The 57,461-nt window shown below is 66.2% G+C and carries 48 protein-coding genes, 2 tRNA genes, 1 pseudogene and 1 riboswitch (2 of these 52 cut by a window edge); of the genes and pseudogenes, 24 read left to right on the top strand and 27 right to left on the bottom strand.

Annotated features, from left to right (window positions below; translation table 11 throughout):
- From LZK98_RS09555 to maiA, 6 genes are all read right to left on the bottom strand, one after another.
- A protein-coding gene (locus tag LZK98_RS09555) for a BadF/BadG/BcrA/BcrD ATPase family protein (protein WP_233786307.1) crosses the window boundary here: on the bottom strand, window positions 1–424 show its start. It extends 440 nt beyond the left edge of the window; the window shows 424 of its 864 coding nt (coding positions 1–424); it begins with the start codon at window positions 422–424; the stop codon falls past the left edge of the window.
- Window positions 425–445: 21 nt separating this feature from the next.
- Window positions 446–1,195, bottom strand: a complete 750-nt coding sequence (locus tag LZK98_RS09550) for an ABC transporter ATP-binding protein (RefSeq protein WP_233786306.1) — start codon at window positions 1,193–1,195, stop codon at window positions 446–448.
- Window positions 1,192–2,166: a FecCD family ABC transporter permease gene (locus tag LZK98_RS09545; RefSeq protein WP_233786305.1), complete on the bottom strand. Its 975-nt coding sequence runs from the start codon at window positions 2,164–2,166 to the stop codon at window positions 1,192–1,194. Before LZK98_RS09545 ends, LZK98_RS09550 begins: the two co-directional genes overlap by 4 nt.
- Window positions 2,163–2,981, bottom strand: coding sequence for an ABC transporter substrate-binding protein (locus LZK98_RS09540; RefSeq protein ID WP_233786304.1), 819 nt, complete (start codon window positions 2,979–2,981; stop codon window positions 2,163–2,165). Before LZK98_RS09540 ends, LZK98_RS09545 begins: the two co-directional genes overlap by 4 nt.
- Entirely contained in the window at window positions 2,978–4,822 is a 1,845-nt protein-coding gene (locus tag LZK98_RS09535; protein ID WP_233786303.1) for a TonB-dependent receptor plug domain-containing protein, read from the bottom strand. The genes LZK98_RS09540 and LZK98_RS09535 overlap by 4 nt, the downstream gene beginning before the upstream one ends.
- A gap of 144 nt (window positions 4,823–4,966) precedes the next feature.
- Window positions 4,967–5,153: riboswitch (cobalamin riboswitch) on the bottom strand.
- A 19-nt stretch (window positions 5,154–5,172) separates the two neighbouring features.
- Window positions 5,173–5,805: a maleylacetoacetate isomerase gene (gene maiA, locus LZK98_RS09530; RefSeq protein ID WP_233786302.1), complete on the bottom strand. Its 633-nt coding sequence runs from the start codon at window positions 5,803–5,805 to the stop codon at window positions 5,173–5,175.
- A gap of 173 nt (window positions 5,806–5,978) precedes the next feature.
- On the opposite strand from maiA, the gene LZK98_RS09525 reads away from it, so the two are divergent.
- From LZK98_RS09525 to LZK98_RS09515, 3 genes are read left to right on the top strand one after another with little or no spacing between them, the layout of a single operon-like run.
- On the top strand, window positions 5,979–7,187 hold the full coding sequence (locus LZK98_RS09525; protein WP_233786301.1) for an efflux RND transporter periplasmic adaptor subunit: 1,209 nt from the start codon (window positions 5,979–5,981) through the stop codon (window positions 7,185–7,187).
- 12 nt (window positions 7,188–7,199) lie between these two features.
- Window positions 7,200–10,427: an efflux RND transporter permease subunit gene (locus LZK98_RS09520; RefSeq protein ID WP_233786300.1), complete on the top strand. Its 3,228-nt coding sequence runs from the start codon at window positions 7,200–7,202 to the stop codon at window positions 10,425–10,427.
- Window positions 10,424–11,896, top strand: coding sequence for an efflux transporter outer membrane subunit (locus tag LZK98_RS09515; protein ID WP_233786299.1), 1,473 nt, complete (start codon window positions 10,424–10,426; stop codon window positions 11,894–11,896). The genes LZK98_RS09520 and LZK98_RS09515 overlap by 4 nt, the downstream gene beginning before the upstream one ends.
- Here LZK98_RS09515 and LZK98_RS09510 read toward each other — a convergent pair whose 3' ends face one another.
- On the bottom strand, window positions 11,897–12,109 hold the full coding sequence (locus tag LZK98_RS09510) for a hypothetical protein (protein WP_233786298.1): 213 nt from the start codon (window positions 12,107–12,109) through the stop codon (window positions 11,897–11,899).
- 118 nt (window positions 12,110–12,227) lie between these two features.
- Between LZK98_RS09510 and LZK98_RS09505 the strand changes: the two genes are divergently transcribed.
- From LZK98_RS09505 to recJ, 4 genes are all read left to right on the top strand, one after another.
- Window positions 12,228–12,785, top strand: a complete 558-nt coding sequence (locus tag LZK98_RS09505; RefSeq protein WP_233786297.1) for a (2Fe-2S)-binding protein — start codon at window positions 12,228–12,230, stop codon at window positions 12,783–12,785.
- 102 nt (window positions 12,786–12,887) lie between these two features.
- Window positions 12,888–13,868, top strand: a complete 981-nt coding sequence (locus LZK98_RS09500; protein ID WP_233786296.1) for an RcnB family protein — start codon at window positions 12,888–12,890, stop codon at window positions 13,866–13,868.
- An 82-nt stretch (window positions 13,869–13,950) separates the two neighbouring features.
- Complete coding sequence (locus LZK98_RS09495; RefSeq protein ID WP_233786295.1) at window positions 13,951–14,634, top strand: prolyl hydroxylase family protein; 684 nt, start codon at window positions 13,951–13,953, stop codon at window positions 14,632–14,634.
- 178 nt (window positions 14,635–14,812) lie between these two features.
- On the top strand, window positions 14,813–16,573 hold the full coding sequence (gene recJ, locus LZK98_RS09490; RefSeq protein WP_233786294.1) for a single-stranded-DNA-specific exonuclease RecJ: 1,761 nt from the start codon (window positions 14,813–14,815) through the stop codon (window positions 16,571–16,573).
- A gap of 4 nt (window positions 16,574–16,577) precedes the next feature.
- Here the strand turns inward: recJ and LZK98_RS09485 are convergent, their stop codons facing one another.
- Complete coding sequence (locus tag LZK98_RS09485) at window positions 16,578–17,342, bottom strand: AraC family transcriptional regulator (protein ID WP_233786293.1); 765 nt, start codon at window positions 17,340–17,342, stop codon at window positions 16,578–16,580.
- Between the two features lie 90 nt (window positions 17,343–17,432).
- Between LZK98_RS09485 and LZK98_RS09480 the strand changes: the two genes are divergently transcribed.
- Window positions 17,433–18,656, top strand: a complete 1,224-nt coding sequence (locus LZK98_RS09480) for an MFS transporter (RefSeq protein ID WP_233786292.1) — start codon at window positions 17,433–17,435, stop codon at window positions 18,654–18,656.
- 208 nt (window positions 18,657–18,864) lie between these two features.
- Here the strand turns inward: LZK98_RS09480 and LZK98_RS09475 are convergent, their stop codons facing one another.
- The 4 genes from LZK98_RS09475 to LZK98_RS09460 form a co-directional block, all read right to left on the bottom strand.
- Complete coding sequence (locus tag LZK98_RS09475) at window positions 18,865–19,563, bottom strand: gluconate 2-dehydrogenase subunit 3 family protein (protein WP_233786291.1); 699 nt, start codon at window positions 19,561–19,563, stop codon at window positions 18,865–18,867.
- The gene (locus tag LZK98_RS09470; protein ID WP_233786290.1) at window positions 19,560–21,272 is read right to left on the bottom strand and encodes a GMC family oxidoreductase; all 1,713 of its coding nucleotides are present in this window, start codon (window positions 21,270–21,272) and stop codon (window positions 19,560–19,562) included. The genes LZK98_RS09475 and LZK98_RS09470 overlap by 4 nt, the downstream gene beginning before the upstream one ends.
- Window positions 21,269–22,030, bottom strand: a complete 762-nt coding sequence (locus LZK98_RS09465; protein WP_233786289.1) for a 3-keto-disaccharide hydrolase — start codon at window positions 22,028–22,030, stop codon at window positions 21,269–21,271. Before LZK98_RS09465 ends, LZK98_RS09470 begins: the two co-directional genes overlap by 4 nt.
- A gap of 116 nt (window positions 22,031–22,146) precedes the next feature.
- The gene (locus tag LZK98_RS09460; RefSeq protein ID WP_233786288.1) at window positions 22,147–23,034 is read right to left on the bottom strand and encodes a LysR family transcriptional regulator; all 888 of its coding nucleotides are present in this window, start codon (window positions 23,032–23,034) and stop codon (window positions 22,147–22,149) included.
- 104 nt (window positions 23,035–23,138) lie between these two features.
- Here LZK98_RS09460 and LZK98_RS09455 point away from each other — a divergent pair, with 104 nt between their 5' ends.
- Entirely contained in the window at window positions 23,139–24,023 is an 885-nt protein-coding gene (locus tag LZK98_RS09455) for an SDR family oxidoreductase (protein WP_233786287.1), read from the top strand.
- A gap of 81 nt (window positions 24,024–24,104) precedes the next feature.
- On the opposite strand, the gene LZK98_RS09450 is transcribed toward LZK98_RS09455, so the two are convergent.
- On the bottom strand, window positions 24,105–24,854 hold the full coding sequence (locus LZK98_RS09450; protein ID WP_233786286.1) for an SDR family oxidoreductase: 750 nt from the start codon (window positions 24,852–24,854) through the stop codon (window positions 24,105–24,107).
- A 60-nt stretch (window positions 24,855–24,914) separates the two neighbouring features.
- Between LZK98_RS09450 and LZK98_RS09445 the strand changes: the two genes are divergently transcribed.
- The 5 genes and pseudogenes from LZK98_RS09445 to LZK98_RS09430 form a co-directional block, all read left to right on the top strand.
- Window positions 24,915–25,859, top strand: a complete 945-nt coding sequence (locus tag LZK98_RS09445) for an AraC family transcriptional regulator (RefSeq protein ID WP_233786285.1) — start codon at window positions 24,915–24,917, stop codon at window positions 25,857–25,859.
- Window positions 25,860–26,114: 255 nt separating this feature from the next.
- Window positions 26,115–27,479: an MBL fold metallo-hydrolase gene (locus LZK98_RS09440; protein WP_233786284.1), complete on the top strand. Its 1,365-nt coding sequence runs from the start codon at window positions 26,115–26,117 to the stop codon at window positions 27,477–27,479.
- Window positions 27,480–27,611: 132 nt separating this feature from the next.
- Complete coding sequence (locus LZK98_RS20695; RefSeq protein WP_406694190.1) at window positions 27,612–27,773, top strand: hypothetical protein; 162 nt, start codon at window positions 27,612–27,614, stop codon at window positions 27,771–27,773.
- Between the two features lie 82 nt (window positions 27,774–27,855).
- Window positions 27,856–29,547, top strand: a complete 1,692-nt coding sequence (locus LZK98_RS09435) for a DEAD/DEAH box helicase (RefSeq protein WP_233786283.1) — start codon at window positions 27,856–27,858, stop codon at window positions 29,545–29,547.
- Window positions 29,544–29,982, top strand: a pseudogene (locus LZK98_RS09430) (YaiI/YqxD family protein); the annotation flags it as partial. The gene LZK98_RS09435 and the pseudogene LZK98_RS09430, both read left to right, overlap by 4 nt.
- On the opposite strand, the gene LZK98_RS20690 reads toward LZK98_RS09430, so the two are convergent.
- The 3 genes from LZK98_RS20690 to LZK98_RS09415 form a co-directional block, all read right to left on the bottom strand.
- Window positions 29,879–30,208 (bottom strand): potassium channel family protein, encoded by a 330-nt coding sequence (locus LZK98_RS20690; protein ID WP_406694187.1) that lies wholly within the window; start codon window positions 30,206–30,208, stop codon window positions 29,879–29,881. The pseudogene LZK98_RS09430 and the gene LZK98_RS20690 sit on opposite strands and share 104 nt — an antisense overlap.
- Before the next feature lie 229 nt (window positions 30,209–30,437).
- Window positions 30,438–30,593, bottom strand: a complete 156-nt coding sequence (locus tag LZK98_RS09420; RefSeq protein ID WP_406694186.1) for a glutathionylspermidine synthase family protein — start codon at window positions 30,591–30,593, stop codon at window positions 30,438–30,440.
- Window positions 30,594–30,733: 140 nt separating this feature from the next.
- Window positions 30,734–30,803 (bottom strand) — tRNA-OTHER (locus LZK98_RS09415).
- 120 nt (window positions 30,804–30,923) lie between these two features.
- Here LZK98_RS09415 and LZK98_RS09410 point away from each other — a divergent pair.
- Window positions 30,924–32,180 (top strand): tyrosine-type recombinase/integrase, encoded by a 1,257-nt coding sequence (locus LZK98_RS09410; protein ID WP_233786281.1) that lies wholly within the window; start codon window positions 30,924–30,926, stop codon window positions 32,178–32,180.
- 115 nt (window positions 32,181–32,295) lie between these two features.
- Here the strand turns inward: LZK98_RS09410 and LZK98_RS09405 are convergent, their stop codons facing one another.
- Genes LZK98_RS09405 through LZK98_RS09390 form a run of 4 tightly spaced genes read right to left on the bottom strand, consistent with a single transcriptional unit; the run spans window position 32,296 to window position 37,043 of the window.
- Window positions 32,296–33,219: a hypothetical protein gene (locus LZK98_RS09405; protein WP_233786280.1), complete on the bottom strand. Its 924-nt coding sequence runs from the start codon at window positions 33,217–33,219 to the stop codon at window positions 32,296–32,298.
- A complete protein-coding gene (locus LZK98_RS09400; protein WP_233786279.1) occupies window positions 33,216–35,066 on the bottom strand; it encodes an ORC-CDC6 family AAA ATPase in 1,851 nt (616 codons plus the stop codon). The genes LZK98_RS09405 and LZK98_RS09400 overlap by 4 nt, the downstream gene beginning before the upstream one ends.
- Window positions 35,059–36,264: a metallophosphoesterase family protein gene (locus LZK98_RS09395; RefSeq protein ID WP_233786278.1), complete on the bottom strand. Its 1,206-nt coding sequence runs from the start codon at window positions 36,262–36,264 to the stop codon at window positions 35,059–35,061. Before LZK98_RS09395 ends, LZK98_RS09400 begins: the two co-directional genes overlap by 8 nt.
- Before the next feature lie 20 nt (window positions 36,265–36,284).
- Complete coding sequence (locus LZK98_RS09390) at window positions 36,285–37,043, bottom strand: DNA adenine methylase (protein WP_233786277.1); 759 nt, start codon at window positions 37,041–37,043, stop codon at window positions 36,285–36,287.
- Between the two features lie 713 nt (window positions 37,044–37,756).
- Between LZK98_RS09390 and LZK98_RS09385 the strand changes: the two genes are divergently transcribed.
- The 3 genes from LZK98_RS09385 (at window position 37,757) to LZK98_RS09375 (ending at window position 40,762) form a co-directional block, all read left to right on the top strand.
- Window positions 37,757–39,490 (top strand): ParB/RepB/Spo0J family partition protein, encoded by a 1,734-nt coding sequence (locus LZK98_RS09385; protein WP_233786276.1) that lies wholly within the window; start codon window positions 37,757–37,759, stop codon window positions 39,488–39,490.
- 64 nt (window positions 39,491–39,554) lie between these two features.
- The gene (locus LZK98_RS09380; RefSeq protein ID WP_233786275.1) at window positions 39,555–39,779 is read left to right on the top strand and encodes a sigma factor-like helix-turn-helix DNA-binding protein; all 225 of its coding nucleotides are present in this window, start codon (window positions 39,555–39,557) and stop codon (window positions 39,777–39,779) included.
- A gap of 59 nt (window positions 39,780–39,838) precedes the next feature.
- On the top strand, window positions 39,839–40,762 hold the full coding sequence (locus LZK98_RS09375) for a HEPN domain-containing protein (RefSeq protein WP_233786274.1): 924 nt from the start codon (window positions 39,839–39,841) through the stop codon (window positions 40,760–40,762).
- A gap of 37 nt (window positions 40,763–40,799) precedes the next feature.
- Here the strand turns inward: LZK98_RS09375 and LZK98_RS09370 are convergent, their stop codons facing one another.
- A complete protein-coding gene (locus LZK98_RS09370; protein ID WP_233786273.1) occupies window positions 40,800–41,294 on the bottom strand; it encodes a MucR family transcriptional regulator in 495 nt (164 codons plus the stop codon).
- 129 nt (window positions 41,295–41,423) lie between these two features.
- Here LZK98_RS09370 and rlxS point away from each other — a divergent pair, with 129 nt between their 5' ends.
- The 3 genes from rlxS to LZK98_RS20615 all read left to right on the top strand — a co-directional run bounded on the left by rlxS (window position 41,424) and on the right by LZK98_RS20615 (window position 44,511).
- Window positions 41,424–43,553, top strand: coding sequence for a relaxase/mobilization nuclease RlxS (gene rlxS, locus LZK98_RS09365; RefSeq protein ID WP_319937552.1), 2,130 nt, complete (start codon window positions 41,424–41,426; stop codon window positions 43,551–43,553).
- A 107-nt stretch (window positions 43,554–43,660) separates the two neighbouring features.
- Window positions 43,661–44,086, top strand: a complete 426-nt coding sequence (locus LZK98_RS09360) for a ribbon-helix-helix domain-containing protein (protein ID WP_233786272.1) — start codon at window positions 43,661–43,663, stop codon at window positions 44,084–44,086.
- A complete protein-coding gene (locus LZK98_RS20615) occupies window positions 44,083–44,511 on the top strand; it encodes a helix-turn-helix domain-containing protein (RefSeq protein WP_319937551.1) in 429 nt (142 codons plus the stop codon). Before LZK98_RS09360 ends, LZK98_RS20615 begins: the two co-directional genes overlap by 4 nt.
- Before the next feature lie 151 nt (window positions 44,512–44,662).
- Here the strand turns inward: LZK98_RS20615 and LZK98_RS09350 are convergent, their stop codons facing one another.
- From LZK98_RS09350 to LZK98_RS09335, 4 genes are all read right to left on the bottom strand, one after another.
- Window positions 44,663–46,612 (bottom strand): hypothetical protein, encoded by a 1,950-nt coding sequence (locus tag LZK98_RS09350; RefSeq protein WP_233786271.1) that lies wholly within the window; start codon window positions 46,610–46,612, stop codon window positions 44,663–44,665.
- Between the two features lie 79 nt (window positions 46,613–46,691).
- The gene (locus LZK98_RS09345; protein ID WP_233786270.1) at window positions 46,692–49,118 is read right to left on the bottom strand and encodes an AAA family ATPase; all 2,427 of its coding nucleotides are present in this window, start codon (window positions 49,116–49,118) and stop codon (window positions 46,692–46,694) included.
- Entirely contained in the window at window positions 49,115–49,747 is a 633-nt protein-coding gene (locus LZK98_RS09340; RefSeq protein ID WP_233786269.1) for a hypothetical protein, read from the bottom strand. The genes LZK98_RS09345 and LZK98_RS09340 overlap by 4 nt, the downstream gene beginning before the upstream one ends.
- Entirely contained in the window at window positions 49,744–51,501 is a 1,758-nt protein-coding gene (locus tag LZK98_RS09335; RefSeq protein WP_233786268.1) for an SIR2 family protein, read from the bottom strand. The genes LZK98_RS09340 and LZK98_RS09335 overlap by 4 nt, the downstream gene beginning before the upstream one ends.
- 492 nt (window positions 51,502–51,993) lie before the next feature.
- Here LZK98_RS09335 and LZK98_RS09330 point away from each other — a divergent pair, with 492 nt between their 5' ends.
- Window positions 51,994–52,869: a DUF6602 domain-containing protein gene (locus LZK98_RS09330; protein ID WP_233786267.1), complete on the top strand. Its 876-nt coding sequence runs from the start codon at window positions 51,994–51,996 to the stop codon at window positions 52,867–52,869.
- Between the two features lie 523 nt (window positions 52,870–53,392).
- On the opposite strand, the gene LZK98_RS09325 is transcribed toward LZK98_RS09330, so the two are convergent.
- Window positions 53,393–53,468 (bottom strand) — tRNA-Glu (locus LZK98_RS09325).
- Between the two features lie 109 nt (window positions 53,469–53,577).
- Here LZK98_RS09325 and LZK98_RS09320 point away from each other — a divergent pair.
- A complete protein-coding gene (locus LZK98_RS09320) occupies window positions 53,578–55,605 on the top strand; it encodes a S9 family peptidase (protein WP_233786266.1) in 2,028 nt (675 codons plus the stop codon).
- Between the two features lie 116 nt (window positions 55,606–55,721).
- On the opposite strand, the gene LZK98_RS09315 is transcribed toward LZK98_RS09320, so the two are convergent.
- Window positions 55,722–56,321: a TetR/AcrR family transcriptional regulator gene (locus tag LZK98_RS09315; RefSeq protein WP_233786265.1), complete on the bottom strand. Its 600-nt coding sequence runs from the start codon at window positions 56,319–56,321 to the stop codon at window positions 55,722–55,724.
- 63 nt (window positions 56,322–56,384) lie between these two features.
- Here LZK98_RS09315 and LZK98_RS09310 point away from each other — a divergent pair, with 63 nt between their 5' ends.
- Window positions 56,385–57,461, top strand: partial view of an 8'-apo-carotenoid 13,14-cleaving dioxygenase gene (locus LZK98_RS09310; protein ID WP_233786264.1) — the 5' portion only. The gene runs 354 nt beyond the window's last position; the window shows 1,077 of its 1,431 coding nt (coding positions 1–1,077); it begins with the start codon at window positions 56,385–56,387; its stop codon lies off the right edge, out of view.

The following is a 57,461-nucleotide window of genomic DNA, read 5'->3' as shown; positions in this document are numbered from 1 at the left end:
AACCGTAGCCGCCGATCGCGAAATTCTTCCCCTCGAAGCGGATCTGGGCGATGCTGCCGGTGCCGATCACCAAGGTCGCGCCGTCCTGCCCCATATGCGCGCCGATGTTGGCGATGACGGCATCGGTCTCGAAATGCATCGAAGCGAAAGGCCAGGCGATCGCCGCCAGCGCCTCCCGCGCGCCAGGATGCGACAGGCCGGCGATCCCCATGCCGGCGGCGATCGTCGCGACCTGATCGCGGTCGAGCCCCGCCATCCCGACCGCCTGACCGGCGGCATCCATCAGCGTCGCCTGCAACCGCTCCGCGCCGATGCGCGCATTGGCCGGCCCGGTCTTGCCCGTGCCGAGGATCGTGCCGTCCGCATCGATCAGCCGGCTGCGGCAATGGCTGCCGCCGGCATCGATTCCCAGGAAATAGGCCATGCTCACTCCCGGTTGATGCGCCTATCCGGCGGCGATTCCATCGACGATCACGTCCGGACCGTCTATCCGGGCCGTGACGCCGTAGATATCGGCAATCTGCTCCACCGTCATCGTCTCCGTGACGCTCCCGCTCGCGACGATGCGGCCCTGCTTCATCCAGACGAGCCGGTCGGCATAGCGTGCCGCCAGCGACAGGTCGTGGAGCACCGCGAGCGCGCCCCCGCCCCGCGCGACGAAATCGCGGAGCAGGCCGAGCACGCGATGCTGGTGGCGCGGATCGAGCGACGCCACCGGCTCGTCGGCGACGATCAGCGGCGCCTCCGCCGCCAGCGCGCGGGCGAGGTGCACGCGCGCGAGCTCGCCGCCCGATAGCGTATCGGCGGCACGATCGGCGAGCGGCTGGAGATCGCAGGCGGCGAGCGCATGGCCCACCGCGACCCGATCGGCTTCGCCGAGGTGAGCGGGCGCCGCGCCATGGGCGAAACGGCCGAGCGCGACGACATCGCGCACCTTCGCCGGCCAGGCGAGCGGCCGGGACTGGGGCAGATAGGAGACGCGGCGGGCGCGCTCCATCGCCGGAAGCCGGCGGGCATCATCGCCGGAGATCGTCGCCCCTCCTCGATCGGCGGCGAGCAGGCCCAGCGCCATCCTGAGCAGCGTCGTCTTGCCGGCGCCGTTCGGACCGAGCAGCACGACCAGCTCGCCAGGCGCGAGAGTGAAGGATGCATCCTCGACGATGCCGCTGCGGGTGAGCCCCTCGGCGACGATCATGCCCCCCGCCTCCGCGCCGCGATCAGCACGAACAGCGGCGCCCCGACCAGCGCCGCGACCACGCCGAGGCGCAGCTCGTTGGCGGTCGGGATCAGCCGCACGCCGATATCGGCGAGCACCAGGAACAGGCCGGCAAGCAGCGCCGAAGGCACCAGGCTGCGCGCCGGATCATGGTCGACCCACGGCCGCACCAGATGTGGCGCGACGATGCCGACGAAGCCGATCGCCCCGGCGATCGCGATCGAGCCGCCGGTGAGCAGGCCGGCCCCCAGCACCACCGCGATCCGCTGGCGCCGGAGGTCGAGGCCGATGCCGGCCGCCGCCTCCTCGCCCAGCATCAGCGCAGAGAGACCGCGGCGGGTCGCCAGGAGGATCGCGCCGCCCAGCACCAAGAACGGCGCCGCCGCACCGATCTCGTCGAAGCTGCGGTTGGCGACCGATCCCAGCGTCCAGTTGACCATGTCGGTCAGCGTGAAGGGGTTGGGCGCGAGATTGAGCAGCAGCGCCATCACCGACCCGGCGAAGCTCGACAGCCCCACGCCGACGAGGATCAGCGTCGTCACCGAGCTGGTGCGCAACGCCACGCCGGCGATCAGCGCGGTCGCCGCCAGCGCACCGATGATCGACGCCAGCGGCAGTGCGAACAGCCAGGCGCCAGCGAGGCCGTAGTAAAGCGCCACCGTCGCGGTCAGCGCCGCCGAGGCCGAAACGCCGAGCACGCCCGGCTCGGCGAGCGGATTGCGGAGCAGTCCTTGCAGCGCCGCTCCGCTCATCCCGAGCGCGGCTCCCGCCAGCAGGGCGGCGAGCGCACGCGGCAGGCGGATCGCCCAGACGACGAGTCGGTCCCCCATGTCGCCTCCCCCCGTCAGCGCCGCGAGCAGGCGCGGCGCAGGCAACGGCACGGAGCCGAGGAAACACGCGGCGACGAGCGCAGCAAGGCAGGCCAGCACAAGGAGCAGGATCAGCCTCATCGCGCCGCCGCCTTCGCCATCGCCTCGACCGCGTCGAGCACGAACCAGCCGCCGCACGCCGTCGATGCGCCGGAGAGGTTCGCCGTGGACCGGCCGGCGAGGCGGCGCACCAGCGGGTGGCCGGCCGCGCTCCACGGATCGGGCCGCTTCCAGCGCGTATCGAGGAAGGCGCTGGCGACCACGTCCGGCGTCGCATAGGCGAGCCGTTCGAGCGGAATCGTACTCCAGCCCGGCGCGGTCTGGAAATTGCGGAGGCCCGCCGCGGCGAACATGGCGTCGATCATCGTTCCCGGCCCCGCCGTCACCCCGCCCGGCGTGACGTAGAGCGCGCTCCGCCCACTCCCGCCGCGCTGGAGCGCCGCCAGGCGAGCGTCGAAGCTGCGCGCCATCGCTTCCCCCTTCGCCCGCTCGCCAAGCCCGGCGGCGGTCTCCACCAGCACCCGGCGCACGCCGGCGAGATCGTCGGCATAGCCGAGCTGGAGCACCGGCACGCCGGCACGCGCGAACATCGCCTCCGCATTGGGCCCGCCGCCGTAGCTACGCACGACGAGATCGGGCTTCAGCAGCAGCACGTCCTCCGCGGTCGGCCGCACCTGTCGCACGCCCTTCGCCGCGTCGCGCATGTAAGAGAACTCGGCGGCGGCATCCGGCGACACCGCCAGGATGCGCTCGCGCGACAGCAGCCGGAGGACGTACTGGTCTGCGCAATAATCGAGGCTCACCACCCGCGCCGGACGCGCGGGAGCCCGCGCCGCCGGCGGCGCGGCGGCGCAGCCGGCGGTCAGCATCGCGAGCAGGATTGCCGCCAGCCTCACAGCTTCAGTCGCACGCCTCCATATGCCGCGCGGCCATAGGTGCCGTAGCCCGCCACGGTCTGATAACGTTCGTCGAACAGGTTATCGACACGGCCGTAGATCGAGAAGCGATCGCCGATCGGCATCTCCGCACGGATGCCCGCGACGGCATAACCGTCGAGCCGTACCCGGTTGGCGGCATCGTCGAAGCTGTCGCCCGCCACCAGCAGCGTCGCGCCCAGCGACAGGCCGAACGGCAGGCGATAGTCGGCGCTCGCGCTCCACTGGTCGCGCGGGCGGCGCTGGAGGTCGAGCCCGTCGAACCCTGCCGAGCGGTTGAGCGGCTCCATCCAGGTGTAGTTGGCGGCGAAGGTGAGGCTGTCGACCGGCCGCAGCGTCAGCCCCGCCTCGACGCCCTGCACATGGGTACGGTCGATGTTGCCGTAGCAGAAGCAGCCTATGTCGAAGTTGATGCGGTTGCGGACGGTGCGGTCGAAGAAGGTGGCGCCGAAGCGCAGCCGCCCGTCGAGCAGCGCCTGCTCGACGCCGATGTCCCAGCTCTTCGCCGTCTCGGGCCGGAGGTCCGGATCGCCGAACGAGCTGAACCGCTCGTAGAGCGACGGCGCGCGGAAGCCCTCGGCATAGCTCGCGCGGATGGTGGTGCGCGTCTTGAGCGCCAGCGCCGCGTTGGCGCTGAAGCTGGTGTGGCTGCCGAACGTGTCGCTGTCGTCGTTGCGGACGCCGCCGGTCACGGTCAGCACATCGATCGGCCGGACGATCAGCTCGCCGTAGACGCTGGTCAGCCCCGCCGACTTGCGCAGCGTGCCGTCGTAGAAGCGGCTGTCCTCATGCTCGGCGCCGAATACCGCGCGGACCTGCTCGATGATGGTGAAGTCGCCCTGATATTCGTAGCGCTCGCTGCGCCCCCGCGCGAAGAAGCTCGGCGCGCTGCCGAAGGTCGGATCGAAATTGTCGCGGTTCACGTCGGCGATGGTGAAGGCGATCCGGTTCCTGAACCGCCCGCCGGCGAGGTCGGCATGGAGCCCGGCATAGCCGTAGATCTCCTGTGCCTTCGAATATTCGGGCGTGTCGGCCAGCGTGAAGCTCGGCGGCGGGAAGCCGTCGAGGTCGGTACGGCTGTCGGCATAATAGCCGCGCAGGTCGAGGCCGATGCCGGGCGCGATCTCGACGCCGATCCGGCCGGTCGCGCCGAACTGGCGATAGCCGTCCCGCTCGCTGCCGTCCGCCGCGGCCGAGATGCCGTCGGTGCGGAGATATCCGGCGGTAAATGCGCCCGACAGCCCACCGCTGCGGCCGGAGACGCCGCCGCTCGCGAACACGCTGTCGGCATAGCCATATTCGGCATTGGCGCGCGCCTGGAGCCCTTCGCCCGGCTGTTCCGTGATGACGTTGACGACGCCGCCGATCGCCTGGCTGCCCCACGGCACCGAATCCGGCCCGCGCACCACCTCGATCCGCGCGACCGAGCTCGACAAGAGGTTGGCGAAGTCGAACGCGCCGGCGGGAGCCGAGGGATCGTTGACGCGCACCCCGTCGATCACGACGAGCGTGTGCTCGCTCGCGGCGCCGCGGATGCTGACGCTGGTGAGCGTGCCGACACCGCCGCTGCGCGTCACCTGCACGCCCGGCGTGGTGGCGAGCAGGTCGGCGATGGAGACGGTCTGGCGGCGCTCGATCTCGTCGCGGGTGATGACGGTGACGGCCTGGCCGGTCTGGTCGGCCGGCTGCGCGGCGCGCGCGGAGGTGACGACGATGTCATCGCCATCGTCGGACGCGTCCTGGGCATGGGCGGGCAACGCCAGCGCGGCGGCCCCGGCCAGGAACAATGCGGATCGGATCATTCGGACTTCCCTCGCCCGCCCGGCGTCGACTTGGGGCGAGCAGCAACGACATTTCCGGCCCGCCCCATGACAAGGGCGCGACGATGGCCATCGGCTGTCGTTACGAAGGGATGCTTCCCCATGCCCGCGGCTGGACCCGGCCCGGCACGAACGACGCGATGGCAGGTCTCCTGGCTCGCCGATCGTCGCTTGCGGCCGTCTTCCCGGAGGCAGGACGCCTCCAGTGACGTATTGGCCGTCAGCTCCCGGCTTACAGTTGCGGGCACAGCGCCGGAATCGCACCGGCTTCCCTCTTCGCCGGTCGCCCGGCACCATCTGGCGCGCGGATTAGGATCGTTGCGGCAGCGAAGTCAATCGGCGTCGGGTTGCCGCTCCGGCTCGGCGTCGACGAAGGCGGGCAGCGTGCGGGCATTGGCGACGACCTCCGCCAACCGCGGCCAGGGCGAGGTATCGAGCTTGTAGCGCTCGGCATTGTACCATTGCGGCACCAGCGTGATATCGGCGAGCCCGACCGTATCACCGAACGCGAAGCGCCCGCCGTGACGGGCGACCATCACCTCCAGCGCGTCGAACCCCGCCGCCATCCAGCGCTGCATCCAGGCGACCACGGCATGGCCGTCGGCGCCGAACTCCGATCGCAGGGCATTGACGATGCGCAGATTGTTGACCGGATGGATGTCCGCCGCGACGGCCAATGCCATCGCCCGCACGACCGCCCGATCGTCGGGACCGGCCGGCAGGAACGGCGGCTCGGGATGCGTCTCGTCGAGCCATTCCAGGATCGCGAGGCTCTGGACGAAGACGCGGCCACCCACCTCCAGCGCGGGCACCAGTCCCTGCGGCGACTTCGCGACATAATCTGGCGACGCGTGGGCGCCCGAGCGTAGGTCGTGCGTCACCTGCTCATAGGCGAGCCCCTTGAGATTCAGGCCGATTCGCGCGCGGTACGCCGCCGAGGACCGCCAATAGCCATGCAGGATCATCACCGTCTCCGAGCCGCTTGTGACATTTTGCTACATTATTTCCGTTGCCTCGTGCGACAGGATCGGCGAACGCCCGCGCAATCCTATTGCATTGCGAAACCGTCGCGCCACCGCCGAACGATGAGGTGTTAATGACATCGAGCGCTGCCACCAACGGTTCCCGGAGCGGCACGATGGCATGGCGCGCGGGCGTCATGGCGCTGGCGCTGGTGCTGGGCGCCTGCAGTGGCGGCGATGCCGCTCAGCAGAAGGGCGGTTCGGGCGGCCGTGGCGGCGGCGGCGGAGGTCCGGCGACGGTCGGCTACGTCGTGGTGCAGCCGACGTCGGTTCCGGTGACCACCGAGCTCGCGGCGCGCACCGCCGCCTTCGAGACGTCGGAAGTCCGCCCGCAGGTCTCCGGCATCATCCAGAAGCGGCTGTTCACCGAGGGCGGCATCGTCCGCGCCGGGCAGACGCTCTACCAGATCGACCCCAGCATCTATCGGGCGAGCGCCAACCAGGCGAGCGCCAACCTGTCCGCCGCCGCCGCCCAGCTCGAGGCCGCGCGCATCCGCGCCGACCGCTACAAGCCGCTCGCCGCGGCCGAGGCGGTGAGCAAGCAGGACTATACCGACGCGGTCGCGCAAGCACGCCAGGCACAGGCCTCGGTCGCGCAGAACCGCGCGGCGCTCGAATCGGCGCAGGTGAACCTCCGGTTCACGCGCGTCCCCGCCCCCATCACCGGCCGCATCGGCCGCAGCCTCGCCACGGTCGGCGCGCTGGTCACCAGCAACCAGGCCGATCCGCTCGCGGTGATCCAGCGGCTCGACCCGATGTTCGTCGACATCCAGCAGTCGAGCACCGACCTCCTGACGCTGCGCCGCTCGCTCGCCTCGGGCAACATCGTGCCGACCAGCGCGCAGGTGCGCCTCAAGCTCGAGGACGGCACCGACTATGGCTACACCGGCACCGTGCAGTTCTCCGAAGTGACGGTCGATCAGGGCACCGGCACGGTGACCTTGCGGGCGACCTTCCCCAATCCCGACGGGCTGCTGCTGCCGGGCATGTTCGTCCGTGCGACGTTCGCGCAGGGGATCAACAACAATGCCTTCCTGGTGCCGCAGGCAGCGGTGATGCGCGATCCGCAGGGCAACGCCACCGTCTATGTCGTGGGCCCGAACAACAAGGCCGTGCGGCGGCAAATAACCGCGCCCCGCGCGCAGGGGGCCTTCTGGGTCGTGACCAGCGGCCTCAAGGCGGGCGACAAGGTGATCACCCAGGGCATCGCGCGGCTCAGGCCCGACGCCGACATCAAGCCGGTGCCGGCGAACACCCCGCAGAACATCGGCCCCCCGCAACAAGGGCAGGGTCAGGGCAACGCCGCCGCACCCAAGGGCCGCTGAGGCAGTCGGCCGATGATCTCGCGCATCTTCATCAACCGTCCGATCTTCGCGTGGGTGATCGCGATCATCATCATGCTGTGCGGCGTGGGCGCGATCTTCTCGCTCCCGATCGCGCAATATCCCGACGTCGCGCCGCCGCAGGTCAACGTGCGGGCGAACTTCCCCGGCGCCTCGGCGGAGACGCTGGAGAACAGCGTGACGCAGGTGATCGAGCAGCAGCTCACCGGCATCGACGGCCTGCTCTATTTCACCTCGACCTCCTCCTCGCGCGGGCAGGTGTCGATTTCCGCCACTTTCGAGAAGGGCACCGATCCGGACATCGCCCAGGTCCAGGTACAGAACAAGGTACAGCAGGCGATATCCCGTCTGCCCCAGCAGGTGCAGCAGCAGGGCATTACGGTCACCAAGTCCAACCCGGACTTCCTGATGATCGTGGCGGTCTATGACGAGACCGACACGCACACCAACGGGGACGTCTCCGACTGGCTGGTCTCCAACATGGAGGAGCCGCTCGGCCGCATCCCCGGCGTCGGCGATTCCAACGTGTTCGGATCGCAGTATGCGATGCGGATCTGGCTCGATCCCAACAAGCTCGCGAGCTTCCAGCTCATGCCGGGCGACGTCGTCACCGCGATCCAGAACCAGAATACCGAGGTGGCGGCGGGCGAGGTCGGCGGACAGCCGATGCCGGACACGCAGATGCTGAACGCGACCGTCACCGCGCGTTCGCGCCTGCAGACGCCGCAGCAGTTCCGCGACATCATCCTCAAGACGCAGCCGAGCGGCGCCGCCGTGCGGCTCAGCGACGTCGCCCGCGTCCAGCTGGGGCAGGAGAATTACAACTCGCTGAGCCGCGTCAACGGCCACCCCGGCGCCGGCATCGCCATCAATCTTGCGCCCGGCGCCGACGCGCTGGAGACCGCCGAGCTCGTCAAGCAATATGTCGAGGCGCAGTCGAAGCGCTTCCCGATCGGCTTCAAATACGCCTTCCCCTACGACACCACCGACTTCATCAAGCTGTCGATCGACGAGGTGGTGAAGACGCTGTTCGAGGCGATCGTCCTCGTCGTCCTCGTCATGTTCGTGTTCCTGCAGAGCTGGCGCGCGGTGCTGGTGCCGGCAGTCGCCGTGCCGATCGTGCTGCTCGGGACCTTCGCCATCTTCGCCATCGCCGGATTCTCGATCAATACGCTCACCTTGTTCGGGCTGGTGCTCGCGATCGGCCTGCTCGTCGACGACGCCATCGTCGTGGTCGAGAACGTCGAGCGTCTGATGGAAGAAAATCCGGACATGACGCCGCGCGAGGCGACGATCGAGTCGATGAACCAGATCACGGTCGCGCTGTTCGCGATCGCGCTGGTGCTGTCGGCGGTGTTCCTGCCGATGGCGTTCTTCGGCGGATCGACCGGCGTGATCTACCGCCAGTTCTCGGTGACTTTGGTGTCGGCGATGGCGCTGTCGGTGCTGGTCGCGATCGTGCTGAGCCCGGCGCTCACCTCGCACGTCCTCAAGCAGAAGAACCATGGCGGCGAGGACAATGGCTGGCTCGCGCGGCGCTTCCCCATCGTCGGCCGGACGCTGCGCGGGGCGGCGGACCGCTTCAACCGCGGCTTCGAATGGACGGTCGAGCATTATCTGCGGTCGGTCCGCACCGTCGTCGACCGCAAGTGGCTGTTTCTGCTGATCTACGTCGCCGTCTGCGCCGTGCTGGTGGTGATGTTCTTCCGCCTGCCGACCAGCTTCCTGCCGACCGAGGATCAGGGCGGCGCGCAGGTCCAGTTCCGGCTTCCCGCCGGCGCCACGCGCGGCCGCACCTTCGAGGTGCAGCAGGCGGTCGAGAAATATTTCCTCACCAACGAGGCGAAGAACACGCGCGTGCTGTTCACCGTCAGCGGCGGCGGCGGGGGTGGCGTGAGCGGACAGAACACCGGCCAGGGCTTCCTCGCGCTCAAGCATTGGGACGAGCGCAAGGGACGCGAGAACGGCGCCGATGCGATCACCAGCCGCGCGGCGCAGGCGCTGTCGGGCCTGCGCGACGCCCAGGTCTTCGTGCTGGTGCCGCCGGCGATCCGCGGCCTCGGCCAGTCGAACGGCTTCACCATGGAGCTGCAGAACTCGGGCAGCCTCACCCGCGAGCAGTTCGCCGCCGCGCGCGACCGGCTGCTGAACATGGCGGAAAACGATCCCGCGCTGCGGGCGGTGCGCCTCTCCGACCTGCCCGACATCGCCACGCTCAAGATCGACATCGACCAGGCCAAATTGTCCGCGCTCGGGCTCAACGAGGCCGACGTCAACAATACTCTCTCGACCGCCTGGGGCGGCCGCTACGTCAACGACTTCATCGACCGCGGCCGCGTGAAGCGCGTGTACGTGCAGGGCGACGCGCCGTTCCGCGCCTCGCCCGAGGACATCTCCAAATGGTTCGTGCGCGGATCGAACGGGCAGATGGCGCCCTTCTCCTCCTTCGCGCGCATCTCCTGGTCGCAGGCGCCGACGACGCTGTCGCGCTTTTCCGGTATCTCCTCCTTCGAGTTCCAGGGCCAGTCCGCGCCTGGGCACAGCTCGGGCCAGGCGATGGAGCGGATGGAGCAGCTCGCCGCGCAGATTCCCGGCACCTCGGTCGCCTGGGCGGGCCTGTCCTATCAGGAGCGGCTGTCGTCGGGGCAGGCGCCGATCCTCTACGGCCTGTCGCTGCTCGTCGTGTTCCTGTGCCTGGCCGCGCTCTACGAGAGCTGGTCGGTCCCGATCGCGGTGCTGCTGGTGATCCCGCTCGGCTTGGTCGGCGCGGTGTTCGCGGTGACGCTGCGGGGCCTGGAGAACGACGTGTTCCTCCAGATCGGCCTGCTCACCACCATGGGCCTCGCCTCCAAGAATGCGATCCTGATGATCGAGTTCGCCGAGGCCGCCGAGCGGAAGGGCGCGCGCGTGCTCGACGCCGCGCTCGAGGCGGCCCGCATCCGTCTGCGCCCGATCCTGATGACCAGCTTCTCCTTCATCTTCGGCGTGCTGCCGCTGGCGATCTCGACCGGCGCGGGCGCCAACGGCCGCATCGCGATCGGCACCTCGGTGATCGGCGGCATGATCACCGCGACCATCCTGGCGATCTTCTACATTCCGCTGTTCTTCGTACTGGTGCGCCGCAGCGTCCGCGACGGGCTCGCGCGGCTCAGGGGCAAGCCGACCGGCTACCAGGGGCCGCCGCACCACGACGACGAGGAGGGGGAGCCGAAGCCGGCATGATCCGCCCGATCCTCCCGCTCGCATCGCTGATGGCGCTGGCTGCCTGCTCGATGGCGCCGGAATATGAGCGCCCGGCGGCACCGGTGCCGTCGTCCTGGCCGGTGGGCGATGCCTATCTCCGCCAGAACGAGGCGGGGCTGCCCAGCGTCAGCTATCGCGACATCTTCCGCGACCCGCGCCTCCAGGCGCTGGTTGAGCAGGCGCTCGCCAACAATCGCGACCTGCGCGTCGCCGCCGCCAACATCGCCGCAGCACGTGGCGCCTATCGCTCACAGCGGAGCACGCTGTTTCCGACGGTCGGCACCGGGGCGAGCGCGGGCGCGAGCAAGGGCGGCACCAACGCCCAGAACGCCGGCTCGAGCAACGACGTACGCGAAAGCTATTCGGCCAACGTCGGCATCACCGCCTTCGAGGTCGACCTGTTCGGCCGCGTCCGCTCGCAGAGCCGCGCCGCGCTGGAGGATTATTTCGCGACCGAGGCGGCGGCGCGCGCGACCCGGCTCACGCTGGTCGGCGACATCGCCAACGCCTGGCTCACCTATGCCGCCGACAAGAGCCTGCTCGCGCTGGCGGAAGATACGGCGAAGAACGCGCAGGAAAGCGTCCGCCTGACACGGCTGCGGCTGGAGGGCGGTATCGCGCCGCGCACCGACCTCCGCCAGGCCGAGCAGACCGAGGCCCAGGCCCGCTCCGATATGGCGGCGCAGCGCACCGCGCTCGCGCAGGACGTCAACCTGCTCCAGCTCCTCGTCGGCGCGCCGATCGACCCGGCGCAGCTCCCCGCCTCGATCGACGAGGCGGCGCCGACGCTGGCGGAATTGCCCGCCGGGCTCGATTCGGGCGTGCTGCTGCGCCGGCCGGACGTGGTCCAGGCCGAATACCAGCTCCGTTCCGCCAATGCCCGCATCGGCGCGGCGCGCGCGGCGCTGTTCCCGCGCATCAGCCTGACGGGGCTGCTCGGCTTCGCCAGCACGGCGCTGGGATCGCTGTTCGACGGCGACCGCTTCACCTGGAACGCCTCGGGCGGCATCGACTACAACATCTTCGACGCGGGCGGCGCGCGCGGCGACCTGCTCCAGGCGCGCGCGCAGCGCGATGCGGCGGTCGCGACCTACGAGAAGGCGATCCAGACCGCCTTCCGCGAGGTCTCCGACGCGCTCGCCCGCCGCGGCACCATCGCAGATCAGGAAACGGCGCAGCGCAGCCTGGTGACGGCGGCGCAGGACAATTACGACCTGTCCTATGCTCGCTACCGCGGCGGCATCGACACCTTCCTGCAGAGCCTCGATGCGCAGCGCTCGCTTTATTCGGCACAGCGCAGCTACGTCGGCACGCGGCTGGATCGCGCCACCAATCTCGTCGACCTCTACCGCACGCTGGGCGGCGACGCGTTGCTCGATGCGACGCCGGAAGGCCCGAAGCCGCTGTCGCCAGAACCGGCCGCCACGCCGACGCCGCGGACCCGCTGATCACTCGTCGTCGACGGCTTCGTCCTCGTCCTCGTCGAGGCCGAGCGCCTCTTCCTCGTCCAGGTCGAGTTGCTCCTCGATCGCCTCGCTGATCAGGTCGAGCTGCTCGTAGGTCGCGCTGTATTCGACGGTCTCGCCGTCCTCGTCCTCGACATGGAGCAGGTAGCCGTCGGCTTCCTGCGTGATCGTGAACTGTCCAAGCACCTTTGCCATTGCCGCACTCCATCGCCTGGGGCTTCCGCCCGACAACCCCGCAGCGCGGCGCGCGTTCCAATGGCCGTAGCGCGGCGCGCGTTCCAATGGATCGTCGGACGGGCTAGAGTGGACGCCGATGACCCGCTTCACCGTCAACAACCAGCCGGTCGAATATGAGCTGGACCCCGCCACGCCCCTGCTCTGGGCGCTGCGCGACGCCTCCAATCTCACCGGCACCAAATACGGCTGCGGCACCGGCGAGTGCGGCGCGTGCACGGTCGACATCGACGGCAAGGCTGTCCGCTCCTGCACCGTCGCCATCGGCAACATCGAAGGCGTCTTCGTCACCACCATCGAGGGCCTATCGCGCGACCGCAGCCACCCGGTGCAACAAGCATTCCTAGCCTCCAACGTCGGACAATGCGGCTATTGCATCCCGGGCCTGGTGATGACCGCTCAGGCGCTGATCCGCGCCAATCGCAATCCCGGCGAGGACCAGATCAAGGCGGCGATCACCAATCTCTGCCGCTGCGGCAGCTATCCCCGGATCGTCGCCGCGATCCAGCAGGCGGCGGCGATCGCGCGCGGCGACGAGACGATCGACACCACGCCGCGGCCTGACACCGATCCCGCCGAGGCAGCCCGAGCGGTCCCGGCGCTCGCTCCGCCGCCGCCGAAGCGGCCGACTTCCTGACAGATTGCTTTCAGCCCAATTCAGCCATCGCTCATCGCTCCTCCGGCAATAAGCGTGCCATCGAGACGTGTGCCGGGCGACCGGCCGTGGAGTGACACGAACATGAATAAGGCGATTCTGGCCGCGCTGATCGCGGCGACTGCGCTGGCGCCGATCGCCGCCAGTGCGCAGGAATGGCGCGGCCGAGGCGGCGGCGACCGTGGCGGCTCTCCTCGGGCCGAGCAGCCGCGCGGCAACGGCGGTGGCGGCGAGCGTTTCCAGCGGAGCGGTCAGCGCCCCGACTGGTCGCGCCCGAGTGCTCCGCAAAATGCTCCGTCGCGCAGCTTCGACAATGGCGGGCGGCGCTTCGACCGTCCGCAGTTCCAGGGCCGCCCGCAGTTCCAGCGACCCGACGGCCAGGCGCGCCCCGCCTTCCGGTCGGGCGGGAACGACGGCGACGGCTTCGGCCGCCGCTGGCAGGGCGACCGCCGGCCTGATTTCCGCCGCGACGACAACCGGCCTCCGGTGAACGCCACTCCCGGCGTGCCGCGCGGTGACCGCGACGGCGACGGCCGCCGCGACTGGAATCGCGATCGTCGCGATGGGCAATGGGACCGCAACCGGGACAATGATCGCCGCAACTGGAGCAGCGAGCGCCGCGACGGGGATCGGCGGGGCGACTGGAACCAGCGCCGCGACTGGGACCGCCGGGGCGACTCGAACAGGCGCGACTGGGATCGCCGCAACTGGAACCGGGGCGACTGGGACCGGCGGGACTGGGATCGGCGCGGCAACTGGAACCGCGGCTGGCGCAACGACAACCGCTACAACTGGCGGGATTGGCGCTCGCGCAACCGCTATGCCTATCGCCTACCGCGCTATTATGCGCCTTACGGCTGGGACTACGGCTATCGCCGGTTCAGCATCGGCGTGACGCTGAACTCCATTCTGTTCGCCCAGAACTACTGGATCGCAGATCCCTGGGAATATCGCCTGCCGCCGGCCTATGGCCCCTATCGCTGGGTGCGCTACTACAACGACGCGCTGCTGGTGGATATGGACACGGGCGAGGTGGTCGACGTGATCTACGACATCTTCTGGTAAGCTGACCCGATCACGCGCCGAGGGGCCGGTCCGCGAGGGCCGGCCCCTTGATTTTGATGCTCCCCGCGCCATGGTCGGGATCATGAACGTGGTTGAGAAAAAGGCAGGATCGCCGTCCCGCACCCGCGCCCAGTTCGGCGCGAGCGTGGTCGCGCGGCTGGAGGCGAATCCCAAGGTCAAGCGCGCCAAGGTCGAGACCGCCGACGTCTTCTATCATCAGGACTTCATCACCGATGCGGAGTGCGACACGCTCATCCGGCTGATCGACGCAGGCCGCCGCCCCTCGACCCTGCTCGCCTATTCGAGCGATCCCAATTTCCGGACCAGCGAAAGCTGCGACCTTGACCGATTCTCGCCGCTGGTGCGTCCGATCGACGAGCGGATCGCCGATCTGCTCGGCATCGATCCCCCTTATGGCGAGACGATGCAGGGCCAGCGCTACGCCCCCGGCCAGCAATTCCGCGCGCACCACGATTATTTCCACGAGACCGCCGACTATTGGCCACGGATGAAGGCGGAGGGCGGCCAGCGCACCTGGACCGCGATGATCTACCTCAGCGACGTCGAGGAAGGCGGCGCCACCTGGTTCCCGCAGGCAGGCGTCCGGGTACCGCCGCGCAAGCGAATGCTGCTCGCCTGGAACAACATGAAGCCCGATGGCAGCCCCAACACCAATACGCTCCACGAGGGCATGGCGGTGACGAAGGGCGTCAAATACATCGTCACCAAATGGTTCCGCGAAGACCATTGGTACAAGCCGCGCTGACCCGCACACCACCGTCACCCCGGCCTTGTGCCGGGGTCCACGGTGCCGCAACCTATGCACAAGAGGCTCGAGTCTTGGATCAGCCGCTCGGTGGACCCCGGCACAAGGCCGGGGTGACGGTGAGATTGGGGCACTGGTCACCCTACCCTCGCCCCTTCTGTCGAGCTAAGTCATATCGATGACTCCCGTGCTCGGCATCCAGCGATCGATCCTCGGCCAGCCCTGGCGCTGGCGTGGCCTGGCGGCGGATGCCCGCGACGGGCTGGTGCCGGACGATCTCGTCACGACGCTGCTGCTCGCCCGCGGCTGCCCGCGCGACGGGCTCGACGCCTACCGGACGCCCAGCATCCGCGGCTTCATGCCGGATCCCTCGATCTTCCGCGACATGGACCGCGCCGCCGCCCGCCTCGCCGACGCTGTCGCCGCGCGCGAGACGGTCGCGGTGTTCGGCGACTATGACGTCGACGGCGCCACCTCGGCCGCGCTGATGGTGCGGCTGCTGCGCGATCTCGGCCTGGCGCCCCGCCCCTATATCCCCGATCGGCTGATGGAGGGCTACGGCCCCTCGGGCGAGGCGCTCGTGCGGCTGGCGCGCGAAGGCGCGAGCCTGATCGTCACCGTCGACTGCGGCGCGCAGGCGTTCGAGGCGCTGGAAATGGCGCGCGGGGCCGGTGTCGACGTGATCGTCGTCGACCACCACAAATGCGCCGCCGCGCTTCCCGTCGCCCATGCGGTCGTCAATCCCAACCGCCTCGACGAGACCGACGGCGCCGCGCACGGCCACCTCGCCGCGGTCGGCGTCGCCTTCCTGCTCGGCGCCGCGCTGCTGCGCGAGCTGAGGCAACGCGGCTGGTTCGCCGAGCATCCGGAACCGCGCCTGCTCGACCTGCTCGATCTGGTCGCGCTCGGCACCGTCGCCGACGTGGCGGCGTTGCGCGGCCTCAACCGCGCCTTCGTGGCCCAAGGGCTCAAGGTCATGGCCCAGCGGCGCAATCCCGGCATCGCCGCACTGATCGAGGCCTCCCGCCTCACCCGCGCGCCGACCGCGAGCGATCTCGGCTTCGCGCTCGGCCCGCGCATCAATGCCGGCGGCCGCGTCGGCAAGTCGGACCTCGGCGTGCGCCTGCTCACCACCGATGATCCTGACGAAGCACGCGTGATCGCGCAGGAGCTCGATCGCCTCAACGAGGAACGCCGAGCGATCGAGGCCGGCGTCCAGGTTGCCGCCGAGGAGATGATCCACGCCAAGGGCAACCGCGCCGTCGCGGTCGTCGCAGGCGCCGGCTGGCATCCCGGCGTGATCGGGATCGTCGCGGGTCGGCTCAAGGAAAAGCTCAACCGCCCCGCCATCGTCATCGCACTCGACGAGGCGGGCATCGGCAAGGGATCGGGCCGTTCGATCGCCGGCGTCGACCTCGGTGCGGCGGTGCTGTCGGCCAGGGAGCACGGCCTGCTCGTCGCCGGCGGCGGCCATGCCATGGCGGCCGGGCTCACCGTCGCCGCCGACCGGCTCGACGCCTTCGCCGACTTCCTCGAGGAGCGCCTCGCCGAGCCGGTCGCCCGCGCTGCCGACGACCGCGCGCTGCTGATCGATTCGGTGCTGGCGCCGGGCGGAGTCTGCCCCGACCTCGTCACCGCACTGGAGGCCGGCGGCCCCTATGGCATGGGCTGGCCCGCCCCGCGCGTCGCGGCGGGGCCGGTGCGGCTGGTCAAGGTCGACGTGGTCGGCAACGGCCACGTCCGCACGATCGCGGCGGGCGACGACGGCCGCAGCCTCAAGGCGGTCGCCTTCCGCGCCGCCGACACCGCGCTCGGCGCCGCGCTGCTCGGCGCGCCGTCGCACCGCCGCCTCTGGCTCGCCGGGCGCGCCAGGATCGACGACTGGGGCAGCCGCCCGGCCGCGGAGCTCCACATCGACGACGCCGCCTGGGCGGATTGACGGGTTATCGACAGTAGCGACTCGGCGGCACCCCCAGCACGCGCTTGAACATCGTCGAGAAATTGGCCGGCCCGTCATAGCCGAGGTCGAGCGCGATCGCCGTGATCGGCTCGCCCGCCGCGAGCCTCGGCAGCGCGACCGACAGGCAGGCCTGCTGCCGCCACTCGGCGAAGCTCATGCCCGTCTCGCGCCGGAACAGCCGCGTGAAGCGGCGGCGGTTCATCGCCAGCGCATCGGCCCATTGATCGATGGTGGCGGTCGCCTGCGGCCGCTCGAGGAACGCCTGGCATCGCGCCGCCAGCGCGGGATGACGCGGGAACGGCACCGCCAGCGGGATGACCGGCGCCCGGTCGAGCTCTGCGACCAGCAGCTTCATTACCAGCCCGTCGCGCCCATCCTCGTCATACTCGGCCGGCACCTCCGCCGCCACGACGAGGAGTTGGCGCAGCAAGGGAGAGACGGCGACCACGCCGCAGGTACGCCCACGCGCCGGGCAGGCTTCGGGCTCGATCAGGACGCTGCGGGTCTGCACCGCGCCGACCATGCGCACCGCATGCGGCATTCCCGCCGGTATCCAGACGCCGCGCTCGGGCGGCGCCACCCAGGCCCCGTCCGGCGTGCTGACCGCGACCACGCCGCTCGCCGCATAGAGGAATTGGCCGCGCCGATGCCGGTGTTCGGCCAGCTCGAACGACGGCGGATAGTCGTTGCCGATCCCGACGACCGGCCGCGGCACATCCTCATAATCGTGCGAATAGCGCTGCTGCATGTCTGTCCCGATCTCAAAATCGAATGGCCCATATGGAGAAGCGGGACGCGATGGGAAGGGCTAATCGCTCCGTCCGCGAAAGGAGCAGCGATGAACGAGATGAGGGCGGTAGCGAAGCCTCGGGTGGCGGCGACAGGCACGGCGTTCGGTGTCATCGTCGCGATCAGCTTCTGCCACATGCTCAACGACATGATGCAGTCGCTGCTCCCGGCCATCTATCCGGGGCTCAAGACCGATCTGGGGCTGAGCTTCGGTCAGATCGGTCTGGTGACGCTCGCCTATCAGATCACCGCCTCGATCCTGCAGCCGCTGATCGGCCTTTATGCCGACAAGCGGCCGAGCCCGTTCGCGCTGCCCGGCGGCACGCTGTTCTCGCTTGCAGGCCTGACGGTGCTGTCGATCGCGCACAGCTATGGCCTTGTGCTGCTCGGCGCGGCGCTGCTCGGTGTGGGATCGTCGGTCTTTCACCCCGAATCCTCGCGCGTCGCGCGGATGGCGGCGGGCGGACGGCACGGGCTCGCCCAGTCGCTGTTTCAGGTCGGCGGCAACGCCGGCCAGGCGCTGGGCCCGCTCGCGGCGGCGCTGGTGGTGGTGCGCTGGGGCCAGTCGAGCCTCGCCTTCTTCGCCCTGATGGCGCTGCTGTCAGGCGCGGTGCTGTGGAACGTCGCCGCCTGGTATCGCCATCACGGCCTCGTCCGCCTGAAGGCCGGCGACGGGGCATCGGCGGTGTACGAGCTGCCGAAGGGACATGCCGTCAGGGGCATTGCGATCCTGCTGGCGCTGATCTTCTCGAAATATGTCTATCTCGCCAGCCTCACCAGCTATTTCACCTTCTACCTGATCCACCGGTTCGGCGTGTCGGTGCAGGACGCGCAGTTCCACCTGTTCGCCTTCCTCGCCGCGGTCGCGGTCGGCACCGTCGCCGGAGGCCCGCTCGGCGACCGTTTCGGCCGCAAGTACGTGATCTGGTTCTCGATCCTGGGCGCGCTGCCGTTCACGGTGCTGCTGCCCCACGTCGGCCTGTTCTGGACCGCGCCGCTCACCATCGCGATCGGCCTGATCCTGGCCTCGGCCTTCCCGGCGATCGTCGTGTTCGCGCAGGAACTCGTGCCCGGCAAGGTCGGCATGATCTCCGGCCTGTTCTTCGGCTTCTCGTTCGGCATGGGCGGTCTCGGCGCCGCCGCGCTCGGCTGGATCGCCGACCGGACCAGCATCGAGACGGTCTATCAGCTCTGCGCGTTCCTGCCGGCGATCGGCCTGCTCACCGCGTTCCTTCCTGATGTCGGGCGTAAGCAATCTTCGTCCGAAGCCTGATCCCAATATATGCGGGGAACGCCGGGCGCGCAAAGCGGAAGCCGAAACGCTCCGCCGGTGCCCCTACGGGAGGCGTTTTATCCATCTACGATACTGATAAACAAAACAGATTTGTTACTCTCCGGATGGAGCCACCATCAGAATCATCTTCATCGTCCATGGTCAATTTGTATGAGTGCGGGACGGAAGAGGTTATCCGAGTTCGGATCTAGGACTCTCTCAATCCCAACCGATCGACCACCTCAGCGAAATGCGCCAGCGCCTCCGGTGTCGGCCCGGGATAATCGCCGGGCGTCGGCTGGTCGCCGATGAAGCCCATGTCGGCCTTGCCTTCCGGCAAGCTGTAGAAGCCCAGGACGAAGAGATACCGCAGCGTATCCATGAAGGCGACGGGCGCCGTCATCTTGGCGGCAGGCGCCGCAGCGGTCAGCGCGTCCAGCAGCTCGACACGCTGTGCCGGCGTGATCGCATCGAATGCGGCGCCGTGCATCGCCCGGCTCTGCGCGTCGAGCCAGATCAGCCCGCCGAGCACCTGCGCCCTGTCCGCCCGCTGGATCGGATAGGGTGCGCTGATCCATTCGTCCACGAACGCCCCGACACCGAGCGTGCCGGCACCCGGCGACCGCTCGTCGGCGGGGAGGATCAGGTCGCCCAGCAGATCGACGGTCGTGCGCTGCGCCTTGCTGAGGGTCAGCGGCCAGGGCGCCACGGGCTTGGTCAGATCGGGATCGCGGCCATAGCCCTTGGCCGGTGGCGGCTCAGGCAACGTATCGGGCCAGTCCGCGACGATGTCGAACGGCGGGGCAGCACCGCTTTCGGCGGCCATCGCCGGCGGCGACCAGCGCGCGAGCGGAAGCATCGCCGCGGACATCATCCATTGCAAGGTGGCGCGGCGCGACGGGGTCAAGCGAAGGCTCCTGACTTGAAACGCTCGGCAAGCCGCTCGGAAGCGCGCAGCGCCAGCGCGAGGATGGTGAGCGTCGGGTTCTTGTGCGCGCCGGAGGCGAAGATCGCGCCGTCCATGAGCACCAGATTGCCGACGTCCCAGGTCTGGCCATAGCTGTCGACCACCGACGACCGCGGGTCCGCGCCCATCCGCGCGGTGCCCAGCTCGTGGATGATCTCGCCGCCGGCGGTGATGATCTTCTCGGGCGGCAGGGCGGGATCGAGGATCACGGCGTTCATCCGCTTGAAGACGGCATGCGCGGTCCGCTGCCCGTGCGCGACCTGGTTCAGCTCGTTCTGCGACCAGCGGAAGGCGAACCGCAGCACCGGGATGCCGAACCGGTCCTTCACCGCGGGATCGATCTCGCAATAGCTGTCCTTGTTGGGGATCATCTCGCCGCGCAGCGTCATCCCGATGGTGGCACCCGAGGCACTGCGCACCGCCTTCTTGAGCGCCGGCCCCCACACGCGCGGCAGCGCGGCCGCCGGCGGAATGCCGAACCGCCCGCCGAGCTCGAAATGATAGCCGCGGGCGAAGTCCAGCTCGCCGCGCTTCTGCTGCTGGTACAGCCAGAAGGGGATGTACATGTGCTGCCCGCCGATGCCGTCCTCGTTGTAGCGCGGGCGGTCGGCGAGCGCGGGGACATAGGCGCGGAAGGACGCGCCCGTCGAATCGGTGAGGTTGCGCCCGACCTGGCCGGAGGAATTGGCGAGGCCGCCGGGCCGTTCGCCGTCGCCCGAATTGAGCAGCAGCCGCGTGGTTTCGCACGTCCCCGCCGCAAGCACCACGGCCCTCGCCTTTGCCTGGTGGCGGACGCCCGTCTTGCGGTCGACATACTCGACCCCGGCGGCTCGGCCGGCCGCACCCATCACCACGCGCGAAACCATCGCGTCGGTCACGATCGTCAGCCGCCCAGTGGCCTTCGCCATCGGCAGGAAGGAAGTGGTCGTCTGGAACATCGCCCCGATCGTGCAGCCACGCGTGCAGGGCGTCGCGTTGAAGCAGGCGCTGCGCGGCGCGACGTCGTCGGGCATGTCGCGCGTCAGCACGGCGGTATGCGCCGGCCGCACCGGGATGCCCAGGCTTTCGGCAGCCGCCTTGATGAGCATTTCCGTAACGCGCGGCTTGGGCGGCGGCATCAGGCAGCCCGCGGGCGAATCCGGATGGTTCTCCAGCTCGATCCGTCCGCCGTTGACGCCGATCATCCGCTCGACGCGGTCGTAGAAGGGGGCGACGTCGTCATAGCCGATCGGCCAATCCACCCCGAGCCCGTCGCGCGAGAAGGGCTTGAAGTCATAGGGTCCCCAACGCGGCACGTGCCGGCCCCAGTGGTTGGTCCGCCCGCCCAACATCCGCGAGCGGTACCAGCGGAAGTCGGTGCCCTCCTGCATGGTGTAGGGTTCGCCGTCGACCTGCCACCCGCCGCCCACCGTCGCATCGAAATAGCCGAACGGCTTGTCGGGCGTGGCGGCCCCGCGCAGCGGCGCGTCGCTCTCGGGCGCGAACATGTTGACCTCGGCCTGCGGGTCATAGTCGCGGCCCGCCTCCAGCATCAGGCAACGCAGGCCCGCTTTGGTCAGGCTATAGGCCGCCATGCCGCCCGCGGCGCCCGAGCCGACGATGATGACGTCGGCCGCGGCGGCTGCCGGATCGAGCGCGCCGGACGTCACCGGGCGCCTGCCTTGGCGTCCATGCCCCGCGCGTCGAGCCGGCGGAGCTTGATGTTGCGGAACGCGACCGGCTCGCCATGGTCCTGCAGGCCGATCACGCCGCTGGGAAAGGTGCCGAACAACGGCATGGTCGCGAACTTCGACGCCGCCACCCGCTTCCGCCACGCGGCATCGCCGAAGGTGACGTCGGCGGTGAGCTTGCCGTTCAGCCATTGCCGGATACGCCCCGGCTCGACGCGCAGCCGCGCGTGGTTCCAGCTCCCGGCCGGATGTGCCGCGCCCGGCGGCGGCACCGTCAGGTCGTAGAGCGCGCCGGCGCGATGCGACGGGATCTTGCCGTCGGGGTGCCCGGCATCGTCCAGGATCTGCATCTCCAGGCCGGTCTCGTAGATGTACCTGGTCTGCGGCACGTTCCGCGCGAGATAGAGAACGCCGCTGTTGCCGCCGCGCTCGACCTTCCAGTCGAGCGTCAGCTCGAACGCGCCATAGCTGTCGGCGGTGACCAGGTCCGCCCCGCTCATCTTGCCGCTGCTCGCCGTCAGCATCAGCACGCCGTTGCGTACCGTCCACGACGAGGCGGGCGCGCCGCCGGTGTAGGATCGCCAGCCGGCGAGGTCGCGGCCGTTGAACAGCAGCTGCCAGCCTTCGGCGCGCTCCCGGGCGGTGAGCGTGTTGGATGCGGTATCATGGTGGTCGGCCAGCGCCGGAGTCGCCGTCAGCGCCAGAAGGAAGAGGCCGGCACCGGATAATCTACGCATCTTGTCTCTCCCGAAAGCCCGACCCGATTCCGCACGGGCGATGTCACGCATTACGGCTGTACCGCCACGTTCCACCAGATTCGGAAATCAGTGAAGCGAAATCCGCGCGCCTTTCGCTAGTCGATGAAGGCTGCCAGCTCGTCGGGCGTCCCTTTGGGAAATTGCTTCTTGAGGTAGGTCAGGAAGGCGGACACGCGAGCGCTCAGCAGCCGCCGCGACGGGTACAAGGTCCACAGCGTAATATCCGGACCCTCAACCTCGCCCCATTGAACCAGCCGGCCGCCAGCAAGATCGCGGCTCACCAGCGAGAGGGGCAGGCGTCCGACGCCGATGCCCAGCCGGACCGCGTCACGGACCATGACCAGCGAAGAGAGAGACAGGACAGGATCGATCGCAAGAGGTGACGGACCGCGAGCCGTCGTCATCATCCAGATGTTACCCGGATCAGCCGATCCGCGCACGACCGCGGAGACGGCAGTGCCGTCCGGCCGAGCGAGATCAGGCCTCCCCACCACGACCAGCCGATCGTGCAGAAAGGGCCGGCCCACCAGGGTCTCGTCGGTGCGCGGATTGACCCGGATCACCAGATCATAGCCCTCCTCGATCATGTCGACCGCGCGATCGTCGGTGGTGACCTCCAGGCGCACCTCGGGATATGCCAGCGCGAACCCGGCAGCCAGCTTTCCCATTGCCGTCTGCGAGAACAACAGCGGGACACTGATCCGCAAATGACCGCGCGGCCTGTCGCCGCCCGAGGCGATCGCCGCTGCCGTCTCGCCGAGTTCGGTGAGCAGTGCCGCGGTGCGCTCGTGGAGTGCGCGCCCTTCCTCGGTGAGCTTCAAATCGCGGGCGCCGCGCTCGAACAGCCGCAGGTTGAGGTCCGCCTCCAGTTCCGCGACCCGCCGCGACAGGGTGGCCTTGGGGCGCCCCGCGGCGCGGGCGGCGCGTCCAAAGCCGCCATGCCTGGCGACGAGGTTGAAGTCGGCAAGAGCAAGCAGATCCATGCGTTCCACCAGTGAGACGGTCTGTCCATATATAGCGGCTATTGGGACGAATCTGGATCACTAATTTCCGGGTCGTCGATCATGACAAACCCAGGAGAAGCCCAATGACCATTCTTGTTACCGGCGCTACCGGCCGTGTCGGTCGCCATGTCGTCGACCAGCTCGTGAAGCGCGGCGCCGAGGTGCGCGTCCTGACCCGCGATCCCGCAAAGGCGAATGTCCCGTCCGGCGTGGCGGTGGTGAAGGGCGACCTGCTCGACATCGATGCGATGCGCGCCGCCTTCGCCGATGTCCGCACGCTGTTCCTGCTCAATGCGGTCACCGGGGACGAGTTCACCCAGGCGCTCATCACCCTCAATCTCGCCCGTGAAGCAGGCGTCGACCGCGTCGTCTACCTGTCCGTGATCCACGCGGATCGGTTCGTCAACGTGCCGCACTTCGCGGTGAAATCGGGCGCCGAACGGATGATCGAGGCGATGGGCTTCAGTGCCACGATCCTGCGGCCGTCCTACTTCATCGACAACGAGCACATGATCAAGGACGTGATCCTCAACCACGGCGTCTATCCGATGCCCATCGGCAGCAAGGGCATCGCCATGGTCGATGCCCGCGACATCGCGGAGGTGGCCGCAATCGAGCTCATCCGCCGCGACCGGGCATCCGCCAAGCTGCCGGTCGAGATCATCAACCTGGTCGGCCCGGATACGTTGACCGGCACGGACGTGGCGGCAATCTGGTCGGACGTGCTGGGCCGGCCGGTCGTCTATGGCGGCGACGATCCGAGCGGGTTCGAGCAGAACATGGCGACTTTCATGCCGAAATGGACGGCCTATGAGATGCGCCTGATGGCCGAACGCTATGTCAGTGACGGCATGATCCCCGAGGCCGGCGACGTCGAGCGCCTCATCGTCATGCTGGGCCGTCCGCTGCACTCCTATCATACCTTCGCATCGGAACTCGTAGCCGGCCAAGGAGTGGCCGAGGCGTAAGCGCCGGTGATCGCGAGATTGCCGGGCGGGGCCGCTCAACGGCGGCCCCGCCGACATCCTCGCAAGAAGGCTGAGAGCGGGTCAACGAGCCTCGGCCATCCACTGCACCGCGTCCTCGCCGGCCGGAATCCGGAGGGGCGCGCTGGGATCGGTAGCCGCCTGCCAGACCGCCTCCGCCACATCGACCGCATGGGTAACCGGACCCGTATCCTCGCGGAAATTGGCGATCATGCCCTCGATCAGCGGCTTGTAGTCGGGGTTATCGAGCCCGCGCAGGTGCGGCATCGCGTTGTCGCCGAAGCTGGTCTCCGGCGAGCGGCCGGGAAGGACGATATGCACGCGGACACCGAACGGCTCCATTTCGACCGCGAGGCTCTCGGTAAGCGCATTCACCGCCGCCTTGCTCGCCCGGTAGACGCTGACCAAGGGCAGCGGCTTCAGCGTCGCGGTGGAGGTGACGTTGATGATCGTTCCGCCGCGGCGCGCGCGGAACTTGGGCAGCACCGCCTGAACCGTCGCCAGCGTGCCGAGCATATTGGTTTCGAACAGCTGGCGCGCGGTCTCCGGGTCGATCAGCTCGATCGGCACCGCGGCGCCGAACCCTGCATTGTTGACCAGCACGTCGATGTCGCCGGCTTTCTCGAAAGCGCTGGCGATGCTGGCCGGATCGGTGACGTCGAGCGGGAGGACGACGAGGTTGTCGGACGTCGGGAGGATGCCGTCCCTGGGATTGCGCATCGTGGCGACGACCTTCCAGCCCTTCTCGAGGAACAGCTTCGCGGTTTCGAGGCCGAAGCCCGAGGAACAGCCGGTGATCAGAACAGTGGGCATGAGAACTCCGGGATGGTTGTCGTGGGGCTCCGGAGATAGCCATCGCCTGTAGGACCTTCTATGCGCGAAAATCTCGAATCAGTTAGCGATAGTCCTGATATGCCTACCGATCCGCTCGCTGAGATCGTCACTCTGCTCCAGCCGTCGGCCAGCTTCTCAAAACTGGTCGAATATGCCGGGCGCTGGCGCATCAACCGCGACGTCGAGGGCAAGCCCGTCTATTTCGCGGTCCTCGAAGGCCAGTGCCGGGTGGTCGCTGCGGGCCGCCCACCGATCATCGTGCGCGCCGGCGATTTCGTGTTGTCGCCTTCGACCAACGATCAGATGATCGAGAGCATCGATGCGCCGCCACATGGCATCGACATGGTGCCGACGGAGCTCGGCGAGGGCCGGTTCCGGGTCGGGCCCGCGCATGAGCCGGTCAATCTCAGGATGCAGGTGGGATTATGCAGCTTCGCATCGCCCGATGCGGCCCTGCTCGTTTCCCTGCTGCCGTCGATGGTCGTCGCCCGCGGCGAGCCAAGGCTCACGCAATTGCTGCACCTGGTCGGCGACGAGACGCGGCAATCGCGACCGGGGCGCGAACTGGTGCTGGAACGCCTGCTCGAAGTGCTGCTGATCGAGGCGCTGCGCTGCGGTACCGACATCGCATCGGTGCCGAGCGTCGCGCGCGGGCTTTCCGACGATCGCCTGGTGGCTGCCTTGCGCGCCATGCATGCGCGGCCGGCGCACGGCTGGACCGTCGCCGATCTCGCCGCCGAGGCAGCAATGTCGCGCTCGGCGTTCTTCGCTCGGTTCAGCCGCATCGTCGGGCTGCCGCCGATGGAATATCTGCTGGCTTGGCGCATGGCTCTCGCCAAGCGTCTGCTGCGTAGCCGTGAGCTGGCGATCGAACATGTTGCTGCGCAGGTCGGCTATGGTTCGGCGAGCACGTTCAGCACGGCCTTCACCCGCCATGTCGGAATGCCGCCGATGCGATACGCCCGGGCGACGGCCGCGGGCTGAGCCAGCGCTTCTGAACGCAACGCCTGCTGCATTTCCGAAGCAGATCAATGAACGGCAGGTATCAGGAACCTGCCACCCGCGCGGCTATTTGGCGCTCCAACCTTTCGCTGAATGGGTCTGCCTTCGAAGTTCTTGGACCCTTCCGTGAAGGAATGAAACGGGTGCATAGCGGCTGCCGGCGCTCTACGCTGAATCGACCAGGGAAGTTCGCGTTCAAAACCCCGACGACACTGCCCTACCGGCTAGGAGAGAATGATGCTGCCACTGCTCGCGACCCTGGGCATCCTGAGCTTCGGCGGAAGCGGCGCTGCGGACGAATCGCTCGCGGCGTTATGCCGCCCGGTCGAGCAGGGGGTGCTCGTCGATCTCGCCGGCAGCCGGTTCACGCCCGAGCAGGGCTACGATCCCGGCGAGCCGGTCACGACGATCGACGCACGCCAATCGATGCTGCTGCTGCCGGGCGATAACTTCCTGCTGCGCACCTCGACCGTTTATCCCGGCCAGATCGAGTTCCGCTACCGCACCGTCGGCACGGCGGAAGGCGAGTCGACCGTCGACGAGCTCGGTTGGCGGGACGGCGACGTCCTGCAGCGCGACGATGCGGCAAGCTCGATCAAGGACGGCGCCGATCTCCGGATGCTCGTGCCGGGCCTGGCGGCGTGCGATGCGCTTGCGGCCAAGCATGAGACCAATGCGGGTGAAGTGCGCTTCACCGATCGCGCCGGCCGTCCGGTCACGCTGAGCCTCGATACTACGGCGGGCGCGCTGACTGAGGCGCAGATCGGCGCCGAGCGTTATCGCTATGGGCCGAGCCAGGTCGCCTATACGCGCGATGGCCATCTTGTCGCGCGCTGGGATACGATCATCACTCGTCCGGCCCGGCCGGAAGACCGGTCGCTACTGACCATCGATTCCGCCTATCGTCCCGCAACGCCGGCGGGACCGCTGCGCGCCACCGCGCTCGGCAGCGGTGCCTACCGCATCGATGGGGCCGGCTCGGGCTATCATGCCGGCTTCGTGGTCGGCAGCCGCGGCATCGTGCTGTTCGATCCCTCGGTCAGCCCCGAGGAAGCGCAGACGGTCCGCGCGCTGATCGAGCAGACCGCGCCGGGGCGCAAGGTGACCCATGTCGTCCTCTCACACGTCCATCGCGACCATGTCGCCGGCCTGCCCGTCTATGCCGACGCCGAGATCTTCGTCGGCGCCGGCGGCAGCGCGGCGCTGCGGCGGCAGTTCGGGGACCGGACGCCGGCGCGGATGCATGAGGTCACGACCAGGACGACGCTCGACCTCGGCGGGCGCCCGGTTCGCATCGATCCGATCGCGAGCAGCCATTCCGGCACGATGCTGGTGGGCTTCGATCCGGGATCGGGCACGCTGTTCCAGGGCGACCTGTTCTACCTGCCCGAGCGTGGCACCGTCCCCGCCGCGTTCGCGACCGGCCAGGAGCTCTCGGCGTTCATCGCGCGGGAAAAGCTGCCGGTGCGAACGATCGTCGGCGTGCATGGGCGGAGCGGCACGCCGGCCGATCTCGACCGCGCCCTCGAGCTTGCCCGCGTCGCCCGCAACGATCGCGGGGGCGTCGGGCGCATGATCGCGCCGGATCGCGGGGTCGATTGACGACACGGGATCGGACCGCGAACCGCTTCGGCGGCGACCCTCGAAGCATGTTCATTTAACGAAATGGACGAGACAAGGCAGCGGCGATAGCAGGCAACGAAGGGCTGGACCAACAAGGAGACCGGCGAACGGCTGTTCGTCTTCGCCAAGACCGTCGACCACCACGTTTCTTCGATCTTCGGCAAGCTCGACGCGCGCACGCGTGAAGAGGCGGCCGCGCGTGCACGAGCCGAGGAGATCCTGATCGATCGCTCGTCTCCGCCTGCCGAACAGGACCCCGTCGACGCGCAATGAGGCGCCGATGGCCTAGCAATGTGCTCGCGTGCCGGGCTTTGTCCTTGTAGCGCGGCGGCGACCACCCATCTCCCGAGCGATCATGCAGTTTTCCAACCTTCCCCAGCCTCTCGTCCAGGCGCTTGCCGAGCGCGGCTATGCTTCCCCTACCCCTGTCCAGGCCGCCGTGCTGGAGGAGCAGGCGCTGGGGCGCGACCTGATCGTCTCCGCACAGACCGGGTCGGGCAAGACCGTCGCCTTCGGCCTTGCCATGACCGGAGAGCTGCTGGGTGCGGACGGCGGCATCATCCCCACGCGCGAGCCGCTCGCGCTGATCATCGCGCCCACGCGCGAGCTGGCGCTGCAGGTCAGCCGCGAGCTGTCCTGGCTCTACGGCGCCACCGGTGCGCGCATTGCGACCTGCGTCGGCGGGATGGACGCCGCGAAGGAGCGCCGCCAGCTCGGCCATGGCGCGCATATCGTGGTGGGGACCCCCGGCCGGCTGCGCGACCATCTGGAGCGCGGCGCGCTCGACCTTTCCGCCCTGCGCGCCGCGGTGCTCGACGAAGCCGACGAGATGCTCGACATGGGGTTTCGCGAGGACCTGGAGGAGATCCTGGACGCGACGCCTGCCGATCGCCGCACCCTGCTGTTCTCGGCGACGATGCCCAAGCCGATCGTGGCGCTCGCGCGGCGCTACCAACGCGACGCGCTGCGCATCTCGACCGTCGGCGAGGATCGCGGGCATGGCGATATCGCCTATCAGGCGGTGACGGTCTCGCCGTCGGACATCGAGCATGCGGTGATCAACCTGCTGCGCCTTCATGAGGCGGAGACGGCGATGCTGTTCTGCGCCACGCGCGACAACGTGCGGCACCTGCACGCGAGCCTGGTGGAGCGCGGCTTCGCCGCCGTTGCCCTGTCGGGGGAGCACAGCCAGAACGAGCGCAACGCGGCGCTGCAGGCGCTCCGCGATCGCCGCGCCCGCGTATGCGTCGCCACCGATGTCGCGGCACGCGGGATCGACCTGCCGACGCTGAGCCTCGTCATCCATGTCGAGCTGCCCCGCGACGCCGAGACGCTCCAGCATCGTTCGGGACGCACCGGACGCGCAGGCAAGAAGGGCACGGCCGTGCTGATCGTCCCCTATCCCCGCCGCCGCCGCGTCGAGGCGATGCTGCGCGGCGCACGGATCAACGTCGAGTGGATCAACGCGCCGACGCCCGAGGATATCCGCGCGAGCGACCGCGAACGGCTGATCGCCGCACTGCTCGAGCCGGTGGAGGTGGACGACGAGGACCGCGCGCTCGCCGAGCGGTTGCTGCAGGCGAAAAGCCCCGAGGACATCGCGGCCGCCCTCGTCCGCGCGCACCGCGCGGCGATGCCTCAGCCCGAGGAGTTGATCGAAGCGACGCCGGAAGCGAGGCGCGCCGCGCAACAGGAACGACATCGGCCCGGCTTCGACGATGTAGTATGGTTCCGCATGGATATCGGCCGCCGGCAGAACGCCGATCCGCGCTGGATCCTGCCGCTGCTGTGCCGCCGAGGCCACATCACCAAGAACGAGGTCGGCGCGATCCGCATCGGCCCCAACGAAACCGCATTCCAGATCCCGCGCGCGATCGCGGCGAAATTCCAGGCGGCGGTCGCTCGCACCGCCCAGGGGGACGACGACGTGCGCATCGAGCCGTCGACGGGTCCGGTGCAAGGCGCGCGGCCACAGCGCAACGGGCCCAACCGGCCGGCACCGCGCCATCATGCCAAGCCATATCGCAAGGGCGCGCCACGGCGGTGAGCGATCCGCTCCGCATCCTGGTCGACGCCGACGCCTGTCCGGTGAAGGAGGAAATCTAAGGTCGCGTTTCGCCGCGACGTGCCGGTGATCATCGTCAGCAACAGCTATCTGCGCCTGCCCGATCATCCGCTGGTCGGCCGCAAGGTCGTCGACAGCGGATTCGACGCAGCGGACAACTGGATCGCCGAAACCGCCGACGCCGGGACGGTGGTGATCACGGCCGACATCCTGCTCGCCGACCGCTGCCTGAAGGCCGGAGCGACGGTGCTGGCTCCGACCGGGAAACCATTCACCGCCAATTCCATCGGCGCCGCCATCGCGACGCGTGCGATCATGGCCGACCTGCGTGCGGGGATCGAGCAAGTGGGCGGCCCACCTCCCTTCTCAAAGACGGATCGATCACGCTTCCTGCAAGCATTGGACGAAGTATTGGTATCCGCACTTGTTCTTCATGCGTGAATGCATCGCGATCCTGATTCAGTCGCTCGATCAAACGCACGACGATCAGTGGCACGACTCCAAAGATGGAGAGGTGCATCAAGGCAAGCGCAAGCATTTCTCCCGCTGTCGACTTGGGGCTGATGTCGCCATAGCCTGTGGACGTCGCGGCGGTCCCCGCCCAATAGAGACTGTCGGCGAAGTTGTGCCCTTCAATCGCCATGAACAGGAACGTGAAGATCAGCAGCAATGCTGCATAGGCAAGTGCCAGTTCCTTGAGCGTATCGGTCGCCGCTTGCCGAAGTCACGCAACGGATAGAGTTGCTGATACTTGGTCAGTCCCTGGCGATACTCACCCGCCGATCGCGCAACGGCGTGCGACGGATCGGCCGTATGGGTGAACCAGGCCCGCTGATCGAGAAGCCGCGCACGGATTTCCGCCCAGCGTCCGATCAGCTTTTCATGCAGGCTGTTGAACTAGGTGAACTCGGGGAACACCGCCTCCTCCAATCCCATTGGATCACCGCGGCCTCGAGCATCGATGTCGGCGTATCGCAATTGAACTCGAAAAGCTTGGGGTCGCCCTCCGCGTTTGCAGGTGCATGCAGCGATGCAGCTGCCGCTGCTTGTGCCGGCCGACGGATGGCCGCGACCAGCCTCCGCTATGCGATACGATTGTAAGACCCAATCGAACGGGCGCGCTGCGATGAAAGATTTATCATGCCATGCCAAAGGCTTATGGCGGTATTGGTGACCCCTACGGGACTCGAACCCGTGTTTTCGCCGTGAGAGCACGGCCCCCCAGGGGTTTTGGGGTCCAAATGGACGGGTATGTATCCGTGCAAAATCAGCTACTTATCGTAAAGTAGTCCTTCCGCGTCCACCGGCTTTCTGCTACGGTTCTGCAGTAATTTTGCAGTAAGTTCGCGAGGCCCGCCATGGCGCGTATCGTTCGCAACCAACGGCTCGACAGCAGGAGCGCGCGAGCGCTGCTCCCGATGCGCCACGCGCCCTATTGGCACGCGCTGACGCGCGGCAGGGCGCTCGGCTATCGCAAGGGATCCAAGGGCGGAACCTGGATTGCCAAGTACCGGACAGCCGACGGAACGCGCGAGCAGCTTCTTCTCGGCGCCGCGGACGATGCGTTCGACGGCGAGACATCGGACGTGCTGAGCTTTGCAGCCGCGCAGGCCAAGGCCCGGGACTGGTTCGAGGCGCTGGATCGCGACGCCGGCCGGCGACGTCCGCGCTACACGGTCGAGGACGCGCTCGACGACTATATCGAGAACTTCACCGGCAAGTCGCTCGACAAGACCCGCTATGTCATTGATCGGCTCGTGCGGCCCGAGTTCAGGAATGTGCAGGTGAGCGATCTCACCACCGAGCGCTTGCGCGCGTTCATGGAGAAGATCGCCGCGCGCCGTTCGGTCTACCGCGCGAACAAGAAGGGGGTCGCGAAGGAGCGGCCGCTTCGCGACGACGCAGCGCGCGTGCAGCGGGCGAACGCCAACCGGGCGTTCACGCCGCTTCGCGCTGCGCTCAATCGCGCGTTCGCGCTGGGCAAGGTAGCCGACGACAGCGCCTGGCGCCGGGTCAAGCCCTATCCGAAGGTCAGCGCGCCCCGCATCCGATACTTCACCGGTCCCGAAATCCATCGTCTGGTCGAATATGCGCCGGAGTGGTTCCGGCCCCTTGTGCAGGCCGCGCTGCTTACCGGCGCGCGTTGGTCCGAGATCCACAGGGTGCGTGTGCGCGACGTGGACCTGATGACCGGGACGCTGACGTTCCCCGATACCAAGAGCGGGCGGCCGCGGTTCGTGCATTTGAGCGACGAGGGTATCCAGCTCTTCCGAAGCCTTTGCGTGGGCAAGCGGACCGATGAACTTGTCTTCCTCAACCAGCATGGCCGAGAGCTGGGCACATCGCACCAGATCAGGCCGATGCGAGAGACTTGCATCGCAGCTGGCGTCGAGCCCGCCGGCTTCCACATTCTTCGGCACACCTATGGGTCTCGGCTGGCGATGGCTGGCGTGCCGATGGCGGTCATTGCGGAGGCGCTGGGACACGCCGACGAGCGGATTACGCGCAAACACTATGCGCATCTGTGCCCGTCCTACGTTCGGGATGCAGTGCGATCAGGGCTGGGAGACTATGGAATTGTTCACAAGCCTGCAGGGCTGCGTCTTGTGAGATGAATTAGACATCTCGATAAACTGTGATGCAAAGTGGCCTGTTGCGGATTGGTTACTTTGGGCTGATTGATGCGAAAAGCAGTCTTTCGCCTATAAGTCGTGTCGCTGGGCGTCCTCGCTAGAACTCCGTTGTAAAAATCGCGACTTCTCCATTGGCTGTACGGTCTGAGATTCCGCCAATTGTTCCCGATGAAGTTCGCCACACGCAAATCCGTGGGAGCATCCTCACCGCAAGCACCATTGCTAATGCAGCGAAGATCTTTGGTCCAAGCGGAATGATAACGGGCCGAAACCGCGCCAGTAGGCCGTAGATCAGCGATTCCATCTTCTCATACGTCGCGGCAGGGTCGAGAATTTGATAAGGTAGCACCGACTGCGTACCGGCCTCGGCAATCAACACTGCGTTAGCCTCTTGCACCGCCTGCTCAAACCGCTGATCGACGCCGTAAGGCATAAAAAGGCGAACCTCGGGGATTTCGAGATAGTCCATACATCCGAGCGCACGCCCAGGTTCAAATCCCATCCCGATTACAGCACAAGGTGGTTTGGAAAGGTCGTCTGACCAGCCAGACAGGTCACCGACGACTGGCTCAGAGATATGGCTCGGCAACTCGCCGTCAGGCGGGTTATCGAATGCTGATAGAGCGTAGGCGCAGGTCAACTCGACGCTTCCGGGCAAGGTCTCGGCGATAGCAAGCAGCAGCTTGGCCATCACGCTCCGCGAGCAAGAAGAAATATCAATGAGAATGCGCAGCCGGTTGCCGGCATCGATTCCGGCCGCGGCCTTTGAAAGTGCCGTGCTCAACTTCTCGCTCAGAGAATCGTCGATATCGATGAAGCGGCGGTTCGACAGGCTCTCGTAAAATGCCTTATTCTCATCGTAGCTCAATATCGTATCGCAGCGATAGTCGAGGACAACAAGTTCGGCGGCGTCGAGCGCGATGCTCTTCCGCAAGTAAGCGGCACGCGTCTCGTAACCGCACGTCAGGATCGCCAGGTCGAACCGCTGCGCGGCAATCGCCTCAATGCTGACGGTTCTCATTCTTCAAGCCCGAACGGTAGCCGGGCCTGCTGGATCGTCTCCGGCTGGCGCCGGCGGGCCGCGCCGTGGAGATGCAGGATCGTGCTCAAATTGATCGAACGGCCAGACATTAGAGGAAGCTTATATTCGGGCGCCAGCGTATAAGCGAGCCGCAGCCTGGCACCGCGTAACTCGCGGACAGTATCTCCGGCATTCCCGGGCATGTGCACAAGAGCACCTGCATTTAACGTGCGCCCAACCAGCTCGATGATCGACTCGGGAACATCGTCATCGACAATGAAGGTGCTAGCTGGTTCGGAACTGAATTTAGGCGCGAGTTGCGTCTCACTAAAGAAGTCGCCGATCACCTTTATCAGCTGAAGGATCGAGCGAATGTCGCCATGCCCGGTGGTCGGGATTGCTGAAAGGCTTGAGAGGAACCGGTGGATAGTCAGGTCGGCTGACGCCGCTTCGACATCACTTCCCACTGTCCCCTGCTTTTCGGCATATTCTTGCACCAGTGGGCGCATGAGGTTGATGAATATCCGCGGATTACCCTCGGTTAGAGAGAACAAAGAGTAGGCGCCGGTATAAAGACTCATGGCCTTTCGACTACGCAATTTACCCCCAGAGCGCAGGAACTCCGAGCGCGTAAGGATGTATGGCAAGGCCTTTCGATAGGGCGCTTGATCGCTGTCGCTCAGCTCGTGGACCTTGTGAAGATTGATACGCATCGACCTCAGCCATTGCTGGAAAGAGGGGTCGATTCCCGCAAGCCGTTTGGCGCGCAGGAAGAATTGACCGGACGGCGGCGCGTACGGCGATGTCTTCGTTCGGCGATGCACTCGGCCCCCATCAAACCAGCCATCGCCAAGCACTTCCTCTGGAATTTGGAAGGTCGGACCACCCGCTTCGGCTACCATTCCGCGCAGCATCGCCTCGCAAAACTGATAGGCCGCCTCGCGCCTCCCGTAATAGAGCTCGAGCGCCGCATAATCATTGCCGCTCGATGGAGAATTTGGGCCAGTCAGCGTGGAGAGTTCGCTAGAGTACGGGAAGAGCGAGAATTTAAACAGGACGTTATGCGATGTGCTACGCAACAGCTGGAAGAGTTCACGCCTAACCATATCGGGTGCAATCTCAAGCTCATCGCATAAGATAGCCCAGCGCCGTGACGGCTGACCGAGAACGTGGTTGGTCACGTCGATCGCCGAAATGAGAGAAGCTACCGGATCAAGGTCTGCGAATTGCGGCAGCGCTGTGGTGGCATCTCTGCGCAGCTCGCTGGTAAGCGAGAGCAGCAAGGAAAGCTGAGTACGTAGGTGAATGCGCAGACCGAGCAGACTGTCGGTAGCTGGATCCATTAGCCAGAGCTGAGCTAGACTGCGCGCGAGGGCACGTTCAGTATCGCCGTTAAGTGCATGCGTGAAACGAGACAGCTCGGCATGACTAGCTAGCGCGGGATCCCGGCATTCGTCCAGCGCATTTAAGAACGCGAGCGCGAGATGGAGGCGGAATGAGGTTCTGCGGATTTGCGCGCGCTTTTCTTCGTCTGCGATATCCTTGGTGCGGCTTTCTAGCTGCGATCCCCAGAGAACGTCGGTACCGAGAAAGATCGCATGATAGCTGATATTGCGGCGGATTTCGCTTGCCTTGTCATGCTGCCAGGCAGCGAGAGCGCGCAATTGCAGCATCTTGAGCAAGGTCGTCTTGCCGCTACCGCGTGGCCCGAGCAGTACACTATGTCCGACTTCGACCAGTCGGTCATACTGCGGAGGCGGGATGAATGTTCGCGCGACTTCCTCCGATGTTAGAAAGCGGGCATTGAATGCCTCGAACGCGCGCGCGTGTGTAACCTCCTCAGTCATTGGCGGGCACTTGGAGGAGGCTTAGTCCGCCCTCGGGCTCATAGAGCGGCTTAAGACCGTGATCAGATTTAAGGTGGTCGAGGAAGGTCTCGAGATCCTCGGGAATGAGGTGTCTGAACTCCTTATTAGTTGCGCAAATCGCTTCCCAGGTAACCGAACTCCCGGCATGGGTGGCCTTGAGCGTGGTCGCAAGCTTGGTCGCTTCCTCTGCCACGTCTACCCGCGCCCCGAACGCGGCGGCGACGCCGATTCCGTGGCCAGACTTGGGTTTGTTCCAGCCATTCCCATACGTCCATTGCCAAGTCGAAATCGACCCGCGCAAGCTACTGACTGCGCCGATCGTGTCGGGTATTTCCAAATCGACGATGTAGAACTCGTTGCGCGCTTTGTCGCCATATTCGGGATAGAGCTTGGCCGAGAAGCTCCCTGCTGAAAAGATCGTCGGCGCGACATTGCCGCCCGGCGCATAGAGAACCCGCGGAAGATGCTTATGGCCGTGGATGATCAACCAAGGCCCCGCCTTCGCCTCAATCAGTGTGTTGATCAGGCGATCGCCATTCTGCATCTCCGAATAATCCTCAACCTTGATCTGATCGTTGCGCAGCGGATGATGGTGACAGACAAGAATATTGGCTGCCGCCTTGCCATCTTCCTTGAGCCGCGCGAGCAAGCTGTCGAGCGTTCGATCGCTGACCCGCCCCTGTAAATATTCAGGGGGCGACTTATCCTTCTGATAGCCATGATAGGCCGAGGAGTTGAGCAGCACGAAGCGCGCGGCGCCCACCGTTACCACAGTGTAATTGCGCGCCCAGTATTCGAGCCAATGGTCGTTATGCGCGACTGGAAAGAGCGGTTGCAAAGCTTGAAGTTGGCCCCGCGCGTCGAACTTCGAATTCGAGAATCGGCTATCCATGTCGTGATTCCCGGCTGTGCCGAGCACCTGACTAGCACCAAGTGCCTCCTTAAGTTTATTGACTTCCTGCCAAACGTACTGCTGGCCATCGGGCGAAGCCTTGTCACCCATGTCACCGCAACAAATAACAACGTCGGCGCGCATGCTCGCATCTTTGGCTATCTCGGCATGCAGTCCCGCAAATGGGTTGATGGTCGCGTTCGATTGGTCCTCGGCCAAATTAATCCAAGAGGGGGCCGGGCCCTCACCACCGGAAAAGGCATGGATGTCGGTCAGCACCGCCATTCGGAGCAACTTGGGCTTTTTCATGCGTCGGCGGGATCAAAATTCATCGCCACGAACTCGCGGTGTTTACGCCGAGTAGCGCGGAAGCCCCCGACGTTACGCGTAACGTCTAGGTGCCCAACATTCCAGTCGCCAAAGCGGGCTATGAGCGGCGCCCCGGCATAGCTCAGCAGGAAACGTGCACCCGCCTCGTCGATTTTGCGCAGTACTTCTACAAAGCGATCCCAGTCATCGGTAGCAAAACTCTCCTCATGATATTCACGGAACACACGAATTTCATTCGAGGCATAGGGTGGATCGAGATAAATAAAGCTATTCTCGTTAATATTATCGAGTACGACACGCTCAAAGTCGCCACAGATTAGTCGCGCGGATCCCAGTACCTTGGATGCCGTTACCAGTTCCTCGCGGGTGAGTGGCTTGCCGACCTTGTCGCCGCCCCAAGGCACATTAAAGGCACCTTTTGAATTTACCCGGTAGATACCGTTGAAACAATGTCGATTAAGATACAAGAATTGCGCTGCACGATCGAGCGAAGGCGCGCTTGCATTGTATTGAGCACGGACCTTGTAGTAATTGTTGGGATCGCCGGGCAGTGCGCTATAAGCGGTGTGCAGCTGCTCAGGCGCGTCGCGTAAATATTCGTAGAATTCTATCAATCTCGGATTAATATCGCCCAAGATTTTCTCGCAATGGTCGAGAGTGAACGCGAGGCAAGCTGATCCGGCGAAAGGCTCGATATAGGTAGTGATGTCAGCAGGGATGTAACGCCGGAGCACTGAAAGGCTCTTACGCTTGCTTCCAGCCCACCGCAGCGGTGAGCGCACTTTCGCGCCACTGATCACGAGCGCTGTTCCCCCCTCACGAACCAAGCTTCCAGCATTAACGGTATAGCGGGCAGCACGCCACTTTTATCAGTCAGTTTTCGCGCGTCCGACCGTAAAACTCTCTGTGCCTCTCAACTCACACCCTGCCAAGGCAGATTTAATCCGAAGCGCCACGAACTGCATAGGTGGATGGCCTGGGCCAATGCGGACACCGCCGTCGAGGGTATGTTTAAAAGGCAGCTTCCGGGAACGACAAGTTCCACGCTGAATGACCGACACTGCGGCGCCTAGCTGTCGATCGCTTATAGCGCCGAGGGAGCGTTTCGCGCCTCCGGCGCGACCGTGCTCTATTCCGCTTCGCTCCACCGAGCCCCTGCGGGTCTCGGCCGCTGGCGCGGTGACGATCACTAACGCGAGAGCCGGCGGAACGCCGGCATGCGGACAGCGCTGGCGCGCTGGCGTTACCTGCCGGCCGCGGCCAAGGGGGGTGGGCGTCGCTGCCCTCTAGTCCCGCCGCGGCGTGCCGCAACCCGCTTCGCGGGTCCTCCACGCACGTTCCGGCCCTGCGGGTGCAGCCCGCCGCTCATGCGGGACTGCCGGTCCGCTCCTTGCCGCCCACCCCCCTTTTCCGGGGCCGGTGCGGTGTTTGAAGAGGAGTAGGACCAATGGAACTCAAGCATATCGACATCGCGAAGCTCAGCGTCTCGCCCGTCAACATGCGGGGAGCGAAGAAGGCGCCGGACCTGACCAACATCCTGCCGTCTGTTCGCGCCCGGGGCGTGCTGGTGCCGCTGATCGTGCGGACGAACGGCTCGACCGACGCCTACGAGATCGTGGCGGGCAAGCGGCGATACCATGCGGCGCTCGCGGTCGCGGAGGAAGGCGGCGGCATCGACGAGCTGCCTTGCGCGATCATGGAAGCCGGCGATGATGCGGCGGCGCTGGAAGCATCGCTCATCGAGAACATCGCCCGGCTCGATCCCGACGAGATGACCCGCTGGGAGACGTTCACGCGGCTGGTCCGCGAGGGCCGCAGCCCCGAGGCGATCGCCATCACCTTCGGCCTGACCGAGGTGCAGGTGAAGCGCACGCTGGCGCTCGGCAACCTGCTTCCGCGAATCCGCAATCTGTACCGGTCCGAGAAGATCGACGCCATCACCGTGCGGCACCTGACCTTGGCGTCCAAGACGAAGCAGCGCGAATGGCTGGCCCTTGCCGACGATCCGGAGACGCGGGCACCGGTCGGGCAGCAGCTCAAGGCGTGGCTGTTCGGCGGGGCGTCGATTTCCACGAAGGTTGCGCTGTTCGAGCTGTCGGACTTCGGCGGGGATATCGTCGCCGACCTGTTCGGCGAGGATAGCTACTTCGCCAATGTCGAGCAGTTCTGGGTCGCGCAGAACGCCGCCGTCGAGGATCGGGCCGAGGCGTATCGCGAGGCCGGATGGAGCGAGGTCGTCATCCTCGAGCCCGGGCAGCCATTCCAGACATGGGAGCATGAGCGGCGGGCCAAGCGGAAAGGCGGCAAGGTCTATATCGCCATGGCCCATCGCGGGGACGTTACCTTCCACGAGGGCTATATCAGCCTCAAGGAAGCGCGGAAGCTCGCGAAAGGCGAGGTGGTCGAGAAGTCGATCCGGCCGGAGATCACCGGCACCGGCAACGATTATGTCGACCTGCATCGCCACGCGGCGGTGCGCGCCAAGCTGGCCGACGAGCCGGGTGTGGCGCTTCGAGTCGCTGTTGCGCACATGATCGCGGGCTCGCCACTCTGGAACGTAAAGGTCGAGCAGCAGCGCTGCGGTAGCGACGCGGTGACCGAAAGTGTCGAGACTTCCGCCTCCGAAGCGGCGTTCGACGCCCGGCGGCGCGAGATGCTGGCGCTGCTCGGCTTCGATCCCGAGACGTCGACCATTACCGGCGGCGAACTCGACTGGCTGGCGTCGCTGTTCGTCAGGCTCGTCCGCCTCGACGAGCGCCAAGTGCTCGACATCCTCGCCATCGTCATGGGCGAGACGCTCCATGCGCGCAGTGACATGGTGGACGTGCTCGGGCTGCATCTGGCGGTGGACATGGCGCCGGTCTGGCAAGCCGACGACGCGCTGCTCGACTTGATCCGCGACCGCGAAGTCCTGCTCGCGATGGTCGAGGAACTGGCGGGCAGGCAGGTCGCCGAAGCCAACGCCAAGGAGACCGGCAAGACCCTCAAGGCGATCATCCGTGACTGCATTGAGGGCCGCAACGGCAGGACCAAGGTCGAGGGTTGGGTGCCGCGCTGGATGCGCTTTCCGGCCAGCAGCTATACGCCGCGTGGCGGCGTCGGTGCTGCCGATCGCTCCGCTGCGGTGGCGAGCCTGATCGTCCCAGAGCCCGAAGCCGAGCCGGTCCGCGAGGCCGCGTGACGGGTCCCTTGAGCACCGGCGGCGACGCTGCTCGCCGCCGGTCCTTGCCCGAAGGAGCCACGTCATGGGCCACGACCTTCCGCTTCACGAAGTGCTGCGCCGGATCGCGCAGGCGCTGGATACGATGGATGAACTGCCCCGCGCAGTGTTCGAACGGCACCGCTATCGCGACCTCGACTATCACCAGATCGCCGCCGAACTCGGCATCACGGTCAGGGAAGTCGAGCGTCATTTGGCCGCCGCAATGCTGCACATCATGCGGTGCACCGAGGAGGACGGCGGGCTTTAGGCCCGCCGTCTCTCACATATCCACTTGGCATTTCAGGCCCGAGGCGCGAGTTTGAGACGATGAAGACCGGCGTCGATCATCTGCCCCCAGCCAAGCAGCGCGAGCTGGAGCGCGTCGTGCAAATCCTCTTCGAGGAGTTCGGCGACGCGACCGCGATCGCCACGTCCGACTGGAAGAAGCAGGCACGCATCCTCAAGGTGATCCTCTACGGCAGCTATGCGCGCGGCGGCTGGGTCGACGAGCCGCATACCGCCAAGGGCTACCAGTCCGACTTCGACCTGCTCATCATCGTCAATCACGAGAAGCTCACCGACCGGGTGGAGTTCTGGTCGTCGGCCGAGGACCGGCTCAACCGCGAGCTGGCGATCACCAGGACGCTGCGGACGCCGGTCAACTTCATCGTTCACACGCTTCAGGAGGTGAACGATGGCCTCGCGCACGGGCGCTATTTCTTCATGGATATCGCCCGCGACGGCATCGCGCTTTACGAGAGCGACAGTACCGAGCTGCACCAGCCCAAGCCCAAAACGCCGCAGCAGGCACTGGCGATGGCGAAGGAATATTTTGACGACTGGTATCCGAGCGGGGGAGAATTCTACGACAACTTCCGCTTTAATCTATCGCAAGGTCGGCTGAACAACGCGGCGTTTCAGCTCCACCAAGCTGCCGAACGGCTCTACCACTGCGTGCTGCTGGTCTGCACCTTTTACACCCCGCACGTGCATAATCTCGGCTTCCTGCGCACGCAGGCCGAGCGGATCGATCCAAGGCTGATCGATGCCTGGCCGCGCGACAACCGCATGGATCGCGCACGCTTCGAGAAGCTCAAGGAAGCCTATGTGAAGGCGCGCTACTCCAAGCATTACCGCATCAGTGTCGAGGAGCTGACGTGGCTCGGCGAGCGCGTCGAAGAACTCGGGCGCGTGGTGCAGGTGATCTGCGAAGAGCGTATCGCTGCGCTCGAGGCCAGCGTGGCCGCCTGATCGTGGCGCCGGGCGCGATGCGCCCGGCGCTCTGTTCTCAGCTTTCTGCCGTCGCTTTCGCGCGCGGTTTACGCGCCGGCTTCGCCGCGCCCCTGGCTGCGCGTCCCTTTGCACCAAGCCCGATCTTGTGCGCCATCGCGCGGCGCTGCTCCGAATAGTTCGGCGCGACCATCGGGTAATCGGGCTTCAAATTGTAGCGCGCGCGATATTCTTCCGGCGTCAAACCATGGGTCGAAAGATGGCGGCGCAGCGTCCGGTAAGGCTTGCCGTCGATCATCGAAATGATGTGATCCCTTGACGCAAGCGACTTGCGCACCGACACCGCCGGCGTGAATTCTTCGGGCGATTCTGCGCCGCTTTGCTCGCCATCCGCAGGGCCGGAAGCGCTCGACAATTCATTGATCGTCGCGTGCATCGTGCGCAGGAATGCCGGCACTTCGTCGGCTGCGACGCGGTTATTCTGATTGCCGAGCCACGCAATGGTAAGCTCGGTTGCAAGCTCGACAGCGTTCAGAGAATTCTCGTCGGACATCGCGCTCTCCTTTGAATTGGCGACCAGGATTTCGGTGCACATCCATATTGGATGTTTGCCGGATGTCGAGCAGGTACGCGGCAATTCGGTAAGGCAAGTTAAAAGCGATGCCTCCACGAGGCCCCGAAAGTGGCGTCTGCACGTCGTTTTCTATGGAGGCATGCTCAGGAGAGTGCCTCCATTTCGAGATTGCTCGCTCATGAGCCCAGCTTTTCTGCGGCTCGCAGGCGAGATCGATTGGAGGCCCTTGAAGGGCCGCCCGGGCACGCCCTCATCTGGCGCTTTCACCCGAGAGAATGCGTCATGGCCGAGGATGATTTCGAGCTTTGGCTGGGCCGGATCGGCAAGGATCGGCCGTTCGCGCACCAGCTGCGCAAGGCGGCCAATCTGGCAGGTGGCGCCCGGCGATCGTCCGGTGGTCGCGCACGGCGCTTCGATGGCAGCCGGATCGGCCGCGGCGCGGGCATGGGCCGGGTGCTTGGATCGTCGGATCGCTTCGCTGGATTCCGCTCGCGCCGCGTGATCGTGAAAGCGCGCTTCGTGAAGCTCGCCGGCAAGGGCGCCAGCGCGGCGGTGGCGCACCTGCGCTATCTGCAGCGCGACGGCACCACCCGGGAAGGCGAGCGGGGATCGCTTTACGCCGCTGACCGCGATGTCGCCGACGGCAAGGAGTTCGTCGAGCGGGGAGCCGGCGACCGTCATCAGTTCCGCTTCATCGTCGCGCCGGAGGACGGCGCGCAGTATGACGACCTCAAGCCGCTGGTGCGGCGCTGGATGAAACAGGTCGAGCAGGATCTAGGCACGAAGCTCGACTGGGTGGCGGTCGACCACTTCAACACTGGTCATCCGCACAGCCACGTGCTGGTGCGTGGCGTCGATGATCGCGGCAAGGACCTGATCATCGCTCGCGAGTATATCAGCCGCGGGCTCGCCGAGCGCGCCGCCGAGCTGGTCAATCTCGATCTGGGTCCCCGCACCGACCGCGAGATCTTCGAGGCGCGCCAGCGGGAGATCACGCAGGAGCGGTTCACGGGGATCGACCGCAAGCTGCTGCTCGCGCAGGGTGAGGACGGCCTGGTCTCGCCCGTGCATCGCGACAGCGTTGAGCAAAGCCTGCGCGCCGCTCGCCTGGGCACGCTCGCGCGCATGGGGCTCGCCACCCAGGAAGGACGAGGCCGCTACCGTCTCGCCGATGACCTTGAGGAGACGCTGCGTGCGATGGGACGACGCGGCGACATCATCGCGACCATGCATGCACAGCTGGAGGAACGCGCACCGGAGGTCCCGCCGCAGGACTATGCGATCTATGACCCGTCCGAAGGCAAGCCACTCGTCGGCCGCGTGGTCGCGCGCGGGCTCGCAGACGAGCACAACGACCGCCATTACATGATCGTCGCCGCCACGGACGGGCGCAGCCACTATGTAGAGCTCGGCACCGGCTCGCCCCCCGAGATGATCGACCATCCCCGGATCGTGAGGGTGAACCCGCTCGTGCCCGCCGTGCGGCAGGCCGATCGAACCATTGCCGAAATCGCCGCGACAAACGGCGGCATTTACAGCATCGACAATCATCTCCGGCACGACAGGAGCGCTACACAGCGCTTTGCCGAGGCGCATGTGCGGCGGCTCGAGGCCATGCGCCGCGGCCGGGGAGAGGTCGAGCGGCTTCCCGACGGAAGCTGGAAGGTTGCCCCCGATCATCTCGACCGCGTGTTGAAGTTCGAGCGCCAGGCCGTCGCGGCTCGCCCGGTCGAGATCGAGACGCTGTCCGGGCTGCGCCTCGACCAGATGACCCGTCACGATGGCGTGACCTGGCTCGACGAGCAGAATGTGGCGAAGGACCCTGAGCCGCTGGAGCGCGGGTTCGGGGCAGAGGTGCGCCGGGCGCTGGCGCTTCGCCGGCAATGGCTGGTCGAGCAGGGGCTTGCCTGGCGCGATGGCGACATCATCCACTTCCGCTCCGGCATGATGAACGAGCTACGCCAGCGCGAGCTGCGGCAGGTGGCGGGGCAGCTCTCGAAGGAGCTGGGCCTCGGCTATGTCGAGCATCAGGGTAGCTCGGTCGAGGGCACCTATTGCAGGGCCGTGCAGGTCGGCTCCGCCAAGTACGCGGTGATCGAGAAGTCGAGGGAGTTCACGCTCGTGCCATGGCGCCCGGTGCTCGAGCGCGCGATCGGCAAGGAGGTGGCCGGTGTCGTGCGCGAAGGTGGCATCTCCTGGACCATTGGACGCAGCCGCGGACCCACGATCGGCATGTGAGTGGCTCGATCTGGCGGCGAGATGCGGCGGTATTCGGCAGAACGACCATATGGCGATGACCGGCGACGTGGGATCATCACAGCCGATCAATCGCAGGATGCCGCCCCATGCGAACCGCCAAGACCCGGCACCAGTTCTACCTTCCCGATGACTTGTCGGCCAAGCTCGACGCGCTCGCGCTTAAACCCGGCGCATCGAAGACCGCGATCCTGACCGACGCGCTCAATGCCTGGATCGAGCGGGCGGGACACAATGAGCTGGACGAACGGTTTGGTCCCCGGCTCGACCGCCAGAGCCGGATCGCCGACCGGACCGAACAGAAGCTTGATTATCTCACCGAAGCGCTCGGCCTCTTCATCCGCCACCAGCTGACCCTCACCGCGCATCAGCCCGCATTCGATGCCGAGACCAATCAGCTCGGCCGGCTCCGCTACGACGAGTTCATGAAGGTTGTCGGCCGCATGCACTCGCGCGGCGACGCCGCGTCGCGCCTTACCCAGCGTCAATCCCCAAAAATGGGGATGGACAAATGAAGGATTGCACCATGCGTCACATGCCGAGGCTTTCGGGCGGCAATTTGTCGCCGATCACTCTGAGGATTGCGGATGCGTGCCGCATCACCGGCATTGGCCGCTCGAAGTTCTACGAGCTGATCAAGGCCGGCGAGATCGAAGTGGTCAAGGTTGGCGCGATCACGCTGGTGCCGATGTCGGGTATTCAGGCGCTGCTTGAGCGTGGCCGCGCGGGATCAGCCGAACATGCGCGATGCAATCTCGCTGGGGCCATACATCCCGTTTTGGCCAGTGCGATACTGACTGCGAGTATTGCAGGAACACCGGAATCAATCCGCCGTGGCTTGGTCTCGAAGGACCAGGGAACGCGGACGAAAGCCGAGGACAGTATAGTCGGGCGAATGATCGCGGCGCTCTATGGCATGCAGGATGGAGAGGCTGCTTAGCGCCCCAAGCTTGCCGTTCCGCGCCCTAGTCGGTAGCCTTGGAAGCTGCCGTTCGCGCAAGCGACCGGATATTCCGCCGGCAGGCGCCGTCGAGACCTTGCAGCTCTCCACCAGACGCGGTTCATCCGGCACACCTGACAGTGTCAATTACCTAGCGCCTGCGGGTGCGCTTGTTGCGTTCAACCCAGTTGGCGAGCTCGATCCGCGCAAGTCGAAGCCCTGCCTGGTCGATGCAGATATTCCACGGCGTTGCGTTGAGCCGCGCGTCATAATTATTGAGAAAGGCGCCGGTGAGGGCAGCCCCAAGGTCCTTCTCGGCATCCGTCTTCAGCAGCCGGCGACAATCGGCGGCGAGCGCCGCCGCCGCGACGCGCTTGGCGAACTGCTTGCGTTCTTCCTCCAGCGCTGCGAGCGCCGCCGATAGACCGGCCTGGCTGTTGCGCGCGAGCACGACGGGTGAATCTGCATCCGGGGGCGTATAGAGCCAGGTTTCCGCTTCCGTGCCAAGGGCGTCACCAGCAGCGATGCGGAGTGTCCGTTCCCGATCGTCGGCTTCCTGGGCGGCCTTTTGGCGTGCGCGCTCCCTGGCGCGGGCAAGCTCTCCCTCCAGCGGAAGGCCAAGCGTTTCGCTGACCGCCTCGCCGCCATCGACCATGCGCTCGATGGCAAGAAGTGCGCGATCGAACCGCGACCAGGTCTCCTCTTCCGCGTCGACAAGCGCGTCCAGGGTGCGGTCGAAACCAGGGATGCGCCGCTTCTGCCACAGCCCGGCGGAAAAGCGCTTCCGCTCTTCCGCCGGGATCGCCTGTAGGATCTTCTCCATCGACCGGTCGATCGCGCTCCGGCGTCGCCTGCGTGCCTGCCACTGCGCATGCTGCGCCTCGAGCGCGCGGGCGCGGTCCTTGTGCACCTCGAAGCTGCCCAACCCGGTGCTCTGGAGCATGCCTTGGTCGCACAGGAAATAGAGATAATCCTCAACCGCCTGCCGGGGGAGGCGGCGGTCGTGCAACTCGGTCCGCAGCGCGAGACGGACGTCGTCGGGCAGTTCCCTGCGGAACAGCGCTGGAATACAATCTTCGAGCGCGCGCACGACGGTATCCAACCCGAAGGAAGGTAGGAAGAAGCCCTCGCCAATCGGTACCTTCACGATCCGGCCGATCAGCGCGGCCTGCCAATGCTCGTTCGAAACGAGGAATCCCGCAGTCCGCTGATTGGGCAGGAGCATCGCGCTGAAGAGCATGTCGCGCTTCACCTCCCTCAGCTCCTCGGCTCCGGCGCTGCTGCCGCTCCTTCGCGCGGAGACGATCGTTCCCCGCACGCTCGCGACCTTGTCCGCCAAATCCTGCCGCAGGCGGTCCTCCCGCGCGCGTTTCTCCGCGGCGGCACGTTGTTCGCGCAAGCGTTCGGCCTTCGCCTGCTCCGCCGCGCGCTGCTCGAGCAAGGCCTGGAGCCGTGCCTCGGCATCCACGAGCTTACGGTTAAAGAGCCATTCGCGCGGCGCCCATTCGATCAGCGCGTCCTCGATAGCTTGACGATCGCTGCTCTTGCGCCAGGCGGACATGTTGATCTCGACCGTAGCGAGTCCCCGGTCCCTGAGCTTGGCGATCTTCTCTGGGCCGCAGGCATGCGTGACCAGCACCTCGACGAGCAATTGCTGGCCGTCCTCGGTCGTGAGCACGACGTCGGGCACAATGTCGTCGAGCGTCTTCTCGAGCTGGACACGCGCGAAGGGAAACATTCGCTCCTTGTGAGTCTGCAGCTTGTCCTTGCCGATTCGGGCGCCGACCGCAGGCAGCAGTACGCGCTTTTCGCGCTCGAGCACCGCCTTCGCCCAGCTATGCGCATTGGTCTCTGCATTGCGGCCGCAACCGCTACCGGCACCGTAATGCCCGAAATGTTCCACCTTGATCGCGCCTTTCCGCGCGATCAGCGCACGGCCACAGGCGGGACAGACACAGTCGCAAGCAAGACCGCTTGAAACCTGCGACACATGGACCAGCGTGCCGTCGGAGCGCTGGCCATATACCAGTTCGGCACCGAAAGCGGAGAATGGCGAATGATCGGCATAGCCGAACGGATTGGGTTCGCGATCGTCAGCCAATCCGGCTCCCTCCGTCGCACTCCCTACTGCTTGGCGCGGATTGCCTGTGGATCATTTGCGACCGTTCCCTAATCCCCGGCTAGGCGGCCGCCAGCAGTGCCGTCTCTTCCTTGAACGAAAAGCGTTCATGGCTGCATAAGGTGTCGCGTCGCTGACTGCGCGACAGCTCGAGCGTCAATAGGCTGTCCTCGGGGAAGGCGGGGCTGAGCTCCAGCCGGAGATATTCGAACAGCTGCCGGTCATGCACCGCGATCAGCACTTGGCGGCCATGCTCCTTCGATAGGGTTCTGAGCAGCGCCGCGAAATGGGCGATATGGACATCGTCCATGGACTGCACGGGATCGTCGAGGATCAGCCAGGGCAGCTCCTTCGGCACTGACAGGTGTAGCGCGATGAAAAGCGTCAGCGCAGCGGTATTGAGATTGCCGGCGCTGAGCATCGCGCCCGGCGTGCCGCCTGCCTCGCCGCCATAACGATGCTCGGTGATGAGCTTGGGCTGCAGCCGCTGTGTACCCGATGGCGGAATGCGGAAAGCCGGGACGAATGGTTCGCTCGGTGCCAGCCGAACGAAGAGATCGCGCCACAAGAAATTCAGCCGGTCGTTGAATTCGCGCCGGATGATCGCCGAGCGTACCCGATCGACGGCGTTGCGAATGGCGATGCCTTCGTCGCGGAGCGCCTGGGACCGGGTGAGCGCGCTGTCGGCGCGGCGCCACGCCGCCATGTCCTTGCCAATGCCAGCGTCGATCTCGGCGCGCCGCGCTAGGGCGGTACGGATCGACGCGACGCGTTCCAGCCCCTCGCGGCGCATCGTCACGCGGTCGCCGAGCCGCTTGTTCTCGGCCATGAGCCTAAGCTCAAGCCGCCCCGCCGCTGCCTCGAATGTTTCGCCTTCGCCCGGCCCGGCCGCGCCGAGCGCACGTGCGAACGTCCCGAGTGTCTCCCGCGCGCCGAGCAGCGCCGCGGTGCGCGATTGTGCCTCGGTGACGGCCCGACGCGCCACCACATCCTCACCGCGCAGCCTGCCACCTTCGCGAAAGGCATCCGCCAGGCCTTCCAGCTCCGTGACAGCGGCATCTAGATCGGCTGCCCGCCGATCGAGATCAGCCAGCGCCTTCGGATCGAGGATACGCGAGGTCAACGCCTCGATCTCGCGCTCCAGCCGTTCGACACTCAATTGCACCTCGCTGCGCGAGCGGCCGAGCGCCAGCAACCGTTCGGCAGATCCAGAGAGTCGCCGCACCTTGGCGTGGACATGCTCGCCGAGCGTGCCCTTGCCTTCCTCGCTGAAATTCCGGTCGCAGACGGGGCAGATCTCATCGTTCAGGAAGCTGGCCAGTTCGGCCAGCGCCGAGGCGAGGCTCCCGGAATCGCTAGAGATCGAGCCGACTTCCGCATCGATCGTGTTGCGCTGCTCCAGTGCCGTATCGCGCTCTGACTGCGCGGCCGCGCGGCGGGCGCTGTCAACGCGCGCCTGGGCTGCCCGGTCGGACACGGCCTTGGTCGCCGCGCGCAGCTGGACGAGCGCCTCATCTGGGAACCGGCCAAGGTCGCCCGGCAGTGATGCCTGTGGCAGCAGTTGCTCTACCCGGATGCGCATTGCGGAGACCCGGGTGCCATCGCCGGTCTCCCACCGCTGATAGGCGGCCGCCGCGCCGTCGGCATCGGGAAGCGTCGCCGCTCCTTGGGCGCTTCCCTGCGCTTGGGCGATTTCGCGTTTGATCGCGCCGAGCTGGCGCACCTGATCGAGAAGCGCTTCCAACGCCGTCTCATCGGTCTTGTCCTCGAGTGCGGCGGTCAGTGCGTCGAGCGCCGCTTCGTCGGCACCCAGGTCGGGCGCAATCTGAACCGCAATCGCCTTCAGCCGCTCGAACTCCGCCGCCAGGCTCTCGGCAACGGTGGCTCTTGTATTGCGTTGGCCTTCGAGCAGCCGTTCGAGCCGTGTCTTTTCGGTCTCGGCGCCACTCCAGCCGTCCACAACCTTGCGAACGTTGCGAATATCGACCAGCGGCTTGAGCCCCGCTTCCAGGGCGTCGAGCCGGTCTAGTCCGAGCAGCTTGCCGACGAACCTGGCGAGCGGAGAGTCCGCGCCCGAGCCCGATTCCTGGTAGATCTGCAGCAGCTGCCCGAGTAGCGATTGGGGCAGATAGGCCCGTTCGCTGAAGAATGCCGCGAGCCGCTGCTCGAGCTTTCCGACCGCCGTCGCGCCACCGGCATCGAGCCGTGTCTCGAAGCTTTGCTCGCCCGCTTCGCCGGACGTCTTAACCAGGACGCTGCCGCTGGTAGCCGAGCGATGCAACAGCTGCTTTGCATAGCCGGCATCAGCCCGGTGCAAGGACTGCACGCTGCCGGTGAGCGCCAGCTCGATCGCTGAGAGCAGGCTCGTCTTGCCCGCGCCATTCTCACCATGAATGAGCACGACCTTGGCGTCCAGCGGCGCATAGACATGGCCGCGAATGCTCCGGAAGTTGGTGATGTCGAGTTCCCTGAGGATAGACCCAGTCATAAGGGTTGCACCCCCTCATCGCCGCGGAACGGCGCGCCGACGGCAAGCCCGGCCGCGTCCGTGACGGCTTGCTCACCCTGTTCCGACGCTATGATCACCGCGTTGAGTAACGCCTTGTTGGTCGCCGGCAGCGCGCGCACCAGCTGCTCTACCGCGGGTCCGTTTCCATCTTGGCTCTCGGCTGTCCCTTCGGGAAGCCGCAGCGGGAGCAGCACGCGAATCTGGTCCTCTAGCTGCCGCATTGCCACGTCGTCGGCTGGCTTGCCATCGGCACCGATCGCGACGCCTTCGACCTGCAGCACGCGGCAGGTCTCGGCGAGCGCCTCCACCGTTTCTGCGAGTAGCGCGCCCGCGAGGATCGCCGTCACGACATAGCGCGACCCCGTGACATCAAGCGCCCGGCTGAGCGCTTCGACACGCTGGCGCACCCGCGCCGCTTCCCGGTCGCCGAAATCGCCGGTGGTCGTGTCGAACAGCAGGATGAGATCAAGCGCCCGCGCTTCATGGCCCCGCATGGCCGCAGTGAAGGCAAACTCGACGCCTGCGATCCGGAACGGCGTCGTGATGTCACGATACCCGGCCTCGCGAAGCCGCTCCTGGATAGCGTGAACGAGTGGTGCCGCACTCACAGGATCAACTCCGAGACAAACGCCTGTTGCAGCGCATCCACATTATCGCACTGTTCGACCAGATAGCCGAGGCTGATATGCGTGGTTCCGACATGTCCGGTCCGGCCGGGCGCGCTGCGGACCCGTCGCGCGCTCCCCGTCGCGCTCACCATCCTGTGCCAAGCGTCATCGCCATGAACGACGATAGCATTATCGTTGACGAAAGCACCTTGGCTCTGCAGCGCGATCGCGTCGGTCGCCGATTTCACGAGAAATACCGGTCGTTCGACTGCGCCCGGATGCGTCGCTGTCGCGCGCAGCGCGCCTGCGCCCGGCTCAGGGCCTGCCGGTGCATCAAGCGTCCAATGACCCGTGGTTATGCCGTGCTGCAGCAGGGCCAGCCCGACCGCGAGGCGGCCAAGCCCCATTGCCTGCGCGTTCGCGTCCCCGGCGACTAGATAGGGCGGGAGCGCGCTGAGCGCCTCATAGGCGTCAGGTGCGGCGGGAAGGGCGCCCGTTCTGAAGATCGACAACAGGCGCGACCAAAGCGCAATCCCTTCGACCGTGGCCCGGGTGCGGCTCTCATCGGCAGGATCGACCGTTGCCAAGTCTGCCACCGCGTCGCGAAGCGCGTGCAGCGAGTTGGTTAGAGGTACGGCCAACGGGTTCTTGCCGGCGTCGTCGAGAAACAACGTCATGAAGCCCACAAGCTTCGCCGCCAGCAGCTTCAGAACGAGCGCGATCAGCACTTGTTCGGCCCACGCGCGCAAGTGCGAACTCGCATGGATATCGTCGACATTGTCGTTGTAGGCGTCGCCATAGACGATGCGCAGGACGTCGCGCTGGCCCTGCTTGATCGTGTCTTCGCAGAAGACATGCGCTGCAGCCTGCGGCGCGCAGGGCCAAGGCCATGGATTGACCTGCTTCGCGCGCGAGAAGACGCTTTGGAGATTATTGTCCTGGATCGACAGGCCGAGTACCAGCGCCTTCTGATTGGTCGCGATATTGACCACCGCGTTGCACATGGCGGCGAATTGTCCAGCTTCCGGCCACTCCATGATCTGCGTGCGGCTACCGGTCAGATATTGCCGGAACACGAGTGGTTCCTGCGTTGCGTAACGTATGCATCCGTGGAATTTGAGCAGCTGAGCCCTGCCCGGCGGCTCGCGCATCTGGTTGGGATCGACCACGACCTGCAGCACGCCAGCCAGCCTGTTGCTGAGCCGTTCGACTGCGGCCTCGATAAACCCGTCCCAGTTGGCGGACGCGACGGTGCGGACCGCCCCCTCAAGTATAAGGATCGCGATGCACAAATGCTGCGCGGCGGGCGGCGCCGGGTTCGCGAAGGCATCGCGAATGTCTATCGCGTTCCACAGGATGAAGTCGTTTGCTTGCCCAGGAACGCGGATGTCCAACACCCGAGAATAATTGTTCCACGCACCATCGATGATCGCGCCGCGCTCGGGCCAGGTCGCGAAGGGTTCCGTGAATCGGTGCTCGAGCGCGGCGGGGTCCTGACCTCCCAACTCGACCGCTTCCCTGAGCGCGGGGAGATAGGTAGCGGCGGTCGCGGGCTCGACCGCGCGCACGCGCAGATATTCGATAGCGCGGGCGATCAGTATTCCGAGATCCGGCGCGCGCCGCGATATCCCCGAACCAACCCATAAAGCGAACTCGCCATTTTCGATAGCGCGCGCCACTGCGGCGAAATCGGCCTCGAATCTGGCGATCACTTCGCGGACGGTTATCTGAGTGGCGGTTGGCGCCAGCGCCACGGCTGAGATTCTCCCCCATGCGGTTTGCTCGCATCTATTTGGCAACACTAAGCAAGGTCTTGTCCTTGTCCAGTGTGCAAAACTGCGTGTTCTTCCTGCACGAGGTGCGCTTGTTGATCTTTCTGCCTGAACCGCAAGCCCGCCCATCTAGTGTCCAGCCCAATAGTTTCGACGCGAGGCACCTGCTCGCACGGGAGTCCGTTCAGATGTTCCCGTTTTGTTTACTATATTGCAAGAAGAATCCGTACGGGCTCGCTTTCGCGCGACATCGCTGATTCCTGTCAAAGACCGCCCCTCTGAAACCGGAATTCATCTCTTCGCGCCCTGAGACCACGTCACCGAACATCCTGCCACGCGCAAGCCGCGCTGCCGTAAAATCTGAAAATCAGATCTCACGCGCTCCGTGCCTGCCGTTCATTGGCATCGTCCAATTGCCCGGGGCCTGCGCGGCGGGTAGTTGCAGGTCCACGCTTGTCAGGCAGAAAGGGCGCCATGGACGGTCAGAGGCTCCGCGAATTCTGGAATCAGGAAGTCAGCGCGCTCTTGGCCGTGTACCGGCAATTTGAAACGCTGCTGCCGCACCCTGTCACGGAAGGGGCGGAGCATCGGGGCGAGGATGGCCGCTACGTTGAGGTCTTGATACGCAGCTATCTCCAGAAATACCTGCCCAGAGATCTCGAGGTTCTCACCGGCTTCGTACTGCGGCCGGCCGTAAAAACCGGAAAGAACGACCGCGCCAGATCAAAGGACACGGACGCGCACTCAAGCCAGCTGGACATCATCGTTTATGACACGGGCACCTATCCGGTGTTTCAGCGTATGGGCGACACGGTGATCGTTCCGCCAGAGGGCGTAGTAGCCGTTCTGTCCGTCAAGAAGAAGCTTCGAGGCGCGGACATCGCCGCGGAGTGTAAGGCCCTGCTGAATGTCTCGCATATCTGCCGCTGTGATCAGGGCAAACCCGAGCAACGGCGCCGCGGACCCTTTCTGGCGTTAGTCGGCGCGGCCGCCGAGCTGGCCGACAGCGCCGTGGCCAAGGAAAAACAGATCTTCCAAAAACTGGAGGAGATCTACACGCCGCCTGTCACCTTCGACGACATGGTCGGCTTCATCGGTGACCTATCGGGGTGGCACGTCTTCAAAGCGAGGCCGCCGGAAAAGATCACGGAGCAGAACAAGAAGGCCAAATACCGCTATTTGGAGCAGACTGAGGAGCACCTGCACCACGGCTTCCAGTTCCTGCTGTCGGGCATTCTATCGGTCTATTACGATGAAACCCGGCGCAATATCAGGCGGCCTGGATATACGGCCTTTCCCAAAATGCCGGCAACCCACCTGGGTGATATCCCATTCAGCGAGCTTCGGTGAAGGGTGCCATCAGAGCGATCCTGCAGCCTGAAGTTGCCGAAGCGCGGACGAGCGGCAAGCGCCCAACGAAAAGGGGCCGCCCTGATCCAGAGCGGCCCCTAGCCCGGTTTTTTCCAATATTAGCCGTCAGGAGTGACCGGAAACACACTTTGGCTATCTCGCTGGCAAGGTGCAAACTTGCCTTCGTGGGCCAGATGGTGACGCCTGCGGAATAGTTCAAGAGTGCGTCTCGGGCAATTTGTTGCCGGTAGGCGCCGCCTTCGAGCATTCGTCGAAACTCGCGGTTGAACTCCAGCGCGATTGTTCTGATGACCGCTTTCGGAAACCTTCGTTGGGTGACTGCACGACCGACTTGAAGGCGCGAATCAGGCTTTAGCCCATGTGCGAGGTGGCGTCCGCGCACGCTCCCAATGGTCCGGAACAATCCGTGAAAATCCGCCGATTTCCAGCTACGGTTTTGCAGTAAATTTGCAGTAAGTTGCAATTCTTGCAACTGCATAACCGGCTAAGTCGTTGAAATCGCTGGTGACCCCTACGGGACTCGAACCCGTGTTTTCGCCGTGAGAGGGCGACGTCCTAGACCGCTAGACGAAGGGGCCGTGATTCAGCGGAGCGGCGCACTTAGAGGGGGGTGGCGGATACGTCAAGCGCGCTGATCGCCCCTCAGGAACGTTGCGCCCAAATCGCGCGCTGCTAACCTCGCGCGCCATGAAGACCTTCACCTTCGCCCTTGCCGGGCTCCTGATCGCCGCTCCCGCCACCGCCCGTCAGCTCACCATCGACGATGTGACCCTGCTGTCGCGTGTCTCCGCGCCCGTCGTCTCCAAGGACGGCCGCTGGCTGGTGTGGCAGCAGCGCGAGACCGACCTCGCCGCCAACCGCGGCCGCTTCGACATCTGGCGGCTCGACCTCAAGGCCAAGGGCGCCAGGCCCGAGAAGATCCTGGGCGAGGCCGACGTCAACGAGACCTCGCCCGAGTTCGGCCCCGACGGCACGCTCTACTTCCAGTCGGACAAGGGCGGCGAGGACAATGTCTGGGCGCTCGCGTCGGCAGGCGGCGCACGGCAGGTCACGCAGCTCAAGGGCGGGATCGGCGGCTTCAAGCTCGCGCCGACCGGCGACAAGCTGCTGGTCTGGGCCGATCGCAAGCCGGGCGCACCGAGCCTGGAGCCGCCGATGGAGAAGAAGGACCCGAATGCGGGATCCGGCCGCACCTATGACCAGCTGTTCGTCCGCCATTGGGATACATGGGCCGACGGCACGCGCTCGCAGCTCTTCGTCGTGCCGCTCACCGGCGGCAACGGCACGCCGATCGTCGGCACGCTCATCGGCGACACGCCGTCCAAGCCGTTCGGCGGCGGCGAGGAGCTGGCCTGGTCGCCGGACGGCAGGACCGTCTATTTCGCGCTGCGCGAAGCGGGGCGGATCGAGCCGACGTCGACGAACCTCGACGTCTTCTCGGCCCCGGCGGACGGATCGGCGCCGCCGACCAATCTCACCGCCGACAACGACGCGACCGACAATCTCCCGGCGGTGTCGCCCGACGGCAAATGGCTCGCCTGGGCGGCGATGAAGCGGCCGACCTATGAAGCCGATCGCATGGTGCTGATGCTGCGCAACATCGCCACCGGCGAGGTGCGCGCGCTGACCGAGGGCTGGGACCGTTCGGTGAGCTCGATCGCCTGGTCGCCGGACTCCAAACGGCTCTACGTGACCGCCGACGACACGCAGGAGGTGCCGGTATTCGCCGTCGACCGCGCGACCGGCAAGGTGACCCGGCTGACCCAGCAGGGCCATGTCGCCGCCGTGGTGCCGAGCGCGGGCGGCGCGGTGCTCCAGATCGACAGCCTGGTCGAGCCGGGCGACTTCTACTGGTGGAGCGGGAAAGGCGCGCCGAAGCGCCTCACCTCGGTCAATGCCGACAAGCTGGCCGGGGTCGATTGGCCGGCCGTCACCCGCTTCAGCTTCACCGGCGCCAACAACGACACCGTCTGGGGCTATGCGGTGAAACCCGCCGGCAGCACCGGCAAGGTGCCGATCGCCTATATGGTCCATGGCGGGCCGCAGGGATCGAGCAACAACAGCTGGTCCTATCGCTGGAATCCGGCGGTGTTCGCGGGCGCCGGCTACGGCCTGGTCGCGGTCGATTTCCATGGGAGCACCGGCTACGGCCAGGCCTTCACCGACGCGATCCGCAACAACTGGGGCGGCTGGCCGCTCGAGGATTTGCAGAAGGGCCTCGCCGCCGCGACCGCCAGGTTCGACTGGCTCGACGCCGACAATGCCTGCGCGCTCGGCGCCAGCTACGGCGGCTATATGATGAACTGGATCGAGGGCAACTGGCCCGACCGGTTCAAATGCATCGTGCAGCACGACGGCGTGTTCGACGCCCGCGCCATGGCCTATGAGACCGAGGAGCTGTGGTTCGACGAGTGGGAGCACGGCGGCAAGGCTTACTTCGAGGACCCCGAGGCCTTCGAGAAATGGAACCCCGTCAATCACGTCGCCAAGTGGAAGACGCCGATGCTGGTGGTGACCGGCGAGAAGGACTTCCGCATCCCGTATACGCAGGGCATCGCCAGCTTCACCGCACTCCAGCGCCGCGACATCCCCTCGCGGCTGGTGGTGTTCCCGGACGAGAACCATTGGGTGCTGAAGCCGAGGAACAGCCGGCAATGGTACCGCGAAGTGCTCGGCTGGCTTGGCAAGTGGACGGGGAAGACGGGGGCGCAGTGACCTATTTAAGCCCCTCCCCTTCAGGGGAGGGGTTGGGGGTGGGGGGAGGTCTCACCGAGACTCCCGCCTGCCGCACTGCCCCAACCCCTCCCCTGAAGGGGAGGGGCTTGATTTGATCATTCCCCATACCCCCCAAACGCCCGCGCATCGACCACCGCATCGATCAGCGCCTCGTCGCGGGGGATGTTGCCGCTCAGCATCAGCACCGCGAGCCCATGGACCAGCGCCCAGGCGCGCATCGCGATCGTGCGCACCTTGAACTCGCTCGCCCCCTCCCCCGCCAGCCGCGCGGCATAGGCGCGCAGCAGCCGCGCCGCCTCGTCGTCCTTGTCCGGCGTCAGCGCCAGCGGATCGGCCGGCGCCGGGGCGCTCAGCATCAGCCGGAACAATGCCGGATGATCGAGCGCGAAGCGGACATAGGCCCGCCCCATCGCCTCGAACTCGTCGAGCACGTCCCCCTTCCCCACCGCCGCCGCACGCTGCGCCTGGCCGAGCCTGTCGTAGGCGGCATGGGCCAGCGCCTTCCGCAACGCCTCCTTGTCTGGAAAGTGGCGGTACACGGCAGTCGCGCTCACCCCCACCATGCGCGCCATCTCGCGCAGCGACAGGTCGTCGCTCTCGCGTTCCTCCAGCATCCGCAGCCCCGCTTCCACCAGCGCGGCACGCAGGTCGCCGTGGTGATAGCCGCGCTTCGCCGCATCGCTCGCCGTCGTCATGTTGACACTGTTACCATTATCGCTCATGTTTACACCATCAACATCAACCATGCGAGTCGCACCATGGCAAGCTCCGTCGAAACATTGATCCGAGGCGCCATCACCAAGGGGATGGAGGCCGTCGCCGAGTTCAACCGTAAGCGCTTGCCCGAAGCGGACAAGCCGCACCCGTTCCTCACCGGCATCCACGCGCCGATGAGCGAGGAGAAGACGATCCGCGAGCTGCCGGTCACCGGCACCATCCCCGCCGCGCTCGACGGCCGCTACCTTCGCATCGGCCCCAACCCCGTCGATCCCGATCCCAAGGGCTATCACTGGTTCGTCGGCGACGGCATGGTCCACGGTATCCGCGTCGAGGGCGGCAAGGCGCTGTGGTACAAGAACCGCTGGATCCGCTCGCACCGGGTCGGCGAGAAGCGCGGCGTCGATCCCGCTCCCGGGCCGCGGCACGGCAATTTCGACACGGTCAACACCAACGTCGTCGGCATCGCCGGCCGCACCTACGCGCTGGTCGAGGCGGGCAGCTATCCGGTCGAGCTCGCCGACGATCTCGAGGAGCAGACCTACAATCCCTTCGACGATACGCTGGTGGGCAGCTTCAGCGCCCATCCGCACCGCGATCCGGCGACCGGCGAATGGCACGCGATCGCCTATGAAGCGACCCGGCCCGACGAGGTGCGCCATGTCGTGCTCGATGCCGAGGGCCAGGTGATCCGCGAGCTGCCGATCGCGGTGAAGCACGGCCCGTCGATCCACGATTGCGCGATCACCGAACATTATGTGCTGGTGCTCGACCTGCCCGTCACCTTCTCGATGAAGGCGCTGATCGGCGGGCACGGCTTCCCCTATCGCTGGAATCCCGAGCATCAGGCGCGGATCGGCCTGCTGCCGCGCGCCGGCACGGCGGAGGACATCGTCTGGATCGACCTCGATCCGCTCTACATCTTCCATGTCGCCAATGCCTATGAGGACGATGGCAAGGTGGTGCTCGACGCGGTCACCTACGCCACCATGTTCGACGACGATCCCAAGGGGCCGAACGCGGTGCCGCTCGGGCTCGAGCGGCTGACGCTCGACCCGGTGACGCGCAGCGCCACACGGCGGATGATCGACCCGACGCCGCAGGAATTCCCGCGTCCC

Source organism: Sphingomonas cannabina (assembly GCF_021391395.1).
Lineage (GTDB): Bacteria > Pseudomonadota > Alphaproteobacteria > Sphingomonadales > Sphingomonadaceae > Sphingomonas > Sphingomonas cannabina.
This window is presented reverse-complemented; position numbering and strand designations above follow the sequence as displayed.

Excerpts from the sequence above, each read along its gene's own strand:
- LZK98_RS09550 (WP_233786306.1), bottom strand. The coding sequence starts at position 1,195 with ATGATCGTCGCCGAGGGGCTCACCCGCAGCGGCATCGTCGAGGATGCA.
- LZK98_RS09545 (WP_233786305.1), bottom strand. The coding sequence starts at position 2,166 with ATGAGGCTGATCCTGCTCCTTGTGCTGGCCTGCCTTGCTGCGCTCGTC.
- LZK98_RS09535 (WP_233786303.1), bottom strand. The coding sequence starts at position 4,822 with ATGATCCGATCCGCATTGTTCCTGGCCGGGGCCGCCGCGCTGGCGTTG.
- maiA (WP_233786302.1), bottom strand. The coding sequence starts at position 5,805 with ATGATCCTGCATGGCTATTGGCGGTCCTCGGCGGCGTACCGCGCGCGA.
- LZK98_RS09525 (WP_233786301.1), top strand. The coding sequence starts at position 5,979 with ATGGCATGGCGCGCGGGCGTCATGGCGCTGGCGCTGGTGCTGGGCGCC.
- LZK98_RS09520 (WP_233786300.1), top strand. The coding sequence starts at position 7,200 with ATGATCTCGCGCATCTTCATCAACCGTCCGATCTTCGCGTGGGTGATC.
- LZK98_RS09515 (WP_233786299.1), top strand. The coding sequence starts at position 10,424 with ATGATCCGCCCGATCCTCCCGCTCGCATCGCTGATGGCGCTGGCTGCC.
- LZK98_RS09510 (WP_233786298.1), bottom strand. The coding sequence starts at position 12,109 with ATGGCAAAGGTGCTTGGACAGTTCACGATCACGCAGGAAGCCGACGGC.
- LZK98_RS09505 (WP_233786297.1), top strand. The coding sequence starts at position 12,228 with ATGACCCGCTTCACCGTCAACAACCAGCCGGTCGAATATGAGCTGGAC.
- LZK98_RS09500 (WP_233786296.1), top strand. The coding sequence starts at position 12,888 with ATGAATAAGGCGATTCTGGCCGCGCTGATCGCGGCGACTGCGCTGGCG.
- LZK98_RS09495 (WP_233786295.1), top strand. The coding sequence starts at position 13,951 with ATGAACGTGGTTGAGAAAAAGGCAGGATCGCCGTCCCGCACCCGCGCC.
- recJ (WP_233786294.1), top strand. The coding sequence starts at position 14,813 with ATGACTCCCGTGCTCGGCATCCAGCGATCGATCCTCGGCCAGCCCTGG.
- LZK98_RS09485 (WP_233786293.1), bottom strand. The coding sequence starts at position 17,342 with ATGCAGCAGCGCTATTCGCACGATTATGAGGATGTGCCGCGGCCGGTC.
- LZK98_RS09480 (WP_233786292.1), top strand. The coding sequence starts at position 17,433 with ATGAACGAGATGAGGGCGGTAGCGAAGCCTCGGGTGGCGGCGACAGGC.
- LZK98_RS09465 (WP_233786289.1), bottom strand. The coding sequence starts at position 22,030 with ATGCGTAGATTATCCGGTGCCGGCCTCTTCCTTCTGGCGCTGACGGCG.
- LZK98_RS09460 (WP_233786288.1), bottom strand. The coding sequence starts at position 23,034 with ATGGATCTGCTTGCTCTTGCCGACTTCAACCTCGTCGCCAGGCATGGC.
- LZK98_RS09455 (WP_233786287.1), top strand. The coding sequence starts at position 23,139 with ATGACCATTCTTGTTACCGGCGCTACCGGCCGTGTCGGTCGCCATGTC.
- LZK98_RS09450 (WP_233786286.1), bottom strand. The coding sequence starts at position 24,854 with ATGCCCACTGTTCTGATCACCGGCTGTTCCTCGGGCTTCGGCCTCGAA.
- LZK98_RS09445 (WP_233786285.1), top strand. The coding sequence starts at position 24,915 with ATGCGCGAAAATCTCGAATCAGTTAGCGATAGTCCTGATATGCCTACC.
- LZK98_RS09440 (WP_233786284.1), top strand. The coding sequence starts at position 26,115 with ATGCTGCCACTGCTCGCGACCCTGGGCATCCTGAGCTTCGGCGGAAGC.
- LZK98_RS09435 (WP_233786283.1), top strand. The coding sequence starts at position 27,856 with ATGCAGTTTTCCAACCTTCCCCAGCCTCTCGTCCAGGCGCTTGCCGAG.
- LZK98_RS20690 (WP_406694187.1), bottom strand. The coding sequence starts at position 30,208 with ATGGCGATTGAAGGGCACAACTTCGCCGACAGTCTCTATTGGGCGGGG.
- LZK98_RS09410 (WP_233786281.1), top strand. The coding sequence starts at position 30,924 with ATGGCGCGTATCGTTCGCAACCAACGGCTCGACAGCAGGAGCGCGCGA.
- LZK98_RS09405 (WP_233786280.1), bottom strand. The coding sequence starts at position 33,219 with ATGAGAACCGTCAGCATTGAGGCGATTGCCGCGCAGCGGTTCGACCTG.
- LZK98_RS09400 (WP_233786279.1), bottom strand. The coding sequence starts at position 35,066 with ATGACTGAGGAGGTTACACACGCGCGCGCGTTCGAGGCATTCAATGCC.
- LZK98_RS09395 (WP_233786278.1), bottom strand. The coding sequence starts at position 36,264 with ATGGCGGTGCTGACCGACATCCATGCCTTTTCCGGTGGTGAGGGCCCG.
- LZK98_RS09385 (WP_233786276.1), top strand. The coding sequence starts at position 37,757 with ATGGAACTCAAGCATATCGACATCGCGAAGCTCAGCGTCTCGCCCGTC.
- LZK98_RS09380 (WP_233786275.1), top strand. The coding sequence starts at position 39,555 with ATGGGCCACGACCTTCCGCTTCACGAAGTGCTGCGCCGGATCGCGCAG.
- LZK98_RS09375 (WP_233786274.1), top strand. The coding sequence starts at position 39,839 with ATGAAGACCGGCGTCGATCATCTGCCCCCAGCCAAGCAGCGCGAGCTG.
- LZK98_RS09370 (WP_233786273.1), bottom strand. The coding sequence starts at position 41,294 with ATGTCCGACGAGAATTCTCTGAACGCTGTCGAGCTTGCAACCGAGCTT.
- LZK98_RS09360 (WP_233786272.1), top strand. The coding sequence starts at position 43,661 with ATGCGAACCGCCAAGACCCGGCACCAGTTCTACCTTCCCGATGACTTG.
- LZK98_RS20615 (WP_319937551.1), top strand. The coding sequence starts at position 44,083 with ATGAAGGATTGCACCATGCGTCACATGCCGAGGCTTTCGGGCGGCAAT.
- LZK98_RS09345 (WP_233786270.1), bottom strand. The coding sequence starts at position 49,118 with ATGACTGGGTCTATCCTCAGGGAACTCGACATCACCAACTTCCGGAGC.
- LZK98_RS09330 (WP_233786267.1), top strand. The coding sequence starts at position 51,994 with ATGGACGGTCAGAGGCTCCGCGAATTCTGGAATCAGGAAGTCAGCGCG.
- LZK98_RS09320 (WP_233786266.1), top strand. The coding sequence starts at position 53,578 with ATGAAGACCTTCACCTTCGCCCTTGCCGGGCTCCTGATCGCCGCTCCC.
- LZK98_RS09315 (WP_233786265.1), bottom strand. The coding sequence starts at position 56,321 with ATGACGACGGCGAGCGATGCGGCGAAGCGCGGCTATCACCACGGCGAC.